Below are 56,344 nucleotides of genomic sequence, written 5' to 3'. Positions count from 1 at the left end.
GCTTCGCGCCGTACCCTCACCCCAACCCCTCTCCCGGGGGGAGAGGGGCTTCAAGCGATGCATCCAGGTGCTTCCTGCTCCAATTGCAAGCTTCCCTGCCCCCTTCTCCCTCCGGGAGAAGGTGCCCCGAAGGGGCGGATGAGGGTACGGACGAAGCCTCGTGTCGTTACGACTGCATGAGGCTTCGCGCCGCACCCTCACCCCAGCCCCCTCCCGGGGGAGAGGGGCTTCAGCATGCCTACTGCTTTGACGCCTCCTGCGCCCACGGCGACTTCCCGCCCTCTGCGATGAACCGATCGATGCGCTGCTCCAGCACCGGCAGCGGCACCGAGCCGGTTTCCAGGATCGCGTCGTGGAAGGCGCGGATGTCGAATTTCTCGCCCAGCGCGGCCTCGGCCTTGCGCCGCAACTCGATGATCTTCAACTCGCCCAGGTAGTAGGACAGCGCCTGCCCCGGCCAGGCGATGTAGCGATCGACTTCGGTGGTGACCTCGTGCTGGCTCAGCGCGGTGTTGTCGCGCAAATAGGCCTGCGCCTGCTCGCGGGTCCAGCCGTAGTGGTGGATGCCGGTGTCGATCACCAGCCGGCATGCGCGCCACATCTGGTAGGTCAGGTAGCCGAAGCGGTCGTACGGCGTGTCGTACAGGCCCATCTCCTGCCCCAGGTACTCCGAATACACCGCCCAGCCTTCGCCGTAGGCGGAGATGAAGGTGTAGCGACGGAAGTCCGGCAGGTTGTCCTGCTCGGCCGCCAGCGGCATCTGCAGCGCGTGGCCGGGCGAGGACTCGTGCAGGGTCAGCGCGGTCAGGTTGTACAGCGGGCGCGACGGCAGGTCGTAGGTGTTGACCAGGTAGATGCCGGGGCCGCCGCGGCCGCCGGTGTAGAACGGCGCCAGCTCCGCCGGCACCGGTTCGATCGCGAAGCGGCGCCGCGGCAGGCGGCCGATATAGTCGCCGACCTTGGCGTCCACCCGCTTGGCGATCCAGGCCGCGTCCTTCAGCAATTCCTCCGGGGTCTTGGCATAGAACCGCGGATCGGTGCGCATGTAGTTCAGGAACGCGGGGAAGGTCTGCTGCCCGGCTGGCGTCTTGAAGCCGCTGTCGGCGATGGTCTGGTCCATCTCCTTGCGCAGGCGCGCCACTTCCTTCAGGCCGACTTCGTGGATCTGCTCCGGGGTCATGTCCAGCGTGGTGTATTCGCGGATCTGCGCACGGTAGTAGGCCGCGCCATCGGGTACCGACTCGATGGCCAGCGCCGGACGCGTCTTGGGCAGGTATTCCTCGCGCATGAAGCGCAGCAGCTTGGCGTAGGCGGGCGCCACCTGCTTGGCGATGGTCGCTTGCGCCTGCGCACGCAGTTGCGCCTGCACCGCGGCGGGAATCGTCGCCGGCATCTGCTTGAAGGGGGCGTAGAACAGGTTGCTCTCGCCCTGCGCCTGCGCGACTTCGGCGATCGACTCGGTGCGGCCGTCGAGGGTGACCTTCGGCTGCGCGAAACCGCGCGCCAGGCCGGCACGCATGTTGCCGATCTGCTCGTCGAAATAGCGCGGAATGTCGGCCAGCTGGCCGAGGTAGCGCTGGTAGTCCTCGCGGCTATGCAGGGTGCTGCGCGCGGTGAAGCCCAGGTCGCTCCAGAACGCGCTGTCGCTGTTGAACGGCATCTCCCAGGCACGGAAGTGCTGCTGGTCGAGCAACACCTGCAACTGCTGCCGGTAGACCTGGTAGTTCACCTGGTCCTGCGCCGACAGCTGCGCCGGGTCGATCGCCTCCAGCTCGCGCAGCGCCTGCTGCCAATACGCGGTGCGCTGATCCTGCGTGGCCGGATCCACCTTCGGCAGATGGTCGGCGGCCTCGCCCTGGCTGTCTTCGTCGTCGGCGCCGGCGGACTGCTGCTGGCGCCATTTCCACTCGCGCAGGTACAGCGCCTTGAAGCGTGCGCCGGCGTCGCTGCTGGCGGCGGCGGCCGCAGATCGCGCGGGTTCGGCGGCAGTGGCGACGCCCTGCCCTGCCAGCGCGCACAGCATGGCCAGCAGCAGCGGCGCACGGAGTCGGGAGTTCGGGCTCATTGCGGTTTCTCCGAAGTGGTGGATGCGCCGGCCTTGGCCTGCGCGATCCAGGCGTCGATGCGTGCATCGAGCAGGTCCAGCGGCATCGCGCCGCCGCCGAGGATCTGGTCGTGGAAGGCGCGGATGTCGAAGCCTGCGCCGAGTTCGCGTTTGGCCTTTTCGCGCAGCGCCAGGATGTCCAGCTCGCCGAGCTTGTAGCCCAGCGCCTGGCCCGGCCACACGATGTAGCGGTCCGTCTCGGCCTGGATGCTGGGTTCGTCGTCGGACGGATGCGCGTGGAAGAAATCGATCATCTGCTGCCGGGTCCAGCGCTTGTAGTGCACGCCGGTGTCCAGCACCAGGCGGTTGGCGCGCAGCAGTTCGCCGGCCAGGCGCCCGTAGTCGCTGTACGGGTCCTTGTAGAAGCCCACGTCCTTGCCCAGCCGCTCGGCATACAGCGCCCAGCCTTCGACGTAGGCGTTGTAGCTGGATTGCTGGCGGAACGGCGGCAACGGCAGGCTCTGCGCGAGCGAGATCTGCAGGTGATGGCCGGGCACGCCTTCGTGATACGCGGTGGCCTCGATGTTGACCAGGGTGCGCTGCGCGTAGTCGCTGGTGTTGACCATCACCAGCGCCGGCTTGCTGCCTTGCGCATCGCTCTGCCAGTACTCGGCGCCCGGCGCGGTGCTGCGGAACTCGGCCATCGCGCGCACCTCCAGCGGCGTCTTCGGCAATTTGCCGAACAGCTTGGGCAACTGCGGCTGCATCTGCGCGATGTCGTCGCGGTAGCGCTGCAGGATCTGCTCGCGCGAACTGGCGAAGAACTTGCGCTCGCGCGCCACCGCCTTGCGCAGCGCAGGCAGGTCGGCATAGCCGAGCTGCTTGGCGATGGCGCTCATCTCGCCTTCGATGCGCGCCACTTCGGCCAGGCCGATCTGGTGGATCTGCTCGGGCGACTTGTCGGTGGTGGTCTGGGTATGGATCGCGTAGCGGTAGCGGCGCTCGCCATCGGGCAGCGACCACAGCCCTTCCTGCGCGCGGCCCTGCGGCGCGTATTCGTCGGCGACGAAATCGGCCAGCTTGGCGTAGGCTGGACGCACCTGCTGGTCGATCGCCGCGAGCATCGCATCGCGCAGGCGCGCGCGCTCGGCCGCCGGCACCGCATCGGGAAAATTCTTCAGCGGCAACGCGAACGGACTGTCGGCGCCGGCCGGCGCGGCGATCGCGCGCACCTGCTCCGGGATCCGCTCGAGCAGATATTTCGGCTGTACCAGCCCGTCCTTGGCACCGGCGCGCGACAGCGCCACGACCTGGTCGAGCAAGGCCGGGATCGCCTGCAGGCGCTTGATGTAGTCCTCGTAGTCCTTGACGCTGGCGAACGGGAACGCCTGCGCGTAGCCCGGCAGCGTCAGCTGGATGCCGCCGACCGGCTCCAGCGGCATCTCGTCGTTCTTCAGCGCGATCGCTTCCAGCCGATCGCGCAACTGGCGCAGCATCATCTGCAGGCTAAGTTGATCCTGCGCCGACAGCGCCTTGCCGTCGATCGCCTCGAAACGCTTCAGGAAATCCGCGGTCGCTTGCTGCTCGGCCTGCAACGCCGCCGGCGAATAATCGCTCCAGCGGTCGTTGTAGCGCGTGTCGCCGATGATGCTGGCGAACTCCGGATGGTGTTCGAGCTGGTACTGCCACTGCGCGTCGAGCAAGGCGGCGAAGGCTTGAGCCGGCTGTTGCTTCGGCGCGCCCGCCGCGGCCGCCGGCTGCGGCGACGCGGGCGGCGTGGCCGGCTGGCAGGCGGCCAGCACCGCCGCGGCCAGCGCGCAGGGGACGAACAGGCGGGCGAATCTCATCGACGGACTCCGGTAAGCGAATGGAACCTCTGCGGCGGCGCCGCGCCGGCGGCCGCCGCCTGCATCAGGCGAACGGCCGGTCGATCGCCGGCGACGGCGGCGTGAACCACTGCGCGCCGTGTTCGGTGACGTAGAAATGGTCTTCCAGGCGCACGCCGAACTCGCCCGGCACCACGATCATCGGTTCGTTGCTGCAGCACATGCCCGGCGCCAGCGGCAACGCATTGCCGCGCACCAGGTACGGCGCCTCGTGGATGCTCATGCCGCAGCCATGGCCGGTGCGGTGCGGCAATCCCGGCAGGCGATAGTCCGGGCCCAGACCCGCCGCCTGCAGCACATCGCGCGCCGCCTGGTCCACCGCGGCGCAACTCACGCCCGGACGCACCGCGGCGAACGCGGCCGCCTGTGCATCGTGCTCCAGCTGCCAGATGCGCCGCTGCTTCTCGCTCGGCTCGCCGAAGATGTAGGTGCGGGTGATGTCGGAGTGGTAGCCGTGCACGGTGCAGCCGGTGTCGATCAGCACCAGTTCGCCCGGCCGCAACGCCTGCACCCCGGGGATGCCGTGCGGGTACGCGGTGGCATGCCCGAACTGCACGATGCAGAAGGTGGAACCGTTGTCGGCACCGAGCGCGCGATGCGCCTGGTCGATGAAGCGCACCAGTTCGGCGGTGGTGATGCCTTCGTGGATCAGCCCGGCGGCCAACCGCTGCACCTGCAGGGTCATGTCGCAGGCCTGCTGCATCAACGCCAGTTCCGCCACCGACTTGCGCATGCGGCAGCCGTCGACGATCGGCGTCGCGTCGCGGATCGCGACCCGGTCCAGCACCGCGCTCAGCCCGCTGTGCACGGCGAAGGCGATGCCCGGATCCAGCGCCAGCGCCTGCGCGCCGAGTTCGCTCAATGCCTCGGCGACCAGCCCATGCGGGTCCTCGTGTTCTTCCCACAGCCGCTTGCGCACCGGGATGCGCAGCACCGCGTCCAGCGAGCCTTCCTCGAATGCCGGGCAGATCAGCAGCGGATCGCCTTCGGCGGTCAGCAGCATCGCCACCAGGCGCTCGCTGGCGCCCCACGGCACGCCGGTGAAATAACGCAGCGAGGCGCCGGCGCCGATCAGCAGCGCATCGACGCCCTGCGCGCGCAGAAACTCGCGCGCCCGCGCCAGCCGCTGCTGGTATTCCTGCGGCTGGATCGGCGGCGCCTGGGTCGGCCATGGCGCCAGCTGCGCCTGCGCCATGGCCAGGCTCAACCCGCCGATCTGCGCGGATGCGCTCATGCCGCGCGCTCCACGTCGGCCACGCTCCACTGGCCGTCGATCAGGCGCTGCACGCCGCCGGGATTGCGGTCGCGCAGCAGTTCCGGCAACAACGCATCGGGCAGGCCGTCGTAGCTGTGCAGCGCGGCGAAGCGACGGATCGCCGCCGGCATGCCGACCGCGGTGAAGCCAGGATGGCCGGTGCTCGGGTACGGACCGCCGTGATTCATCGCCGCACTGACCGCCACGCCGGTCGGCATCTTGTTGCAGATCAGGCGCCCCACCCGCGGCCGCAGCGCGGCGGCCAGCGCGGCGAACATTACGTCGTCGCTGCCGTCGGCGGCACGGTACACGGTGCCGGTGAGGTTGCCCTCCAGGCTGTGCGCCAGCGCGGTCATCTGCGCCAGGCCGGCGGCGCGCACCACCAGGCTGACCGGGCCGAACGCCTCGGTCTGCAGCGCCTCGGGCTGTTGCAGGAAGTCCTGCGCCGACACCGCCAGCAGGGTCGGCGCGTGCCGATAGCCCGGCTCCGGCGCGGCGTCGCCGCCGGCCAGCACGCTGGCGCCGGCATTGCGCAACGTGGCCACGCCGCGCTGCAGGTGCTCGAGCACGCCGCGCGAGAACAGCAGGCTCGGCGCCGCGCCAGCGAAGTGCGCGCTGGCCGCGGCGACGAACGCATCGCCGTCCTCGCCCTCGGGCACCACCACGATGCCGGGATTGGTGCAGAACTGGCCGCTGCCCATCGTGCACGAGGCGAAGAATTCCTGCGCCAGCGCGGTACCGCGTTCGGCCAGCACGCCCGGCAGCAGGAACACTGGATTGACGCTGGACAGCTCGACGTACGCCGGCACCCCGGCACGGTCGGCCGCGGCCTTCAGCGCCAGCCCGCCGGCACGGCTGCCGGTGAAGCCGATCGCGCCCAGCCGCGGATCGCCGGCCAGTTCCAGGCCCAGCGTGTTGTCGAAGTGGTACAGCAACTGCACCGCCGCGGCCGGCAGGCCGTTGTCCAGCAGGGCCTGGTGCGCGAGCTGCGCCAGGCGCTGGCTGGTGGCCGGATGCGACGGATGCGCCTTGGCGATGACCGGATTGCGCGCGGCGATGGCCGAAGCGAAATCGCTGCCGGCCACCGCGTTGAACGCGAACGGGAAATTGTTCGGGCCGAACACCAGCACCGGCTTGTGCAGCGGTCCCAGCTGCGCGCGCAGCCCGGCCGCGGTATCGATCACCGGCTGCGTCCAGCTATGGCTGCGCACCGCCTGCGCGGCCTGGCGCAGCTGCCCGCTGGCGCGCGGCAACTCCACCTTGGCCAGGCGCGGTTCCACCGGCAGGCCGGTCTCGGCATGCGCCAGCGCGACCAACTGCTCCACGTCGGCATCGATCGCCGCGGCGTAGCTGTCGAGGAATCCGGCGATGCGCTCGGGCGCTGCCGCGGCCAGCGCGTCGGCGACCAGCACCGCCGCGCTCAGCGCCGCTTCCAGATCGGCGGCGCCGCTGACCGGGAACTCCGGTCCGAACGCATTCCCGTCGCGTGGATCCTCGGCGCGGAAGCTGCCGCGCGCTTCCAGCGACGGCTGCCAATGGCCGGCAAGCAACAGCGGCTGCATGCTCATCTCAGAGCCCGGGGTGGGTGGCGATGGCGTGGTCGATCACCTTCAGCGCCGCTTCGCGCTCGGCGCCGTCGACGACCAGGCGCGGTGCGCGCACGCGCTCGCTGCCCAGGCCGACCTTCTCCTGCACCAGCTTGATCAGCTGCACGAACTTGGGCACGGTGTCCAGGCGCAGCAGCGGCAGGAACCAGTCGTACAGCGCCTTGGCCGCCGGGTAGCCGCCGTCGCGGGCCAGCTCGAACAGCTTCACCGACTCCTTCGGATACGCGTTGACCAGGCCGGCGATCCAGCCCTTGGCGCCCATGCTGAGGCCTTCGACGATCGCATCGTCCATGCCCACCAGCAGCACCAGGCGGTCGTTGAGCAGCTCGCCCAGCGCGGCGAAGCGGCGCACGTCGCCGGAGGATTCCTTGACCGCCTGCAGGTTCGGGAATTCGGCGGCCAGCTCGGCGATCTGCGCCGGGCTGAAATCGGTCTTGTAGGCGACCGGGTTATTGTACAGGATCACCGGCAGGTCGGTGGCGGCGATGACCGCACGCGCATGCGCGCCCATCTCGCGCCAGTCGGTGGAGTACACGTACGGCGGCAGCACCATGATCCCGCCGCAGCCGACCTGCTTGGCCGCCTGCGCCAGGCGCACGGCTTCGTCGGTGGACAGCGCGGCGATGCCCGGCACCACCGGGATGCGGCCGTCCAGCGCCTGCACCAGGGTCTTCAGGACCGCGACCTTGTCGTCGAAGCTGAGCGTGGCGGCCTCGCCGAGCGAGCCCAGCGGCACGATCGCGGTGCAGCCGGCGTCGACCATGACCTGCGCATGCTTGGCCAGGAACGCGTGGTCGATGCTGCCATCGGCGTTGAACGGGGTGGTGATGGCCGGCAGCACGCCGTACCAGAAAGAAGCCTTGCTCATGGGATTACACCTTGTCGAGGGTTGTGAGTGGAGGTTGGGAAAGAAATGGATCGGGAAGCGATTGGGCGAGCGCGTCCAGGCGCACCGGGAACAGCGGCGGCCGGCGGCCGTCGTCGGAAAAATCGTCGTGCCGCGGCGCCAGCCCCAGCTCGGTCAGCGCGCTGCCGCAGATGCGGCCCTGGCAGGCGCCCATGCCACAGCGCGAGACCAGCTTGGCGTCGCGCAGGTCGGCATGGCCGCGCAGCGCCGACAACGGCACGTCCTCGCAGCGGCATACCAGCGTATTCGGTGCGGCCAGCGCGTGGATGCGCGGGTCCAGGGCGAACTGGCGCTGCAGCAGCGCGGCGAACGCGCGCGCGCGCCGCCGCTGCGGTTGCAATGCCTGCGCGGCGGCCTGCTGCCCCGCCGCCAGGTGCCCGGCGATGGCGCCTTCGACGCGCGCACAATCGCGCCCGCCGATGCCCAGCGCCTCGCCGGCGGCGTACACGCCTGCGACGCTGGTACGCAATTGCGCGTCCACCGCCACGCACGGATGCGCGCCGCTGCGCGCCAGGCGGCAGCCGAGCAGTTGCGCCAGCTCCACGTTCGGCACCAGCCCGTAGCCGACCGCCAGCTGGTCGCACTCGAGACGGCGGCGGCCGCGCGGGCCGTCGATCTCCACCGACCGCAGCTGGCTGTCGCCATGCGCCGCCAGCACCACGCTACCGCTGTGGTAGCGCACGCCGGCCAGCTGCGCGCGCAGGCTCAGCGCCTGCAGCGCCTTGTCCGGCCAGCGCCACGGCAGCTGCGCGGCGAAGCCGGCCAGCGCGCGCAGCGGGGCCTGTTCGACGATGCCCAGCACCTGCGCGCCGTGGCGGCGCAGCGTCGCCGCGCTGGCCAGCAGCAACGGGCCGCTGCCGGCCACCAGCACGCGCTTGCCGGCCAGCGGCCATCCTTGCTTGGCCAGCGCCTGCGCGCCACCGGCGCCGGTGACGCCGGGCAGTGTCCAGCCGGGGAACGGCAGCAGCAGTTCGCGCGCACCGGTGGCCAGCACCAGCGCGTCGTAGCCGATCCAGCGCGCGCCCTGCGGGCCATCGGCCAGCAGTTGCCGGTCCTGCGCCATCAGCAACTGCGTCTGCGACAGAAATTCGATCTTGCTCGCCGCCAGTTGCGCCAGCACGCGCGCGGCCAGCGTCGGCGGCGCATGGGCCACGTCGTGGCGCCAGATCTGGCCGCCGGCGCGCGCCTGCAGGTCGACCAGCGCCACGCGCCGGCCATGCCCCGCGGCGGCCAGCGCCGCCGCCAGTCCAGCCGGACCGGCACCGGCCACGACCACGTCGTAATGCAGCGCGCGCGGCTCAGCCATCGGTCCACACCTGCATGCCGTTGCGGGCCGGAGTGATGCAGGCGCGCAACTGGCCGATGCCGTCGATGCGCACCCGGCATTCGCTGCACACGCCCATGCCGCACAGCGGCGCACGCGGCTGGCCGCTGCGCGAGCGGCGGAAATGCACCGCCACCTGCGCCACCGCCGCGGCCACGCTGCTGCCGTCCAGCACCTCGAGGGTCTGGCCATTGACCTGCAGGCGCAGCATCGGCGCGCTCACGACAGCGCCCGCGCCGGCGCGAACGGCGCCGGGTCCAGTGCGGGCGCGCGCTGCAGCAGCAGATCCAGCAGCAGCCGTGCGCTGCCCAGCGCCGTGGTCACGCCCAGCCCTTCGTGGCCGGCGGCGACCCACACGTCGGCACGCTCCGGCACCGCGCCCAGATAAGGGCGGCCGTCGGGTGTGGCCGGACGCAGCCCGGTCCACACCCGGATCGCCTGCAGCTGGCGCAACGCCGGCAGGAACGCGAACGCGCGCTCGAGCATGCGCTGCAGCATCGGCATCGACACGCTGCGGTCGCTGGCATCGAATTCGCGCGAGGAACCGATCAGGATCTGCCCGGTCGGCCGCGGCTGCACGTTGAACGCCACGCTGCTGCCGTCGCTGCCGTGCGCGCTGTCGGCATAGCCCAGTTCCAGCAATTGGTGCCCGACGAAGCCGGGATAGCGGTCGGTGATGACCAGTTGCCCCTTGCGCGCGCGCATCGGCAGTTCCGGCAGCAACTCCGGCAACGCGCAGCCGGTGGCGACCAGCACCGGCCCGCTCAACGTGCTGCCGTCGTCCAGGCGCAGTCCGCCGGCGGCCAGCGCCAGCGCGCGGCGCCCGGCGTACAGCTGCGCGCCGGCGGCGAGCGCACGCTCGACCAGGTGCCGCGCCATCCGCGGCGGATACACCACCGCTTCGGCGGCCACGCGCATGCCGCCGGCCAGGCCCGGCACCAGCGCCGGCTCCAGCCGGTAAAGCGCCTCGGCATCGATCGCCTCGGCGTGCACGCCGGCCGCGGCCAGGCGCTGGATCTTGGCCGGGATCGCCTCCAGCTCGCGCGCCTGCCGCGCCACCCACAGCGTGCCGCAGCGGCTGAACTCGGCCGCCGGCAATTGCGCGAATTCTTCCCACAGGCGCAGCGAATACGCCGACAGCGCCAGTTCCGCCGGATCGTCGTCCATCGCCACCAGATGGCCCATCGCCGCGGCGGTGGAACCGCCGCCGATCGTGCCCGACTCGACGATCGCCACCCGCAGCCCGGCGGCGGCGGCCGCATCGGCGCAGGCCGCGCCGACGATGCCGGCGCCGACGACGATCAGGTCGAAACCGCTCATCCGGCGCCGATGCCCCAGGCGAACGGATCCTGCGCATCGATCAGCAACTGCGCGCGGGCGGTGATGTGCGCCTGGCCGGTGATCCGCGGCAGCACGCCACAGCTACCGGGCACGTAGCTGCCTTCGAACAGGCTGCCGAGGATGCCTTCCTGGCGCCACACCTGGCCGGCGGCCAGCTTGCCGTCGGCGGCCAGGCAGGCCAGTTTGGCGCTGGTGCCGGTGCCGCACGGCGACCGGTCGTAGGCCAGGCCTGGGCACAGCACGAAGTTGCGCGCATCGGCGCCGGCGTGCGGCGCCGGGCCATTGATCTCGATGTGGTCGATTTCGCCGTCGTCGGCGCCGCGGATGCCGGCCGCCTCCAGCGCCAGCCGCAGCGCCTCGGTGTAGGCGGTCAGCGCACGCTGGTTGCGCAGCTCCAGCGCGCACGGGGTCTGCTCGGTGATGAAGAACCAGTTGCCGCCCCAGGCCACGTCGCCGCGCACGCGGCCATAGTCGGGCACCTGCACCTCGATGCCGGCGGCGTGGCGGTAGCTTTCCACGTTGTCCACCGACACCCGGCCGTCGGCGTACAGTTCCACGCCCACCGTGCCCACCGGGGTCTCGATGCGGTGCGTGCCCGGCGCCAGCCGGCCCAATTCGGCCAGCGTGCGCACCAGGCCGATGGTGCCGTGGCCGCACATGCCCAGGTAGCCGACGTTGTTGAAGAAGATCACCGCCGCGCACGCATCGGCCGCGATCGGCGGCAGCAGCAGCGCGCCGACCATGGTGTCCGAGCCGCGCGGTTCGCAGGCGATGGCGCTGCGCCAGCGATCGAAGCGATCGCGGAACAGATCGCGCCGTTGCGCCAGCGGGCCGGTACCCAGGTCGGGGAAGCCGGCGACGACGACACGGGTCGGTTCGCCGCCGGTATGCGAGTCGATCACATCGAGTGTATGCATAGGTCCATGCTCACATTCCGGGCCGCTGGCGGCTAGCAGCGTTTGCTTGTCATAAATGCGGAAATTCGCACAACCCCGGCGTCCCCGCAGGCCCGACTTAGGCTAGGATCGGTCCTCAGGGGTGGGCATGCCGCGGCTTGCCTGCCACCGCAGCCTACAACCGCCCGGTGAGTGCAGATGGATACTTTGATTTCCGCGTCGGAAATGCAGACGCTGTTCGATGCGTTGCCGGACGTGGTGTTCTTCGTCAAGGACCGCGACGGCCGCTACACCCACGTCAACCTGACCCTGGTGCGGCGCCTGGGCAAGAAATACCGCGCCGACCTGATCGGCAAATCGGCGCTGGAAGTGTTCCCGCTGCCGCTGGGCGGCAGCTACCTGATGCAGGACCGGCGCGTACTGTGCGGCGAGATGATCGAGAACCAGCTGGAAGTGCACCTGTTCCCGAACCGCACCCCGGGCTGGTGCCTGACCTTCAAGCGCCCGCTGTGCGAGCACAACGAGGTGATCGGCGTGGTCGGCATCTCGCGCGACCTGGGCCAGCCCGACAGCCGCCATTCGGCCTACGAACGCATCAGCCGCGCAATGGAGCACATGCAGATCCACTACGGCGACAACCTGCGCGTGCAGACCCTGGCCGACCTGGCGGAACTGTCGGTGGCGCAGCTGGAACGGCACTTCCGCCGCGTGTTCCAGCTGACCCCGCAGCAGTTGCTGACCAAGATGCGGATCGAAGCGGCGATGCGCCTGCTGCACGGCGAGGACAGCATCGCCAGCATCGGCCAGGCCTGCGGCTTCGCCGACCAGAGCGCGTTCGCGCGCCAGTTCAAGGCCACCGTCGGCATGACCCCGCGCGACTACCGCTCGATGAAGGGCAAGCTCTGAGGGTCCGGGATTGGGGATTCGGGATTGGGGATTCGTAAGGGCGCTGCGTCTGCAGGAGGCAGGAATGCCGCCGTTGCGAATCCCGAATCCCCAATCCCCAATCCCGGCCCCACAGGGGCGTAACAGGCCCAAGTGGTAGCATTCCCGGTTTCCGGTACACGCGTTATCCATGGTCAGCCTATTCCGTCGCAACAAGCCCCAGGACCACGCTGGCGATAGCCGCAGCACCCAGCGCTACAGCATCGAGGAACTGGCCGCCGCCTTCCCCAAGCCGGCCGTCGCAGCGCCTGCCGCCGAGCCCGCCGCCGTCGAAGCGCCTGTCGCCGAACAGGCACCGCCGCAGGCGGCGCCAGCCGCAGCGCCAGTGGCGCGCGACAGCAGCCGTCCCAGCGCCGACACCGCGCCGCTGCCGCCTGCCCCGATCGCCGTGCCGCACCCTGGCGCGACACCGCTGCCGCCACAGGCGCCGACCGCACCAGTAGAAGCGCGCGTTCCCGCCCCGGCCGTCCCCGCGGTGGTAACGCCCAGCGCCCCCATGCCCACCCCGGCGCCGGCGAGCGCGCCCGCCGCAGGCGACGACCTGCAGCGCAGCGACGCCGCCCCGGCCGCGCCTGCCGGCAAGCCCGGCTGGCGCGAACGCCTGCGCAACAGCGCCATCGCGCGCAGCTTCGGCGGCCTGTTCTCGCGCAACCCCAAGCTCGACGACGACCTGCTCGACGAGATCGAGACCGCGCTGATCACCGCCGACGTCGGCGTGCCGGCCACCACCGCGCTGATCGAGAACCTGCGCAAGCGCATGAGGGCGCGCGAATTCGTCGATGCGCAGGCGCTGCTGCGCGCGCTGCGCGCCGACCTGATCGCGATCCTGCAGCCGGTCGCCAAACCGCTGCAGATCGACCGCAGCGCCAAACCCTTCGTGGTGCTCACGGTCGGCGTCAATGGCGTCGGCAAGACCACCACCATCGGCAAGCTGGCCAAGCGTTTCAAGGACGAAGGGCACAGCCTGATGCTGGCCGCCGGCGACACCTTCCGCGCCGCCGCGGTGGCGCAACTGCAGGCCTGGGGCGATCACAACGGCGTCACCGTGATCGCGCAGGGCCAGAACGCCGACGCCGCCTCGGTCGCGTTCGACGCGCTGCAGGCCGGCAAGGCGCGCGGCACCGAGGTGCTGATCGCCGACACCGCCGGGCGCCTGCACACCCAGACCGGGCTGATGAACGAGTTGGGCAAGATCCGCCGCGTGCTCGGCAAGCTCGACCCGGCCGCGCCGCACGAAGTGCTGATGGTCATCGACGGCACCACCGGCCAGAACGCGCTGTCGCAGCTGCGCCAGTTCCACGCCGCGGTCGGCGTCACCGGGCTGGTGGTGACCAAGCTCGACGGCACCGCCAAGGGCGGCGTGGTGTTCGCGCTGGCCCGCGAGTTCGGCATCCCGATCCGCTTCGCCGGTATCGGCGAGCGCCCGGAAGACCTGCGCGTGTTCGACGCCGAAGCCTTCGTCGACGCCTTGCTGCCGGAAGCGCTCGGCGCCTGACCCAAAGCCGCTCTCCCATCGGGGCGACAGGGCGCGGCTTGCGCGCCACTGGCGCGCAAGCCCTGGAGCGCCCGCGCCGCAAGCGGGCCGGGGCGCGGAGCGGGGGTTGGGGTGAGGGTACGGCGCGGAAGCGTCTCGCTGATTGAGCGTCTCGCTGGTTGGATCCACGAGGCTTCGCCCGTACCCTCATCCGCCCCTTCGGGGCACCTTCTCCCGCAGGGAGAAGGAAAAGATAAAGCCAGCATGCGCCAGCTCCCAGACACCTTCGCCCCCCGCCTGCTCGCCTGGTTCGACCGCAGCGGCCGCCACGACCTGCCCTGGCAGCATCCGCGCAGCCCGTATCGCGTATGGCTGTCGGAAATCATGCTGCAGCAGACCCAGGTCGCGGTGGTGATCCCGTACTTCCTGCGCTTCCTGCAGCACTTCCCCACCCTGCCCGACCTGGCCGCGGCCGGCACCGATGCGGTGATGGCGCAATGGGCCGGGCTGGGCTACTACGCTCGCGCGCGCAACCTGCATGCCGCCGCCAAGCGCTGCGTGGAGCTGCACGACGGCGCGCTGCCGCGCGACTTCGACGCGCTGCACGCGCTGCCCGGGATCGGCCGCAGCACCGCCGGCGCGATCCTGAGCCAGGCCTGGAACGACCGCTTCCCGATCCTGGACGGCAACGTCAAGCGCGTGCTGACCCGCTACCACGGCATCGCCGGCTATCCGGGCCTGCCGGCGGTGGAGAAACCGCTGTGGGCGATCGCGCAGGCGCACGTGGCCGCGGTCGCCGACGGGCGCATGGCCGACTACACCCAGGCGCAGATGGATTTCGGCGCCACCCTGTGCACCCGCGCCAACCCGGCCTGCGTGCTGTGCCCGCTGCAGGACGACTGCGTGGCGCGCCGCGACGGCCTGACCGAGTCGCTGCCAACACCCAAGCCGGGCAAGACCCTGCCCGAACGCGAGGCGCTGGCGCTGCTGCTGGAAAACGCCTCCGGCGAGCTGCTGCTGCAACGGCGCCCGCCGAGCGGCATCTGGGCCTCGCTGTGGACGCTGCCGCAGGCCGAGAGCGAGAGCGAGTTGCGCGCCTGGTTCGAACGCGAGACCCGCGGCCGCGACTTCGACGCGGCCGAGCCGATGCCGCCGATCGTGCATACCTTCAGCCACTATCGCCTGCACCTGCAGCCGCTGCGCCTGCGCAAGGTCGCCTTGCGCGACGCGGTACGCGACAATGACGACCTGCGCTGGGTCGCGCGCGCCGACCTTTCCGCGCTCGGCCTGCCCGCCCCGATCCGCAAACTGCTCGACAGCCTCTGATCGTCGCCCTCCGCGCCACCAGGAACCGCCATGCCCCGCACCGTCTTCTGCCAGTACCAGCAACGCGACGCCGAAGGGCTCGACTACGTGCCGTATCCCGGCGAACTCGGCCAGCGCGTGTTCGCGCACATCGGCAAGGCCGGCTGGCAGGCGTGGCTGGCGCACCAGACCATGCTGATCAACGAGAACCGGCTGTCGCCGCGCGATCCCAAGCACCGTGCATTTCTGGAAACGGAGCTGGACAAATTCCTGTTCCAGGGCGGCGCGTCCAAGCCCGAAGGCTACGTGGAACCCGAACAGGAATCCTGAGCGCAGGCAAGCCGAGCCCCTGTAGGAGCGGCTTCAGCCGCGACAGAACCCATCCGCAAAGCCCGCTGCGGCTGCAGCTACGCCTACAAGCTGCAACCACCCGTTCGAAACCGACCGCAACCCGCTGACGCCTGCGCTACTGCGCCGGCGCCGGCTGCGCCCGCTCCTGCACCTTGGCCTCGCGCAATTCCTTTTCCGAAATACGCAGCGCCTTGATGTCGAGCGGGCGGATGCTCTGGATGCGGCACGGCAGGCGGATCGCGCCCGGGCTGCCGCCGATCACCAGCACGTCGTCGAAACGCGCCGACACCCGGTCGCTGAAGTGGGTGATGGCGATGGTCGGCGCGAAGTCCAGATCGGCGCAGCGGCCGCTCAGCTCCAGCAGATAGGCCTGGTTCGGCCGCGTCCACACCGCCAGCGCGCTGTCGCCGAGCGCGGTCCAGCCGCTGATCCGGTTGTAGTACTGGAAGTCGCGCACCGGCGCGGCGGCATGGGCGCGGTACAGCGCCAGGCGCTCGTCGTCGCTGATCCGGTTGGTGGCGCAGCCGGCCAGCGCGGCCAGTCCGAGCAGTGACAGCAAGAGGCGTTTCATGGCGAATGCTCCGGTGGCGATGCGCGAATGATGCACCCGCGCCATGCGGTGCCGCGTGCGCGCACGCAGCGCGTTCAGCCACAAGGCAGCATGGCGGACCGAAGCGCGGCCGCGGGCCAAACCCCGTTGCCGGCCGTCACGCGTTTACAGCCTCGGACCCACACCGAGCGCCCACCATGCAGCCACGCCCGCACCGCATCCTGCCGTCCCTGATCCTTGCCGCGCTGCTGGCAAGCTGCAGCACCACCAGCGACGATCGCGTCGCCGCACGCGCGCCGGCAGTGACAGATGCCAGCGCCTTGCCCGAGGCCTACGTCGCCAGCGAAGGCCTGACCGAACCCGCGCCAGCACCGGCACGGATGCTCGCCCCGCCCTCCCCACCGGCGCCGCCGGCGCAGGCCGCGGCACCGGTCGCGCCGTCGGTGGCCGGCGACACCTACATCGCTGACGCCCGCATGCGCATGGCCAAGCCCGCGGCGCCGATCCCGCCGCTGGACCGCGAACGCTACGAACACCCAACCGACAACCCGGTGCACAGCGCGCGCGAACAACCGCTGTCGACCTTTTCGATCGACGTGGACACCGGCAGCTACGCCAACGTGCGGCGCATGCTGCGCGACGGCCAGCGCCCGCCAGCCGACGCAGTGCGCGCGGAAGAATTCATCAACTACTTCGACTATGCGCACCCGGCCCCGCGCGACCGCGACACGCCGTTCCGGGTGTCCACCGAACTGGCGCCCGCGCCGTGGAATCCGCAGCGGCAGCTGCTGATGATCGGCATCAAGGGCTACGACGTCCCGCGCCAGGCCTTGCCGCCGGCGAACCTGGTGTTCCTGATCGACACCTCAGGCTCGATGGAAAGCGCGGACAAGCTGCCCCTGCTCAAGCAGGCCTTCGCCATGCTGGTGCCGCAGCTGCGCGCGCAGGACCGGGTCTCGATCGTGGTCTATGCCGGCGCGGCCGGACTGGTGCTGCCGCCGACGCCTGGCGACCGCCATGCCGAGATCCTTGCCGCGTTGCAGCGGCTGCAGGCCGGCGGCAGCACCAACGGCGGCGACGGCATCCGCCTGGCCTATGCGACCGCGCGGCGGAGCTTCATCGCCGGCGGCAGCAACCGGGTGATCCTGGCCACCGACGGCGACTTCAACGTCGGCACGGTCGACCGCGGCGCGCTGGAGACCCTGGTCGCCGACCAGCGCCGCAGCGGCGTGGCGCTGAGCACACTCGGCTTCGGCCGCGGCAACTACAACGACGCGATGGCCGAACGCCTGGCCGACGTCGGCGACGGCAACCATGCCTACATCGACTCGGCGCGCGAGGCGCACAAGGTGCTGGTGCAGCAGATGCAGGCCACGCTGCTCACCATCGCCCGCGATGTCAAGATCCAGGTCGAGTTCAATCCCGCGCAGGTCGCCGAATACCGCCTGATCGGCTACGAGAACCGGCTGCTGGCGCGCGAGGATTTCGCCAACGACAAGGTCGATGCCGGCGAGATCGGCGCCGGCCACAGCGTCACCGCGCTGTACGAAATCACCCCGGTGGGCAGCGCGCCGCCGCGCCTGCCGGCCTTGCGCTATGCCGCACCGGCGCAGGCACTGCAGACGCCGCTGCACGCCGGCGAACTGGCGCAGTTGCGGCTGCGCTACAAGCTGCCCGGGCAGGAACGCAGCCGCCTGTTGCAGAGCACGATCGCGACCGCCGCGGCGACGGCGCAGCCAAGCGCGGATCTGCGTTTCGCCGCCGCGGTCGCCGCCTACGCCGACCTGCTGCGCGGCGGCACCCACATCGACGGCTGGGACTGGGCGCAGGTGACCAACGCGGCGCGCGCGGCGACCGGCGAGGACCGCAGCGGCGACCGTCGCGAGTTCGTCGAACTGCTGGCAGCCGGGCAACGCCTGGTCGCGCCCGAGGAGGCGCCGGCAACGGTAGAGGTGGCGGCAGAGACAGCGGCAACCGCGGTGCAGGTATCCACGCACTGAGCGCAAGCGCGCGCGGACTGCGCACGCTCCGGCATGCGCAGTTGCAGCCGGGGGAAGGCGGATGCCAGCTCAGTCTTCCGCGGACACCGCCACGCTCAACGCTGCGCCGTCTTCGCCGATTCGCAGAAGCGCTGCCGGTACTCCATCGCCTTGGGCATCAGCGCCTGCAGGTTCTGGATCCGCGTACCCGGATTCGGGTGGGTGGAGGAAAACTCCGGCGGCGCCTGGCCGCCGCTGCTGGCGCTCATCCGCTCCCACAGCGGCACCGCTTCCTGCGGATCGAAGCAGGCCGCCGCGGCCAGCATCAGCCCGACCTCGTCGGCCTGGGTCTCGTGGCTGCGTGCGTACGGCAGCAGGTAGCCGTAGCCCATCGCCGCCATCGCCATCTGCTGCTGTTGCGGGTCCATGCCGCTGGCCGCGCCGGCCATCTGCCCGATCTGGGTCAGCTTCTGCTGCGCCATGCGTTGCGCGCCGTGGCGCAGCAGCGCATGCGCGATCTCGTGGCCCATCACCACCGCCATCGCATCGGCGTTCTTGGCCACCGGCAGCAGGCCGGTGTAGACCGCCATCTTGCCGCCGGGCAGGCAGAACGCATTGGCCTGCTCGGACTCGATCACGTTGACGTCCCAGTCGAAACCGCGCGCGTAGTGCTTGGCCTGCATGCCGTGCTCGGCGGCCAGTGCGTCCTCGACCACATCGACCTTGGCGATCAGCCGCTGCGCGATCGCGCGCACCTGCTGCGCCACCTGCGACTGCGGATCGACCGGATGTTCCTGCGCCAGGATCTCCTGGTACGCCTGCAGGCCCAGCGCCTTCTCGTCCTCGACCCCGAGCGAATTGTCGATCAGCACCTTCTCGCCGGTGTACGGATCCTCGCTGCGGTTGGAGAACCAGTAATACCCGGCGTACACCGCGAAACCCAGCAGCACCAGCCAGCGCACGCCGCCCAGCGGCCCGCGGCGGCCCCCGCCCTGTTCCCCGCCCTGGCGGCCGAAGACGTTGCTCATATCCAATCCCCTTGCTGGCTGGTGGGCGGCGATGGCGCCTGCCTGTCCGCGGCACTGTAGCGACGGGCGGCGCGAGGCCGCGTCAAATTCCGCGCACCAGGCGGAAACCGACGCGGGCGCTGGTGGTGTCGGAGTCCTGCATCAGCCGCCAGGCGGCACGGGTCTGTTCCGGCGCGTTGGCCCAGTTGCCGCCGCGCACCACCCGCGAGCGGCAGCCGGGGTTGTACCAGGCGGCGCCGTCGGCCGGCGCGCGGCGGTAGCTGGAATGCCAGCAATCGGCGACCCACTCGCTGAGGTTGCCGCCCATGTCGTGCAGGCCCCAGGCGTTGGCCTTGAAGCTGGCGACCGGCGCCGGCCCCCAGAAGCCGTCGGCATAGCCGACGAAGGCGTTGTTCCAGTGCCGGCCGCTGGGCGAGACGTCGCCGCCGCCGGTGAAGTTGCCGGCGCCGCGCGGCGGGGTGCCGGCGTTGCCCCAGGGATAGCGGCCGCGGCCGCCAGCGCGCAGCGCGTATTCGAACTCGGCCTCGCTGGGCAGCCGGTAGTGGCGCCCGGTCTGCTGCGACAGCCATGCCGCGTAGGCCTCGGCATCGCGCACGCTGACGTGCATCACCGGGCTGTTCGGCGCGGCGCGCGCGCCGTTGTAGCCGGACTGCCAGTCGGTGCCGCTGCGGCGCACGAAGTTGCCGCTGCGCTCGTCGTAGACGATCGAATGCCCGCGCCGGGTCGCCCGCGGCCGCGCGCCGCTGACCTCGACGAAGCGGCGGAACTCGGCCACGGTGACCTCGGTGATCGACATCGCGAAGCCGCGATCGAAGCGCACGTAATGCAACGGCTGCTCCGCCGGCATCGCGCCCGGCTCCGTCTCGCTGGCGCCCATGCGGAAGCCGCCGTGCGGCACCACGATCATCTGCGGCCCGCGTTCGCCGTTGCTCATGCCGTCGGTGAACACCTGGCCGGGGCGGAAGCTGCCGTAGTGGGTGGCCAGGTCGATGCGCTCGCGCAGCATCGCCGCCACCGCATCGCCCGGATCGGCGATGCGCAACACCTCGCCCAGTTTCTCGCGCGCCGCCTTCAGTCCGGCCGGCGTGGCCAGGTCGCGCAGGCCGGCATCGCGCAGGCCGGCGATGCGCGCGCTGCGCACGCCTTCCACCCGCGCACGCGCGTCGCGCACGGTGGCGGCGGCGTCGCGGATCCGCGCCGCCCGCGCCAGCCAGCTGCCGGCGGCGGCGAAATCGGACACCGTCGCGGCCGCCTCGGCGCGCCGGATCAGCGCGCTCTCCACCGCCGCCACGCCCTGCCGCGCGCGCGCATCGTCCGCATCCAGTTGCAGCGCGTCGCGGAAGTTGGCCAGCGCGCCGTTGCCGTCCTCGCCGAGCCGGCCGGCGCGCAGATCGTCTTCGCCGGCACGGTTGTAGGCCAGCACCCGCTGCGCGGTCTCCACCCGCTGCTGCAGGCGCCGCACCGCCGGATCGTCGGCATCCAGCGACAGCGCCACCATCGCGATGCGATCGGCGCGCTCCAGCGCCTGTTCCTGCTGCTCCGATGCGCGCAACAGTTCGTCGCCGCGTTGCAGCAGCCGGCGCCGCGCGGTGCGCAGGCCGTCGCGCGCGACCGGGTCCTGCGGCGCCAGCGCGCGGATCGCCAGGTACAGCGGGATCGCCGACTGCGCGTCCTCGAACAGGCGGTCCTCGGCCAGCGCGCGCGCGGCGTCGCGGCGCGCCTGCGCCAGTTGCGCGCGCTCGAGCGTCGGCAGCGGCGGCTGCCAGCGCGCCACCGTCTCCGCCGCATCCTCGCCGCCGATGGTGACGCTGGGCGCCTGCACCGGCTTGCCGGCCGCGGTTGCCGGCGCCTGCGCAGGCTTGGCGGGCGCCGGTCTGGCGGGCTGCGCCGGCGGCGCAGGCGCCGGCCCGCTGCAGCCGCACACCAGCGCGGCCAACAGGGTCCAGGCGATCACGGTGCCGCTCGTACGCACGCTTCCTCCCAACGACATTGGCCTCCCGATGGCATCCGCGCCATCCCGTCCGTGCGGCCGGCGGGCCGACGTTAGGCTATTCTCGCCTGCCTGAGCAAACCCTGCATTCGACGGAAACCACGTGCCCTATTGGATCAAGCAACCCGCCGAGCTGGCCGAACGGCTGGCGCAGCGCCCGGCCAGGATCGGCCTGGATACCGAATTCGTCCGCGAACGCACCTACTGGCCGCAACTGGCGTTGGTGCAGATGGCGGTGGCCGACGAAATCCTGCTGATCGACCCGCTGATTCCCGGCATGCCGCAGGCGCTGGCGCCGTGGCTGTCGGACCCGGCCATCCTCAAGGTCATGCACAGCGCCAGCGAAGACCTGGTCGCGTTCAAATGCGCCTGCGGCGCGCTGCCGCGGCCGTTGTTCGACACCCAGATCGGCGCCGGCCTGGCCGGCATCGGCGCCGGCATGGGCTACCAGAAGCTGGTGCTGGAAATCACCGGCGTGCACCTGGCCAAGGGCGAAACCCGCTCGGACTGGCTGCGCCGCCCGCTGTCGCCGGCGCAACTGGACTACGCCGCCGACGACGTGCGCCACCTGTTCGCGATCCACGACGCGCTGCAGGAACGGCTGCAGCGGCTGGACCGCAGCGCCTGGCTGCACGAGGACGGCGAGCGCCTGCTCGGCACCGTGGAGCACGACGAAGGCGAGCGCTGGCCGCACCTGGGCATGCGCTCGGCGCAGTTCATGGACCGGCCCGCGCAGCAGCGGCTGTTGCGCCTGCTGCGCTGGCGCGACGTACAGGCGCGGCACAGCGACAAGCCGCGCAGCTGGATCCTGGACAACGAACTGGCCGCCACCCTGGCGCGCTTCCCGCCTTCCGACCGCGACGAACTGCAGGCGATGCTGGACAAGCACCCCAAGGCGCCGCGCAAGCTCGGCGACGCGCTGTGGCAAGCGCTGACCACGCCGCTGCCCGACGAAGCGGACGCGCCGCTGGCGCTGGCTTCCAGCGACGACAACAAGGCGGCGTTGAAGCGGCTGCAGGATGCGGTGTCCGCACGCAGCGCCGAACTCGGCCTGCCCGACGGCCTGCTCGCCTCGCGCAAGCATCTGGAAGCCTTGCTGGAAAGCGGCCAATGGCCGCAGCCGCTGGCCGGCTGGCGCCGGCGCGAACTGGAAGCCACGCTGCAGCCATTACTCGGCAACGCCGGCTGAGCGATTCGGAGGTATCTGTAGGAGCGGCTTCAGCCGCGACGGGCGTTACCGATAACGTCTGTCGCGGCTGAAGCCGCTCCTACAGGGGTCCACAGCGGCGTCACGGTCACAGTGGCGACGATGTCGCTGTCCGGCCTTCGGTTATTCCAGGCGCATTCCCTTCAACGCTCCGCTTTCTCCGCCACGGCTTTATCCGCGACAAAGCGCGGGCAACGCCAATGCCGCGCATAAAACCATCGCGCATAAAAAAGGCCAGGAACCCTGGCCTTTTTCGACCGATCAGTATTTGACCAGCGGGAACTTCAGATCCGGATGGCGCGCCTTCCATTCGTTGTAGGCGGCGGTGCCTTCCCATGCGGCGAACGCCTTCGGCGTGCGGCCGCGGCCGGACCAGGTCTCGCCGGTGTGCGGCAGCTGGTACTTCGGCTTGACCTCGCTGCGGCCGCCGGCGGACTTGGTGCTGGCAGCCTTCGGCGCGGCGCTGGTCACGTAGGCGGCGATCTCGTTGCGCTGCTTGGCGCTGAAGAACTCGGCGAACTGCTCGAGCAGCGACAGGATGTTGGCGTGCGCAGCGCTGGTCTCGCCTTCGCGCGCCTGCTTCTCCTGCTCTTCCAGCTTGCGAATCTCTTCGTGCAGCTTGGCCTTGGCTTCGGCGAGTTGTTGCAAGTTGCGAACTTCCGTCATTTTTCAAAGACCCATGGATAAAAGATTTGGAACGGACGGAATATTTCATCCGGAACGACGAAATCGTCTGGCGAGGATTTCGGCCCACGATTATATCGACTCTGCCTGGCGGTTGCCCGGAGACGGCGTCGCATTCCCGCCTTCAACGGCGGCGGACCGGCAGGTGTGCGAAGGCCCCGCGCGCGCCGCGCCGCCCTCGCCCCGCATCGCCCCTCTTGGCACGCATGCCCCGGGCCAGTTAGACTATGCGTCTGATGTGGGGCGGTAGCTCAGCTGGGAGAGCGTCGCGTTCGCAATGCGAAGGTCGAGGGTTCGATCCCCTTCCGCTCCACCACTTGTTCAGACGAAAAGCCTCGGAGTCGCCTCCGGGGCTTTTTTGTGTCCGCGCGTTTGTGTCTGCGCGCTGGCGGCATGCCGTTGGCCACCACGCAGGCCGCGGCGATGGCGGCGCGCGAAACGCGGCTCAGCCGGTCTTCTGGCCATCGCCGGACTTGGGCCCGCGCTCGTGCGCTTCGCGCAACTTCTCGTCCTCCAGGCCGGGGCGCTGCTTGGCCACATCGTCCTGCGCGCGGTCCTGCCGACCGTCCTGGATGCCCTGCTGCTGGTCGGGCTGCTTGTCGTTGTCTGCCATGGTCCGGATCTCGCGATGGCGGGCGGATGCCCTGTTGCGCAGACACTAGCGAGGCGGCCGTTATGCGCATATCACGGCGAGCGCCTGTCGCTTCGGACGATGCCGCTTCTGGTCGGCACACCACCGCCTGCGGTGCCCGCGGCCGCAGCGCCCGCGTTGCGCAGGCGCCGAGTTCACGCCGCCAAGGATCGTCCAACCGCCGCGCCGATGCAGTGGCGCGGCTGCGCCGCCTCAGGCCGCGGCCGGCAACGCCACGTCGGCGATCTCGTCCACGCGCAGCAGGCGCGCGCGATCCAGCAGGATCACCAGCCGGTCTTCCAGCTTGCCCATGCCCTGCAGCAACTCGTCGCGGATGCCGCTGCCGAACGAGGGCGCCGCCTCGATCTGTTGCGCCGGGATATCCAGCACGGCGCTGACCGCATCGACCAGCAGGCCGAACGCCTGGATCGTGCCGCCCTCCGCGGCGCTGACGATGACGATGCAGCTGCGCCGGCTGATGCGGCTGGGCGCGCGACCCAGCCGCAGTTGCAGGTCCACCACCGGCACCACCGCGCCGCGCAGGTTGATCACGCCGCGCACGCAGGCCGGCATGGTCGGGACCGGCGTCGGCGCACGGTATTCGATGATCTCGTGGATGCCGTCGATGTTCAGCCCGAACAGCTCCTGTTCCAGTTGGAAGGTCAGGAACTGCGACGGCGCCTCCTGCGTCTGCAGCGGTACGGCCGCTGCGTTGTCCAGATGCGTAGCCATGGTCTGCTCCTCAGAAGCTGGCGAACTGGGATTCGTCCGGATTCGCCATCGCGTACGCCGGCTGTGCCACGCGCGGGCGCGCACGCTTGGATTCGACGCGGCTGCTGCTGACTGCCTTGGCATTGGGCTTGTCCACGGCGCGCGGCGGGCGCGGCGCTTCGCCATGGCCCAGGCGGAAGAACGCCATCGACTGCTGCAGGTATTCGGCCTGCGAACTCATTTCCTCGGCGGTCGCGGCCAGTTCCTCGGACGCGGTGGCGTTCTGCTGCGTGGTCTGGCTCAGCTGCACCACCGCCGAATTGATCTGCGCCACGCCGGAGGACTGCTCCTGCGACGCCGCGGCGATCTCCTGCACCAGGTCCGAGGTCTTCTTGATGCTGGGCACGATGGTCTCCAGCAGGCGTCCGGCCTTCTCCGCCAGCTCCACGCTGGAGCCGGCGACCTCGCCGATCTCCTGCGCGGCCACCTGGCTGCGTTCGGCCAGTTTGCGCACTTCCGCGGCGACCACCGCGAAGCCCTTGCCGTGCTCGCCGGCGCGCGCCGCTTCGATCGCTGCGTTCAGCGCGAGCAGGTTGGTCTGGTAGGCGATGTCGTCGATGATGCCGATCTTCTGCGCGATCTGCTTCATCGCCGCCACGGTGGCGACCACCGCTTCGCCGCCTTCCACGGTTTCCTTGGCGGCCTGCGCGGCCATGCCGTCGGTGATGCGCGCGTTCTCGGTGTTCTGCCCGATCGAGGCCGTCATCTGCTCCAGCGAGGCGCTGGTTTCCTCCACGCCCGCGGCCTGCTCGGTCGAGGCCTGGCTCAGCGACTGCGCGGTCGCGCTGACTTCCTCCGACGCGCCGGCCAGGGTCTGCGCGCTGGCGTTGACCTCGCCGACCACCTGCTGCAGTTTCTCGACCATGCGCCGCATCGCCAGCAGCAGTTGCCCCGCTTCATCCTTGGAGGTGGTTTCGATCACGACGCTCAGGTCGCCGTCGGCCAATGCATTGGCGACATCCACCGCCTTGCCGATCGGCCTGGTCACGCTGCGGCTGATGAAGAAGCCCAGGCACACACCGAGCAATACGCCGACCACAATGATGGCCGTCAGCATCCTCGTGCCCTTGGCATAGATCGTATTGGTCTCGGTACTCGCGGCCGCCGCGTTGGCTTCCTTCATCTTGGCCAGTTCGGTCATCAGCGTGTCAATTTCATCGGACGCGCTGCGCGAGGCGGCGGACAGCGCAGTCATTTCCGGATTGGCGTCCTGCAGGGGTTGCTGCGCCGCTTTCTCCAGGAACGCGCTGCGACGAGCCAGGTACACCTTCCATGCTTCATCGAAGCGCGCCAGCTTGACCTTGGCCTCAGGGCTATCCATCGTGCTGCGCGCCTTGGCCATGTAATCGACCATCGCCGCGGTGTACTTGTCGATGCTGGCGAGGTGCTTGGCGCGCTCTTCCTGCGTGGTGGCTAGTTGCAGGTTCGCGCGCGCGCGGCCGGCATAGATCAGGTTGATATTGGCTTCCTTGATGTTGGAGAGGCCGAGCAGCTCGCGTTCGTACAGCGCCGTGGCGTAGTCGTTGATGCGCCCGGAGTCGCGGATGCCGATCGCGCCGATGCACGCGCCAATGGCGGCCACGATCAGGAACGCGCTGGTAAGCCTGACGCCGATTTTCATATTGCCCAACATGATGTCTTCCCCGATTGTTTGCTGACGACCGCGCCACGACGGCGCGTCTGGATGTCCTTCCCGCTGCACCTCGTGGATCGGGAACGATGGCGACGGCGTATGCGATGCGATCGAGAGACCCGACGCGGCGCTGCATTCGCCCGTTGCCTGAAGGCTATCGGCAACCCGGAAAGTCGCCTTTAATCGACGCAACAGCTGCGGAATTCGGCACACAAGCGCGCGTTTGTAACGCTTTTGTGAATACGGGCAAAGCCTTTAGGAACGTTGTTCTAGCGTTGCAGGGCGAGGCTCGGCCAGGCTCGGAGGTGCATGCAGCACTTGTCCTGCATGGCGGATTCCGCCCGTTTGCAGGCAGATTCGAACTGGGATGCAAACCTAGGATATTTGTAGACAAGACGTGAAAATTTCACCCGCAGGCAACGTCGCCGTGCAGTCCCTGAATGAAATACGTTACTGAACAGGGGTATTGGCGAGCGTCGCGCGTCAGCGCAAGCCGGCAAGCATCGCGGCGATCGCATCGCGCGTACCCGATCCCGCCGTCTCGGTCAGCCGTTGCCGCGCCACCGCGCTGTCGGCCGCGCTCAGGTCCTGCAACGGCTCGAACCGCTCCGCCACCCATGTCGCCACCGGCACGCCATCGCGATACAGCACGCGTGCACCGGGCACGCGCGGCACCCGGCTGCCCGGCAGCACGCTGCCGAGCAGGTTGGCCGGATCGGCCGCGGCCACGCACAACCAGGCGCCGTCGTGCGGCTGGCGCCGCACCTGGCGCAGCAGGCCGATCGCCTCGGGCAGCGCGAACTGCTCGCCGGACAACCCGCTGATGAAGCGCCCGCCGCGGATCTCGCCGCGCGCCTCCAGGCGCTGATAGACGCGCAGCAGCTCGCGCCACGGCGGCAGCCACGCTGCCTCGCGTTCGAGCAGGCGCCAGCAGATCACGCCGTAGCGGCGCAGCAGCGTCCGCGCCAGATGGTCGAGCGACTCGCCGCGGGCCGCGGCGTCGCCGGCATCCGCAGCGAAGCGCAGCAGCGCCCAGCGTCCCGCATCCTGGATGCCGTACAGCGGCACCCGGCGCCGGCGCCGCGCCAGCGCCGACGGCCGCTTCGATGCCGGCACCAGCAACGCGCGCAGGCCAGCGTAGCTGTCGCAGTGGATGCGGCCTGCGGCCACCAGCTCGGCCAGCGCCTCTTCCAGTTCGGTGGACAGCAGCCGCGTCGCATCGGCGATCTCGTCGAAGAACGAGGCGCCGTGCGTCCCCAGGTAATCGGCGACCTTCTGCGCGCGCGAACCGAGCGTGCCCGGCTCGGCCCCCGCCGGCGCCAGGCGCGACCACTGCGCGGCGCTGCGCCGCGGCAGCAGCAGGATCGGCGTGCTGCGCAGCGAGCCGGTGCCGCCCGCACCGACTGCGCTGGCCGCGGTCGGGCGCAGCCGCGTCCACAGCGTGCGCCCGGCACTGCACAGTTCGTCCAGCCAGGCCGGGGCATAGTCGCGCACCCGCGCCGGCAACAGGTCGGCCTCCCACAGCGCCGCCGGCGCCTCGAAGCCCTCCAGTTGCGCCAGCACGCTGGCCAGCGCTTCCGCGCCGGCGACGCGGCCTTCGCCGTCCAGGTGCTGCCAGCGGAACAGGAAGCGCGCGTAGTCGCGCGGCGCCACCGGTTCGATCTCGCGGCGCAGCCGGCCCAGCGTGTAGCGGTGGATGCGCGCCAGCAGATGACGCTCGCACCACTCGTCGGCCACGGCCTCGGGAGTGAAGCGGCCCGGCAGGATGTAGCCGTCCTGTTGCAACGCCAGCAGGGCCGCCTGCACCTCGCGCAGCGGCATCTGCAGCGGCGCGGCCAGCGCCGCCGCGGTCACCGGACCCAATGCCGCCAGGCGCGAGCGCAGCAGCTCGCGCAGCGCCTGGTCGCGCTGCCAGTCGTCGATCGCGTAACCCTGTGGCACGGCGATGCGCGGCTGCGCGGCGGCCTGCGGATACAGCGGCGCGATCAGCGCCAGCGACTCGGCCGCGACCCACAACGCGACGCCGTCACCGCCGCTGCCCTGCAAGCGGGTGGCACGCGCATCGGCGGCCAGCTCGGCCAGCCAATTCGACCACGCCGGGTGCGCGGCGGCCTCGCTGTCGGTCAGCACGCCGAGCGCGACCAGCGCCTCGTGCATCTCGTCGCGGCTGCGCGGCTGCGGCCAGGCTTCCTCGCGCACCGCGGCGATCGCCTCCGGATCGAGTTGGCCAAGGTCGTCGGCGCTGCCCGGATCCTGGTAGCGGCGGCTGTGCACGGCCTGGGTGCGGCGCTCTTCCAGCGGCGCATCGTCGAGGAACGCGTACGGCCGCGCGTCCAGCGCCTCGGCCGCCAGCGGCGACGGTGCCGCCAGATCGCGCGCCAGCACGCGCACGCTGCCGTCCTCGATGCCGCGCAGCAGCTGCAGCCAGCCATCGCTGTCCATCGCCTCGTGCAGGCAGTCATGCAGGGTCTGCGCGACCAGCGGGTGCTCGGGAATCTCGCGCTCGCCGACCAGGTTCTCGGCGCAGGCGACCTGGTCCGGGAACACCGTGGCCAGCAGGTCTTCGGACTTCATCCGCTGCAGCTGCGGGGCGACCTTGCGCCCGCCGGTGAAACGCGGCAAGGCCAGCGCGTTGGTGGCGTTCCAACGCCAGCGCACGCCGAACAGCGGCGCGTCCAGCAAGGCCTGCACCAGCACCTCCAACGCCGACGCCGCATGCAGGTAGCGCGCGACCTCTTCCAGCGCGAAGCTGTGCCGGGTCGACAGCGACAGCACAATCGCGTCCTCGGTGGCGGCCGCCTGCAGTTCGAAATTGAAGGTGCGGCAGAAGCGTTTGCGCAGGGCCAGGCCCCAGGCGCGATTGATGCGGCTGCCGTACACGCTGTGGATCACCAACTGGGTGCCGCCGCTGTCGTCGAAGAAACGCTCCAGCACGATGCAGCGCTGCGTGGGCAGCGCGCCCAACGCGGTACGCGCGCGGCCCAGATAGTCCACCAGTTGCTGCGCGGCGGCGGCGTCCAGCGCCAGTTCCTGCTGCAGCCAGGCCAGCGCCTGCGCCGCACCGCCCTGCTCCAGGCACCGCTCCAACTGCGCGCGCAGCCGCGACACGCCGGCCGACAGTTCGTCAGTGCGCCCCGGCGCCTCACCGAGCCAGAACGGGATGTTCGGTGGCGCGCCGCGTGCGTCTTCGACCCGCACCCTGCCCGGCTCCACGCGCAGGATGCGATAGCTGGCGTTGCCGAGCTGGAACACGTCGCCGCTGAGGCTCTCCACCGCGAAGTCTTCGTTGACCGTGCCGATGGTCTCGGCCTGCGGCTCCAGCAACACGCTGTAGTCGCCGGTCTCGGGAATGGTGCCGCCGGAGGTCAGCGCCGCCATGCGCGCGCCGCGGCGCTCGCGCACGCGGCGATGCACCGCGTCGCGATGCAGATAGCCGGCGCGCGGACCCAGCCGCGTGCTGAAACCGTCGCACAGCATTCGCAGCACCGTGTCGAAGCGCTCGCGCGGCAGCGTCGCGTACGGCCAGGCGCCGCGCACCAGCGCGTACAGCGCATCCTCGTCCCATTCCTGGCAGGCAACCTCGGCCACCAGTTGCTGTGCCAACACGTCCAGCGGCGCATCGAGGATGCGCAGCGCATCCAGTTCGCCGCGGCGCACGCAGTCGAGCAGCGCCGCGCATTCGACCAGGTCGTCGCGCGACTGCGGGAACAGCCGCGCCTTCGGCGTGCCGCCGACGGCATGCCCGGAACGCCCGGCGCGCTGCAGGAAACTGGCGATCGAACGCGGCGAGCCGAGCTGGCACACCAGGTCCACGTCGCCGATGTCCAGGCCCAGTTCCAGCGAGGCGGTGGCGACCAGCACCTGCAGTTGGCCGGCCTTGAGCCGCTGCTCGGCGAGCAGCCGCGCCTCGCGCGCCAGGCTGCCGTGGTGCGCCGCCACCGCGTCGTTGCCGAGCAGCTCGCCCAGGTGCCGCGCGGTGCGTTCGGCCATGCGCCGGGTGTTGACGAACACCAGCGTGGTGCGATGCGCGCGTACCAGTTCGGCCAGGCGCGCGTACACCTGCTGCCACTGGTCGTTGGACATCGTCACGCTGAGCGGCGTCGGCGGCAGCTCCAGCGCCAGGTCGCGGGCACGCGCATAGCCGATGTCGACGATCGCGCAATCGGGTTGCCCGGCGTGCACCGCCGCACTGCCGACCAGAAAGCGCGCGACCGCATCGATCGGCTTCTGCGTCGCCGACAGGCCGATGCGCAGCGGCGGCGTCGCGCACAGCTGCTGCAGCCGCTGCAGCGACAGCGCCAGGTGGCTGCCGCGCTTGTTCGCCGCCAGCGCGTGGATCTCGTCGACGATCACCGTGCGCACGTGGCGCAGCGCGTCGCGCCCGGACGCCGACCCGAGCAGCACGTACAGCGACTCGGGCGTGGTCACCAGCACATGCGGCGGACGCCGCCGCGCCTGCGCGCGCTCGCGCTGCGGCGTGTCGCCGGTGCGCACCGCGGTACGGATTTCCACGTCGGGCAGGCCGAGCGCGGCCAGTTCGGCGCGGATGCCGGCGAGCGGCGCCTCGAGATTGAGCTGGATATCGTTTGAAAGCGCTTTCAGCGGCGACACGTACAGCACCTGGGTGCGATCGGCGAGTCCGCCATCGCGCAGGCCTTCACGCAGCAGCGCATCGAGCGCGGCGAGGAACGCGGTGAGGGTCTTGCCGGAGCCGGTGGGCGCCGCCACCAAGGTATGCCGCCCGCCCTGGATCGCCGGCCAGGCGGGGCGTGTTGGTGAACTGCAGCGCGTTCAAACCGGGGAACGAGATCGCATGCTCGACGCCATCGGTCTGCATGGCGATGTTGGTGACCTTGCGCAGCAACGCGTCGGTGCGTTCGAGCGAGGCGCCCTCGGGCAGCTTCACGCCGGAGATCAGGTACATCTTGTCCTGGGTCGGGATGAAGCCGGCCGGCACCGCCTTGAACATCACGCCGGTGACCACCAGCAGGCCGAGATAGACCACGAACACCACGCCGCGCCTGCCGAGGATCCGCGACACGCTGCCCTGGTAGCGTTCGGAGCTGCGGTTGAAGAAGCGATTGAACGGACGGAACAGCCAGCCGCCGAACAGGCGGTCCATCAGCCGCGACACCGCGTCCTTGGGCGCGTCGTGGGAGCGCAGCAGCAGCGCGGCCAGCGCCGGCGACAGGGTCAGCGAGTTGATCGCCGAAATCACCGTGGAGATGGCGATGGTCACCGCGAACTGCTTGTAGAACTGGCCGGTCACGCCGGACAGGAACGCCATCGGCACGAACACCGCGCACAGCACCAGCGCGATCGCCACGATCGGGCCGGACACCTCGCGCATCGCCTGGTGCGCCGCGGCCAGCGGGGTCAGCCCTTCCTCGATGTTGCGCTCCACGTTCTCCACCACCACGATCGCATCGTCGACGACGATGCCGATCGCCAGCACCAACCCGAACAGGGTCAGCGTGTTGATCGAGAAGCCCAGCACGTACAGCGCGGCGAAGGTACCCACCACCGACACCGGGACCGCGATCAACGGAATGATCGAGGCGCGCCAGGTCTGCAGGAACAGGATCACCACCAGCACCACCAGCAGCACCGCCTCCAGCAAGGTGTGCACCACCGCGGTGATCGAGTCGCGCACGAAGATCGTGGTGTCGTACACCGCCTCGTACTTCACGTCGTCCGGGAACTGCTTGGTCAGTTCGTCCATCGTCGCGATCACCTGATCGCGGATCTCCAGCGCATTGGCGCCCGGCGCCTGGAAGATGCCGATGCCGACCGCGTTCTTGCCGTCCAGCTGCGAGCGCAGCGTGTAGTCGCCGGCCCCCAGTTCCAGGCGCGCGACGTCGCCCAGGCGCACGGTTTCGCCGTCGGCGCCGACCTTGAGCACGATGTCGCCGAACTCCTTCTCGCTGCGCAGGCGGCCCTGCGCGTTGATCAGGGTCAGGAACTTGCTGTCCGGCATCGGCTCGGCGCCGAGCTGGCCGGCCGAGACCTGCACGTTCTGTTCGCGCATCGCGGCGACCACGTCGCCGGCGGTGAGGCCGCGCGCGGCGATGCGTTCCGGATCCAGCCAGGCGCGCATCGCGTAGTCGCCGCCGCCGAACACCTGCGCATCGCCCACGCCCTGGATCCGCGCCAGCGCGTCCTTGACGTGCAGGCGCGCGTAGTTGCGCAGATACAGCGTGTCGTACTTGCCCTTGGGCGAAGTCACGTGCACGACCATCAAGAACGTCGGCGACTTCTTCTGCGTAGTCACGCCCTGCCGGCGCACGTCCTCGGGCAGGCGCGCCTGCGCCTGCGAGACGCGGTTCTGCACCTTGACCGCAGCGTCGTCGGCGTCGGTGCCCGGGCGGAAGGTGATGGTCATCTGCAGCACGCCGTCGGAGCCGGCCACCGACTTGATGTACATCATGCCTTCCACGCCGTTGATCGCCTCTTCCAATGGCGTGGCGACGGTCTCGGCGATGACCTTGGGGTTGGCGCCCGGATACACCGTGCGCACGATCACCGACGGCGGTACCACTTCGGGGTATTCGCCGATGGGCAGCATCGGGATCGCGATCAATCCCGCGGCGAAGATGACGATCGACAGCACGGCCGCGAAGATCGGCCGGTCGATGAAGAATCTGGAAAAGTCCATGGGTGGTGGTCCTGGAAACTAAGGTGAAACGGATGGCCGAACAGGAATGCGGGCAAAGCGGCGGCGACGCCGGGCCACGACGGTGGCCCGACCTGCAAACACCGGCCGCCAGCGCGGCCGGTCTACGACGCTGTGCGCGCCTCCGGCGTCAGTCGGAGGCGACTCAGTCGAGGGCGACGGCCTTGCGTGCGGCGGCCGGCGAAGTCGTGGCCAGGGCCACCGGCTTGGCCTGCACCGGCATGCCCGGCATGAACACTTTCTGCACCCCGTCGACGATGACCCGGTCGCCGGCGTTGAGCCCGCCGAGCACGATGCGCAGGCCTTCGGCGCTGCGTCCCAGCTGCACGTCGCGACGCTGCGCCTTGCCGTCCTTGTCGACGACGTAGACGTACTTGCGGTCCTGGTCGGTCAGCACCGAGCGGTCGTCGATCAGCAGCGCGTTGAAGCGGCCGCTGCCGAGCAGGCGCACGCGGGCGAACAGGCCCGGGGTGAAGCTGCGATCGGCGTTGTCGAGCACGGCGCGCACGCGGATGGTGCCGGTGCTGCTGGTGATCTGGTTATCCAGGAAATCGACCCTGCCGGCGTGCGGGAACCCGTCCTCGCCGACCAGGCCGACCTGCACCGGCAACTGCCCGTCGCGTTCGCTGGGCCGCTCGCCCTTGCGCGCCATCTGCGCATAGCGCAGGAAGGTGCCTTCGTCGGCATCGAAGTACACATGCACCTTGTCCAGCGACACCAGCGTGGTCAGCACGCTGGCGCTGTCGCCGGCGCTGACCAGATTGCCGGCGGTGACCAGGGCGCGGCCGGCGTGGCCGTCGATCGGCGCGCGGACCTGGGTCCACTCCAGATTCAGGCGCGCGGTGTCCACCGCGGCCTGCGCGGCGAGCACGTCGGCCTCGGCCTGGTCGGCGGCGGCGTGGCGTTGCTCCCAGGTCTCGGTGGAGATCGCCTGCTGGTCGGACAGTTTCTTGGCGCGTGCCGCCTCGCTGCCGCTGAGCTTGGACTGGGTCCGCGCCCGCGCCAGTTCGGCGTTGGCGCGCGCCAGTTCGGCGCGGTAGCTGCGCGCGTCGATGGTGAACAGCACATCGCCCTTCTTCACCTCCTGCCCTTCGACGTAGTTGACCTTGTCGATGTAGCCGGACACGCGCGGGCGCAGGTCGACGTGTTCGATCGCCTCGACGCGGCCGCTGAACTCGTCCCACTGACTGATTTCCTTCTGTAGCGCAGGCGCCACGCCGACCGCCGGCGGCGGCGGCGCGCCCTGCTGCTCGGCCTTGCCGCCGCAAGCGGCCAGGGCCGCGGCCAGCAGCGCGATCGCCAGCGGGCGCAAGGCGCGCGACGGGGAATGGAATGACATCGGAATCGGGTTCATGGAGAAACCTCGTGAGTGGAAGGAGAAAAATGCGGTGCGGTCATCAACGAGGTGCGTGGATGCGCGTAGTGGTGTTTGTCGATGTCGACGATGGCTTGGCCCGGCACGCCGGCGTCGGCCAGCAGCGCCACCGCGGCACGGCCGACGCTGAGCGTGGTGAACCATTCCGGGCAGGCGTCGGCGCCGGCTTCGCTGCTGCAGACCGGATGGGTCAGCGACAGCAGTTGCACGCGCACGCCCAGCGGCTTGGCTTCTTCGTGCAGAACCTGGGCGAGCATGCGGATCGAGGCCGCGGCCACCGAGCTCTCGCCATGCCCGGCCCAGGCGCGCAACGCGCACGGGCTGCCGAGCAGGATGTAGCGGCCGCCGCGCTCGGCCTGCGCCAGCAGCGGCAGCAGGTGCCGGGCCGCGGCCAGATGCGGCAGCAGGTCCGCTTCCATGCGCCGGCGCAGCGCGGTCACCGGCTGGTCCAGCAGGCGCCCGCAGCGCAGCGGGCTGCCCAGGCTGGCGACCACCCCGGCCAGCGGCCGCGGCCGCTGCGCCACCGCCGCCGCCAGGGCAGCGGCGGTGGCGTCGTTGGCGGCCGAGCCCTGCAGCACGTCCAATGCCGGTTCGTCGCTGTAGCGGTCGCGCAAGGCGCGCAGCCGGCCGCGGTCGCGCGCCACGGCCACGACCGGACTGCCGGCTTCGAGCAAGGCGCGGACCACGCCCAGTCCGATGTTGCCGGTGCCGCCGAGCACCAGCACTTCCGGGTCCAGCGTCCCGCTCACGGGACTTTTACTCCCGCAAACGGGACAATCGCGATCCGGCCGAGTCGGCCGTTGCCGCGCTGGCCGAGCTGCATCGAACTGCCGGCCTGGCTGCGCGGCGGCGGGGTGAATTCACGAAATGCCTTGAGGTAACCGGTTTCCAGCGCGTCGATGGGCGTACCATCGAGCCGATTCGGGCGACGGACGCCGACGAGAAACTGGAACAGAGTGCGCAACAGCATGAGCAAATGGCCTGGGTGGCGGCGAATGCGTACAAATTAGGCGTCAAAGCCGCACTTGATTAGTCCGAATTAAGGGGAATAATCGTCCCGTCACCGGTCCAATCGCTCTCACCCCTCAGGAACCCGCCATGACCCACGATCTGAACGACACCCTGATCTTCGTCAAGGTGGTCGAACAAGGCAGCTTCATCGCCGCGGCCAACGCGCTCGGCCTGCCCAAGACCACCGTCAGCAGAAAGGTGCAGGATCTGGAGGCGCGCCTGGGCGCGCGCCTGCTGCACCGGACCACGCGCCGCCTCGGCCTGACCGAAGCCGGCGCGGTCTATCACGAGCATTGCCAGCGCATCGCCCGCGAACTGGAGGAAGCCGAGAGCGCGGTCGGGCAGCTGCAGGCCGGCCCGCGCGGCTGGCTGCGTTTCAGCGTGCCCTACTCCGCCGGCATTTCCTGGGTGGCGCCGATCCTGGGCGAATTCCACAAGCAGCATCCGGAAGTGCGCCTGGAAATGGTCATGACCAGCGACAAGGTCGATCCGATCGCCGAGGGCGTGGACGTGGCCCTGCACATGGGCGCGCTGCTGGATTCGACCATGGTCGCGCGCAAGCTGGCCACCTTCCGCACCCAGGTGTTCGCCAGCCCCAACTACATCGAGCGCCACGGCGAGCCGCTGCATCCGGACGACCTGCAACACCACCGCACGCTGGCGCTGAGCAATGGCCGCAACGGCAACAACCGGCTCAGCTGGCCGCTACGCAACGGCAAGCAGAGCGGCGACTTCGCGATCCAGCCGATCCTGGTCGCCAACGACTCGGCCGCGCTGATTGGCGGGCTGGTGTGCGGCGAAGGCCTGGTGCTGGCCAGCGATGCGACGATCAAGCCGCTGATCGAGGCCGGCAAGGCACGGCGCGTGCTCGGCGGCTGGGTCGGTCCGGACCTGGATTTCAACGCGGTGTTCCCGGGCGGGCGCATGCTGTCGCCGAAGGTGCGCGCTTTCGTCGATTTCCTGGTCGACAAGCTCAACTTCGACGTCAATTACATGCTGGCGCAGTGCCCGGTCAAGCTGGCCGCGCAACACGCCGACAGCGGCGCCGAGTTCACCCTGTGCAGCGGCGTGGCGATGAACACCCAGACCGTGGCGTTGCCGCAGTTGGCCGAACTGCCGCTGCTGGAGGAGGCGGAGGCGGAACCGGCGCCGGAGCAGGAGGAAGAAGCGCTGGTCTGAGCAGGCGGGCGCGCAGCGACCGCGGCAGCTGGCCGCGGCCCTGTGCGCGGCGAGTTCGGGACGACCTCGGGACACGCCGGCGCGCAGCTGGCGCATAACGCGAAACGGGCCGCATCAGCGGCCCGTTCGCATTTTGTGGGGTGGGCAGGCGCCGCTCAGGAGCGCAGCGGCACCACGCGGATCTCGACCCGGCGGTTCTGCGCGCGACCGGCTTCGGTGCTGTTGTCGGCGATCGGGTACTTCTTGCCCGCGCCCAGCGTTTCGATGCGTTCGCGCTGCACGCCCTGCGCGGTCAGGTACGCGGCCACCGAGGCGGCACGCTGCTCGGACAGACGCTGGTTGACCGCGTCGCTGCCGATGCTGTCGGTGTGCCCGACCACTTCGATCATGGTCTGGTTGTATTCGCCCAGGGTCGAGGCCACGCCGTTGAGCGCCGAATAGAACTGCGGCTTCAGCGTGGACTGGTTGAAGTCGAAGGTGATGCCGTCGGGCAGGTTCAAGGTGATGTTGTCGCCGTCGCGGCGCACGTCGATGCCGGTGTTGGCGGTGCGCTCGCGCAGCGCGCGTTCCTGGCGATCCTGGTAGTTGCCGATCGCCGCGCCGCTGAGCGCGCCGATGCCGGCGCCGATCATCGCGTGCTGGCGGCGCTCGGTGGCGCTGCTGCCGCTGAGCAGGCCGGCGGCGACGCCGACCGCGGTGCCGATCAGCGCGCCGCGGCCGGTGCGGTTGTTCTGCTGTTCGGTCGGATTGCCGTATTGGTCGCGCTGCACGTAGGAACCGCCGGTGGCGCAGGCGGACAACAGCAGCGCGCTGGCCAGCGCCACGGACATGCCTTGGATCACGGTGCGTTTCATCGCGCTCTCTCCCACATCTGGATTGAAGTGGCAGCAAGCATAAACAAGCGCCTGCGAGACCGGCATGAACGCGGCGCGGGTCGCGCTGCGCCCGCATGCGCCCTGTTCAGGAAGCCGGCAGCAGCGCGTCCGCATCCACCGCGCGCAGCGGATGCTCCCAGTCGCCCATCAGCGCCAGGTACAGCAGCTTCTCGAATTCGGCGCCGATCCGGCGCATCACCGCATCCGGGTCGGGGATCAGCCGCGCGTCGCCGATCAGGCCGAAGTGCACGCGGTGGTTGTAGCTCATGATCGACACGCCGACGCCGATCGAACCGGTCTGCGGCACCCAGAACATCATCTCGCGCACGCGGCTGCCGGCCAGGTACAGCGGCTGCTGCGGTCCCGGCACGTTGGTCGCCACGGTGGTCGCCTTGCGGCTGAACAGGTCCAGCGCCAGCGACTGCAGCGCCGCCGGCGCCATGCCCACCGCGGCCAGCAGCCCGAACACCACCATCGCCTGCCGCGACTGCTTGAGCTGCTGCATCGACTCGGCCACGCGCTGCACGCGCCGCACCGGATTGGCCTCGCCGACCGGCAGGTCCAGGAACACCAGCCCGAAATGGTTGCCGAGCTTGCGCGCGTGTTCCAGCGGGCGCAGGTTGACCGGCACCGTGGCGCGCAGGGTCACCCCGTCCAGCTGTTCGCCGCGCTCGAGCATGTAGTCGCGCAGGGCGCCGGCCATGGTCGCCATCAGCACGTCGTTGACCGTGCAGTCGCAGGCGCGGCCGACCGCCTTCACTTCGTCCAGGTCCAGCGGTGCGGCCCAGGCCACCCGCTTGCTGACCCCCAGGCGCCCGCGCAGCAGCGTCGGCGGATCGTCGGACAGCAGCAGCGCATTGGCCAGTTCGCGGCCGATCAGGCCGCCTTCCTTGGCCAGCATCTGCGCCAGGTTCGGGTCCTGGTACATCTCGCGGCCCTTGTCGAGCATGCGTCCGCCCAGTTTCAGGTAGCGGTCGATGGCGCCGACCCGGCGCACCACCTCCTTGCCGTCGTCCTTCAGCCAGGCGCGGCCGAGCTGCGCCGCGGGCTCCGGCACCCGCTGCATGTCGGTCAGCGACAGCAGCACCTGCACCAGGGCGATGCCGTCGGCGTAGCTGTGGTGGATGCGCGCGACCAGCGCCGAGCCGCCTTCGTAGCGTTCGATCAGATGGAACTGCCACAGCGGCTTGGTCTTGTCCAAGGGCGTGGACGCCATCTGCCCGGCGAAGCGCTCCAGCGCCTTCTTGCCGCCGCGCCCGGGCAGGGCCGACAGGCGCACGTGCCAGTCCAGGTCGAAGTCGTCGTCGTGTTGCCAGTAGGCGCCGGTGGCGGTGTCCACCGGCTTTTGCTGGAAGCGCGGAAACGACAGGAAGCGCTTGCGCACCAATTGCTTGAACTGCGACAGCGACAGCGCCTCGTCGAGCATCAGCACGCCGGTGATCATCATCGGATTGGTCGGCCGCTCCATCCGCAACCAGGCGGTATCCACACGCGACATCGGTTCGCGCCGCGGCTTGCGGCGGGCTGTGCTGGTGGCCATGCATGCTCCCTGTGCGTGGCCGGAGTGAATCATGGCGCGGCGAAGGGCGTCAATCGCGGCCCCCTGCCCTGCGCTGCCGCGGTTCACGCCGCGGCGCAGTACGCGGGCACCGCGCTGGCCCGCGTCAGCCGCCGCCGCTTGTCTCGCGGTAGGCGGCCAGCGCGGCGTCGCGTCCGGCGGCCAGGTCCACGATCGGCTGCCGTGGATAGTGCGGCGCGCTGGTGGCCAGGCGCTGCGGCGACAGCCACGGCGCGAAGCGCTCGGCCACCGGCAGCGCCGCCAGTTCCGGCACCCAGCGCGCGATGTAGCGGCCCTGCGGATCGAACTTCTGCGCCTGGGTCACCGGATTGAACACGCGGAAATACGGCGCGGCGTCGGCACCGGTGCCCGCCACCCACTGCCAGCCGAGGGTGTTGTTGGCCAGGTCGGCATCGACCAGCGTGTCCCAGAACCAGCGCGCGCCTTCGGACCAATGCACGCGCAGGTGCTTGCACAGGTAACTGGCGACGATCATCCGCACCCGGTTGTGCATCCAGCCGGTGTGCCACAGCTCGCGCAGGCCGGCATCGACGATCGGCACGCCGGTGCGGCCGCGCTGCCAGGCCTGCAGCTGCGTCGGATCCGGCGCGGCCCAGCGGAACCGGGCGAAGCGCGGATTGAGGTTGTGCTCGGGCGTGGTCGGGAAATGGTGCAGCAGGTGATGGGCGAAGTCGCGCCAGCCGAGCTGGCGGATGTAGGCATCGATCGCAGCGCCGCTGGCGGCGCTGCGGTGCTTTTCCAGTTCGGCGACGATCCGCCACGGCGCGATCTCGCCGAAATGCAGGTGCGGCGACAGGCGCGAGGTGCCGACCTGGTTGGGGCGGTCGCGGCCCTCGACATAGCCGCGCAGGGCGCCGTCGACGAACACCTCCAGCGCTTCATGCGCGCCCGCTTCGCCCGGTTGCCATACCTCCCAGAAGCCGCGGTCCCAGCCCAGCGCCGGCGCCAGTCCGAGCTGCTGCAGCGGCAGGCTGTGCAGTGCCGGCGGCGGTGGCGGCAGCGTCTTCGGCGCGGGCGATAGCGCCGGCACCTGCCAATGGCTCAGCGCGCTGCGCCAGAACGGTGTGAACACCTTGTACGGCCCGCCCTGCTGGGTCGCCAGCTGCCACGGCTCGAACAGCAGCGCGCCGTTGTGGCTGTGCACCTGCAGGCCCTGCTCGCGCAGTTCGCGCTTGAGCCGGGCGTCGCGCGGCTGCGTGGCCGGTTCGTAGCGGCGGTTCCAGTACACCGCGATCGCGCCGCATTCTTCGATCAGCTCGCGCAGCACGGTCTCGGCCGGGCCCTGGCGCAGGATCAGTCGCGAACCCAGCGCGCGCAGTTGCGCGTCGAGCGCGGCCAGCGAGCGCTGCAGCCAGCTCAACGAGGCCGCGCCGGCCGCCCAGGCGCCTTCGTCGCCGGGACTGTGCACATACACCGGCACCGGCGTATGCCCGGCGGCCAGCGCCGCGTGCAACGCGGGGTGATCGTGCAGGCGCAGATCGCGCCTGAACCAGACGATGGCGTAGCTCATGCGCAGGATGGGCCGGAAAAGGACGCGCAAGGATACGCGGCGCCAGCGCGCAGCCGGCGTGAGCGCGCACGGCGCCGGTTCGGGTGCCGGCTGGCGCGCCGATTAGGCGGCGACCGGCGCGCCGGACTGTTCCTGATTGCCGTAGCTGACCAGCAGCGGCTCGACGATGGCGCCGGCCGCCTGCAGGTTGCGTAAGGCCAGGATCGAGGTGAGGCTCAGTTCGGTGCCGTGCGCCAGCAGCATCATGCCGCGCTTGGATACCACGTCCTGCTCCAGGCGCCAGCCCGGCACCAGGTCGCAGACCTTGGCCTTGCGGATGCCGCTGCGGGTATTGAGCTGCAGGTCGGCGAGCGCGTCGATCAGGCCGCGCGGCAGCGGCGGCTCGACCTTGCGCAGTTCCTGCACCGCGTGCGCCAGCGGCAGCTTGCGCGCCAGCCCGCGTACCAGCAGCAGCGAGGCACGCAGCAGCTGCGCGCCGCGGACCACGTCCGGCGCGGCGTCGGCCGGCGGCGGCAGCGACTGGTAGCGCACGATCTCGGCCACCGGCTGCATGCGCGGGATCGCCGTCAGCAGCCGGTACGCGACCAGCGGATGCCCATCGATCAGCTTCTGCTCTTCCTCGGACAGTTCATCGCCGGCGATCTCGCGCTGCACGATGTCGCCCGGCACGCTGACGCAGCCGATGTGGCTCAGCGCTGCGGCCACTTCCACCATCCAGCGGTTGGGCCACGGCAGCTTGGCGGTGACGTGGCTGACGCAGGCCTGCAGTTGCGCCGAGCGCTGGAACGCCCACGGCGCGACCATCGACAGCACCTCGGTGAGCATGCGCGTGGTGCCGGCCAGCGTGGTTTCCAGCAGCTCGCGTTCCAGCAGCGTGGCGCGATGCAGCGCCACCGCCTGCTCCAGCGCGGCGACCAGTTCCTCGGTCGGGCACGGCTTGCACAGGAAGCGGAAGATCGCGCCCTGGTTGATCGCGGCGATCGCCGAGGTCGCATCGGCCTGCCCGGTCAACAGCAGGCGCACGCTGTCCGGCGCGCGCGCGCGCGCCGCGGCCAGGAACGCGGCGCCGTCCATGCCCGGCATGCGCATGTCCGAGACGATCGCCGCGAATGGCGGGCCGGCGGCGATCGCGGCCAGCCCGGCCTCGCCGCCGTTGGCGGTGACCACGTCGAACTGGCCGAACAGGTTGCGCTCCAGCGCCGCCAGCAGATTGGGTTCGTCGTCCACGCACAGGATGCGCGGCAGTTCCGGCTCGCTCATGACGCGTCCTCCGCTTCGCGAATCTGCGCGCACGCCGCCTGCCACTGCGGCAACTGCGCGGCCACGCCCATCGCCTGCAGGTATTCCAGGTCCGGCGCCAGGCCCTGAGCCAGCGCCACCGCCACATGCACCACGCCGATCGCGTCGAACTGGCGATGCTCGACCCGGCGCGGCGTACGATGATGCGCGACCGCCTCGACGATCGCCCCGGGCAGGCCCCACACGCCGAGCAGATAGGCGCCGATCTCCGCATGCGACGGGAAGCCGCGGCCGTGCGGATCGGCATCGCGGCACAGCCGCGCGATATCCGGCAGCAACGCGCCGACGTTGGCCAGCAGCGCCGCGGTCGTGACCACGTCCTCGGCGGCATGGCCCTTGCCGACCGCCGCCGCCAGCCGCGACGCGCGCACCGCGTCGGCGCGGATCGCGTCGGCCGAGTCGCCGGCGTCGCTGTGGAACACCTCGCTGGCCAGCACCAGCGTGCGCAGCAGGCCGATGCCGATGCGGTTGACCGCGTCCTTGACCTCGGCCACGCGATGGCCGTTGCCGAAGAACGCGCAATTGGCCAGCTGCAGCACCTTGGCCGCCAGCGCCGGGTCGCCTTCCACCACCGCCGCTACCTGTGCGACGCCGGCAGCGGGGTCGCCGAGCAGGCGGTTGAGTTGCGCGAACATGCGCGGTGCCGACGGCAGCCCGCCGATGCGTCCGGCCACCGCCTGCACCGCCGGATCGTCCAGCAGCACCTGCAGCGCCACCGCGCGATCGATCGCTTCGATCAGCGCATCGCCCTGGCAGGGCTTGGCCAGGAACTGATGGGCCACGTCCAGCGAACGCAGCGCCGCTTCCTGTTCGGTATGCCCGGACAGGATGATGCGGATGGTGCGCGGGCAACTGTCGCGCACCTGGCGCAGCAGTTCGGCGCCGTCCATCATCGGCATGCGCATGTCCGAGACCACCACGTCGGCCGGCTGCGCGTGCAGCGCGACCAGCGCCTCGGCACCGCTGCCGGCGAACGCCACATCCCAATCGCGATCGGCCATGAACATGGTGCGCTCGAGGCCGGCCAGCACCTGCTTCTCGTCGTCGACGAACAGCACGCGCATCGTTCAGCCCGCCGCCGCGTGCAACGGCAGCCGCACCACGAAGGTGGTGCCACGCTGGTCCGCCGACGGTTCGAAGAAGATCCGTCCCTGGTGTTTTTCCACCACCGCCGAATAGGCGATCGCCAGGCCCTGGCCGGTGCCCTTGCCGACCGCTTTGGTGGTGAAGAACGGATCGAACACCTTGGTCCGGATCGCCTCGGGAATGCCCGGACCGTCGTCGCTGACGCACAGATCAACATGGCTGTCGCCGGCCCGGCGCAGGATGATGCGGATCCGGCCCTGCTCGCGTTCGCCCGGCACCAGCGTGTCGCCGATCGCATGCGCCGCGTTGACCACCAGGTTCAGCAGCACCTGGCCGATCTCGTCGCGCAGGCATGGCACCAGCGGCACGTCGGCGGCGAAATCGGTCTCGATCTCGGCCACGTATTTCCATTCGTTGCGGGCGACGGTGATGGTGGTGGCGACCAGTTCGCGCAGGTCCACCGGCTCCTTCTCGCCGGCCGAAGGATGCGAGAAGGTCTTCATCGCACTGACGATCTTGGTGATGCGGTCAAGCCCTTCCAGCGACTGCTGCAAGGCCTCGGGGGTCTGCTTGCGCAAGTACTGGAACTTGGACGAGCTCACCTGCGCGTCGAGCGCGGCTACCAGCTCCGGCGCCACGCCCTGCGCGCGCGCCGCATCGACGATGCCGAAGGTCATGTCGAACACGTGGTCGAGGATCTGCTTGGCCTTGCACACGAACGCGACGTTGTCGCGCACGTATTGCGCCGGCGTATTGATCTCGTGGGCGATGCCCGCGGCGAGCTGGCCGATCGATTCCATCTTCTGCGCCTGCAGCAGCGCGACCTGGGCCTTGCCGAGGTCGTCCAGGGCATGCTCCAGTTCCTGCCGCTCGCGGTTCAGTTCCTGGGTCTTCAGCGCGACCACCTTGCCCAGCGCGATGTTCTGCTGCAGCGTGGCCAGCGGCGAGGCCACCGCATCGTCGCGCGCAGTGACCCGCTTCTTCAGCACTGCGATCACCTTGTCGCGCGCGGCCAGTTGCCGGCGCAACTCGGCGATCAACGCCGTCTCGCCGCTCTCCGGCGGCGCGGCGGCGGCATGCGCCAGGAACGGTACCGTCGCTGCATCTGCGGACATGCTCATCTCCCGATCGCCACGCCGGTAAAGGTCTGGTTGACGTGCAAGCCGTTGAACTGCTCGCCGTAGGTGGAAAACCCGAACACGCTTTGCCGCGCCATGAACGCGCCGACCTGCTGCTGCATCTGCGACTGGCCGAACTCCAGCCGGCGCAGGATGCAATCGCAACCGATCACCAGCGCCGGGTCGGGTATCGTCTCGTGCACCTCGGCAAAGGCCTGCTGCAGCGTTTCCATCACGTCCACCGCCTGGCCGACCGACACCACCATGCCCTCTTCCACCGCGCAGTAGCAGGTCATCGACAAGTCCTCGTTGACGCGCAGGATCGAACGCACGTAGGGCTCGCCGCTCAAGGTCAGCAGCAGCGGATAGGTCGAGAACACCTTTGGCTCCAGCGCTTCCAGCGGCACGCCGATCGCCTGCGCGTAGGCCAGCGCGGCCGGCTCGCCGTTGATCTCGCGGATCAGGCGCCGCTCCGGATCGGCATCGGTGACCACCAGCTCGATCTCGCTGGCGACGAAGTGCTGCAGCTTGAACACCACGAACGGATGCCGCGAATGGAACAGGGTCAGCACCGCCGCATCGGCCAGGAAGCGGCCGTCGTAGTAGACCAGGGTGCGCTCGAAACGCAGGTTGTCGCCGGCCGAGCCGCCGAGCAGCGGCACGTCGCCGATCATCCGGTACAGCGCCGCCGCCAGGTATTCCTCGCAGGTGGACAATCCATCGACCAGCAGCAGCGAGAAGCACTGCCCGGCCTTGTCGGCCGTCGCCGCCTGCACCGTCTCGGCCACCACCGCGACCTGCGCCTGCAGGTCGCTGAGCGGCGCGATCAGCAGCGGCTGCGCCTGCAGCACGCCACCGCGCAGGCCGGCGACCAGGATGCCGTTGCTCTGGAAGCCCTGCTCGCCGATCTGGCCGGCGGCGGTGCAGCCGATCACCGGGCAGTCGAAGCCGGCCTTGATCGCCGGCCCCAGCGCGTCCAGGTCGTATTCGGCATCGCAGAACAGCAGCAGCGCGTCCAGCGGCGCGGCGCCCAGTTGCGCACGCAGCGCGGCGACCGCGGCGACGGCATCGCGGTCGGCGGTTTCCGCATGGGTGACGGTCAGCGGCATGGGCGGGTATCCGGGAAGGGTGCTTTCCGGGTATCGACCATCACGCATTGAGGTTGAGCGCGGTCACAGCGCTCTGTGACAGACGTATCGCTGTGGCCGGATGAATACGCGCGCCGCCGGCCGCATCCATCGCACCGCAGCAATCACGCGACCGGCGTTGCGGTCGCATGCGGCGCCTACTCGAACGCGCCCACCGAATCGTGCGACAGATTGTCGAAGCGGGTGTATTCGCCGAAGAACTTGAGCTTGCACGAGCCGGTTGGGCCACCACGGTGCTTGCCGATGATGATCTCGGCCAGGCCCTTGTCCGGCGAATTTTCCTTGTTGTAGTAATCGTCGCGGTAGATGAACACGATCATGTCCGCGTCCTGCTCGATTGCGCCGGATTCGCGCAGGTCGGCCATCACCGGGCGCTTGTCGGTGCGCGTTTCCAGCGAGCGGTTGAGCTGCGACAGCGCGATCACCGGCACGCCCAGTTCCTTGGCCAGGCCCTTGAGCGAGCGCGAGATCTCGGAGATCTCGGTGGCGCGGTTCTCGCTGTTGCCCGGCACCGACATCAGCTGCAGGTAGTCGATGACGATCAGCCCCAGGTCGTGCTCGCGCTTGAGCCGGCGCGCCTTGGAGCGCAGGATCTCCGGCGACACGCCGGGCGTGTCGTCGATGAAGATCTTGGTTTCCTTCAGCATCTTGATCGCGCCGGTGACCCGCGCCCAGTCCTCGTCCTCGAGCTGGCCGGTACGCAGGCGCTGCGCGTTGATGCGGCCGTTGGAGGAGATCAGGCGCATCGCCAGCTGCGAGGCGGACATTTCCATCGAGAACACCGCCACCGCCTTCTTCGACTTGATCGCGGCGTACTCGGCGATGTTCAGCGCCAGCGTGGTCTTGCCCATCGCCGGACGCGCGGCCAGGATGATCAGGTCGGTCGGCTGCAGGCCGGCGGTCATCGCGTCGAAGTCGCTGTAGCCGGTGGGCAGGCCGGTGATGTTGCCGCCGTTCTCGAAGCGGCTGCGCAATTCCTCGAACGCGTCCTTCAACGCGCCGGGCATGGCCACGAAATCGCTGCGCCCGCGCGCGCCGGCCTCGGCGATCTTGAACACCGCCTTTTCGGCGCTGGCCAGCAGCTCGGCGCTCTCGCGCCCTTCCGGCTGGAAACCGTCGTTGACGATGCTGGTGCCGACCTCGATCAGCTGCCGCAGCACCGCCTTGTCGCGCACGATCTCGGCGTAAGCGGCGATGTTGGCCGCGGACGGCGTGGTGCTGGCCAGTTCGATCAGGTAGGCGCCGTCGCCGACCATCTCCAGCTTGCCCTGCGACTCGAACCACTCGCCCAGGGTCACCGCATCGAACGGGCGGCCCTTCTCGGCCAGCTCGCGGATCGCGCGGTAGATCAGCTGGTGGTCGCGCCGGTAGAAATCATTGTCGGTGAGCTGGTCGTTGACCCGGTCGTAGGCGTCGGGCGCCAGCATCAGGCCGCCGAGCACGGCCTGCTCGGCCTCGATCGAATGCGGCGGCACGCGCAACTGATCGATACGCGGCTCGCTGCGTTCGCCACGCTCGCTTTTGCGGTCGCCGCGGTAGCCGGGACGGGCGGACATGGGCTGGATCTTCTCTCTGGGGGACGCGGTCGGCGGGGTCGGCGCCGATGGCGCAACCCGGCCGGCCATCTTAGTCAGCGGCGTGCGGCGCGGCTAGGGACAAGTCTGTGGACAACCCGTTGAGAACTGCGCTCAGGCCGCGCCACGCAAGGCGATCGCCGCAGCGCCAGCATCGCCGCCATCCGTCGCAACGGCTGCGATCGCGCGTTCGTGGCGGCTCAGGCCTGCAGTTCGTCGACCCAGGCGATGAACTTGTCGACGAAGCCCTGCAGGAACTTGCGCGTGTCGGCGTTGCCGATGCTGCCGTCGGCCTCGATCAAGCCGTCCGTGAACTGCAAGAACACCTCCGGCTGGCCCAGCACCGGCATGTCCAGGTAGGCCAGCACGTTGCGCAGGTGCTGCTGCGCCAGCGCGGTGCCGAGCGCGCCGGGCGAGACCCCGCACACCGCCGCCGGCTTGCCGGCGAAGGCGCTGTCGCCGTAGGGCCGCGAGCCCAGGTCGATCGCGTTCTTGAGCACGCCGGGGATCGAGCGGTTGTATTCGGGAGTGACGAACAGCACCGCGTCGGCGTTGCTGACCTGCGCCTTCAGCCGCTTGCCCTGCTCCGGGTAGTCGTGGTCCTGATCCTGGTCGTACAGCGGCAGGTCGCCGATCTCCACGTACTCGAAGCGGGCACGGTCGCCGACCAGCTTCTCCAGCGCCAGCGCCAGGCGCCGGTTGAACGACTCCTTGCGCAGGCTGCCGACGAAAACGGCGATGCGGTACTGGCTCATGGCGTACTCCTGACCGATTTGGGGCTTGCAGCCTAGCCGCCGGCGCGGCGCGGCCAGGTGAATACGGCCGAGGCGACCGCCGCCGGGCCGCTCAGCGCCGCGCCTGCCAGTCCGCGCGCGACTGCCCCCACACCTCCACCTCCTGCGCCTGCATCGGCTCGGGCAGGCGATCCTGGCGCAGGTAGCGCGCGCCCAGCTTGGCCGCCACCGCCTTGGAATTGGCGTTGTCGGCGGCGATGGTGTGGATCACCTCGGTCCAGCCCAGTTGCGCGAACGCCCAGTCGATCGACGCGCGCGCCGCTTCCGGCGCATAGCCCTGGCCCCAGTACGCGCGCGCGATTCCCCAGCCGACCTCGGTCCCCGGCCAGCCATGCGGCTGCCACGGCCCGATCCGGCCGATCCACTGCCCGCTGCGCTTCTCGATCACCGAGAACATCGAAAACCCTTGCAGCTGCCAGCTGCCGACCAGCGCCGCCAGCGCGCGCCAGGCCACCGGCGGCGATTGCACGCCGCCCAGATGGCGCATCGCTTCCGCATCGGCGGTGAAACGGCAGAAGTCCGCGAAATCCGCCGCGCTCGGCGGGCGCAGCAGCAGCCGCTCGGTTTCCAGTCGCAGATCGAAAATGCTCATGCTCTCGCCTCCTCGTGCCTGTCTATCGCCCCGGGCGCCACGCCAGAGGCGCGCAGCGGTTCAGAACGCATTGATGCCGGTCAGCTCGCGGCCGACCACCAGTTGGTGCACGGTCTCGGTGCCTTCGTAGGTGATCACCGATTCCAGGTTCAAGGCGTGGCGGATGGCGCCGTACTCGGTGGTGATGCCGGCGCCGCCGAGCAGGTCGCGGCACTCGCGGGCGATGTCCAGCGCCATGCGCACGTTGTTCCACTTCGCCAGCGACACCTGCGCCGGCTGCAGCGCGCCGGCGTCCTTGAGCCGGCCCAACTGCAGCGCCAACAGCTGCGCGCCGGCGATGCGCCGGGCCATGTCGGCCAGCTTGATCTGCGCGCTCTGCGTGGCCGCCAGCGGGCGCCCGAACAGGATGCGCTCGCCGGCATAGGCCAGCGCCTCGCGCAGGCAAGCGATCGCCGCGCCGATCGCGCCCCAGCTGATGCCGTAGCGGGCCTGGGTCAGGCAGCCCAGCGGGCCCTTCAATCCGCGCACGCCCGGCAGCCGCTGCGTGTCCGCCAGGCGCACCTCGTCCAGGAACAGCGCCGAGGTCACCGAGGCGCGCAGGCTCATCTTGTGCGCGATGTCCTGGGTCGCGAAGCCGGGCGTGTCGGCTTCGACCAGGAACCCCTGCACGCCGTCCTCGGTCTGCGCCCACACGATCGCCACGTCGGCCAGGCTGCCGTTGGTGATCCACATCTTGCTGCCGCTCAGGCGCCAGCCGTCGCCGTCGCGCACCGCGCGGGTCTGCATCGCGGCCGGGTCGGAACCGCCCTGCGCCTCGGTCAGGCCGAAGCAGCCGATCGCGGTGCCAGCGGCCATCGCCGGCAACCAGCGCTGGCGCTGCGCCTGGCTGCCGTAGGCGTGGATCGGATACATGCACAGCGAGGACTGCACGCTGACGAAACTGCGCAGACCGCTGTCGCCGCGTTCCAGTTCCTGGCAGATCAGGCCGTAGCAGACCGCATTGAGTCCGGCGCCGCCGTCGGCGGGCGGCAGCGTGGCGCCGAGCAGGCCCAACTGCACCAGCTCCGGCACCAGTTCGGCGGGAAACCGCGCCTGGTCGAACGCATCGCCGATGATCGGCAGCACCCTGGCATCGACGAAGCGCGCCACCGCCTGCTGGATCGCGCGCTCTTCCTCGCTCAGCAGCGAGGCCACATCGAACAGATCGTCGCAAGGCAACGGCATGGCGGGTACTCGGCAGGCGAAAGCCGCATTGTATCGGCGCGCCCACGCTCCGGAAAAAGGAAAGGCCGGCACTTGGCCGGCCTTTCCTCGCTGCTGCCGCGCGCGGCTCAGCGTTGGCTGATCACGTCGCCGGCCGAGGCGGTCTGGGTGACCAGGCGCCCGTCCAGCACCGGCAGGCGATCGCTGCTGGGCTTGTCGTCCATGCGCACGGTCTTTTCCTGGCCGTCGTAGCGGTAGGTGACCTCGTAGCCCTTGACCACATCGTCCTTGCCCAGGGCGATGCGGCTGCCCGGCTTGCTGTCGGTGCGCATGGTGCCGGTGCTGCCGTCGTCGTTGCGGTAGGTCACGTTGTAGCCGGTGACGCGCGAGGACTCGGCGGTGCTGTTCTCGGTGTGGCACTGGCGCTCGGTGCGATCGACCACGCGGCCGCCGACGTGGTTGCGGTCGACCTGGTTGCCGATGAAGCCGCCGGCCACGGCGCCGGCCGCGGTCGCCGCCTTGCGGCCGTTGCCATGGCCGACCTGGTTGCCGAGCAACCCACCGACCACCGCGCCGACCACGGTGCCGCCGACGTTGCCGTCGCGCTCGGGCAGGCGCTCCTGCACCACCACGTCGTTGCAGACCTGGCGCGGGGTGGTGGTGGTCGAGGTCTCGCGCAGCGGCTCGGTGCCGATCACCTCGGCGTAGCGCTGTTCCTTCTGCGTGATCGGATCGACCCGCACCACGTCGGCGTATTCCAGCTTGCCGCCGACGCCGTTACTTGCCACCGCGTCGCCGGACACGCTGTCGGCGGCCGGGCGCACGTCGCCGCTGCCGGCGAACTCCTGCTTGTCGCGGTTGTTCATGAAGGCCGCAGTGGCCACGCCGCCGACCAGCAATGCGCCAGCCGCGACCAGAATGGTTGTCGTATTGCTCTTCATCGTGTTCTCTCCTGCGGTCTGGCCGCGTTGTCTACGGTGCTGTGATTACCATGCCGAAGCTGAACCGATCCGCTCCCTATTCAGCAAAAATCCGCAGCGCGGTCTGGTGCGGTGCCTGGAAAGGCGCCATATCAAGCGTGTTAGCGTTTTCATCACCCTGCCGGAGGATCGTCCATGCCTAACCCGATCGTGCTGCCATTGCTGCGCTGGGCCGGCAAATTGCGCTACCCGACGCTGTTCAAACTGACCGCCGGCCTGTTCGTGCTGAGCGTGCTGCTGCCCGACCCGCTGCCCTTCATCGACGAGATCATGTTCGGCCTGGGCACCTTGCTGCTGGCCAACTGGAAGACCCGCACGCCTGCGCCCGTCGAACCGGAGCCCATCGCGTCCAGCGCGCGGCGCATGCGCCGCTGACCGCCGATGCGCCTGATCGACAGCCACTGCCATCTCGACGCCGCCGAGTTCGATGGCGACCGCGCCGCGGTGATCGCACGCGCGCAGGCCGCAGGTATCGCCGCGCAGGTGCTGCCGGCGGTGACGGCGGCATCCTGGCCGAAGCTGCGCGAGGTCTGCACGATGGCCGACGGCCTGTATCCGGCCTACGGCCTGCATCCGCTGTTCCTGGACCAGCACCGCCCTGAGCATCTGCCGTTGCTCGGCGAGTGGATCGCGCGCGAGCGCCCGTGCGCGATCGGCGAATGCGGCCTGGACTTCTTCGTCGATGGGTTGGACGAAGCCGAGCAGCAGCGCTATTTCGCCGGCCAGCTGCAGCTGGCGCGCGAGTTCGACCTGCCGGTGATCGTGCACGCGCGGCGCGCGGTGGACGCGGTGATCCTGGCGATCCGCAAGGTCGGGCGCTTGCGCGGCGTGGTGCACAGCTTCGCCGGCAGCCCGGAACAGGCGCGGCACCTGCAGTCGCTGGATTTCCTGATCGGCCTCGGCGGCCCGGTCACCTACGAACGCGCACAGCGGCTGCGGCGCCTGGCGGCCGAACTGCCGCTGCAGCAGTTGCTGCTGGAAACCGACGCCCCGGACCAGCCCGACGCCTCGATCCGCGGCCAGCGCAACGAGCCGGCGCGGCTGCGCACGGTGCTGGACACGATCGCCACGCTGCGCGGCCAGCCCGCCGCGGAGATCGCCGAACAGACCACGCGCAATGCGCAGCAGTTGTTCGGTCTGGATGCGAGTACCGAGCCGGCGTGACGGCTCGACATTGGAGCGGCCTGCGGCCGGCACACTGCAGGGAAACAGCCATGGAATCCACAACGAACGCACAGTGCCAACTCTGCAAGGAGCGCTTCGCTCTGAACGCACAACAGCGTGCGTTCGTCATGCCGCTGCTGGCAAAGGGCCAGCGTTTCATCATGATCGAGTGCCCGTGCTGGGGCGCGTCCACGCAGTACGTCGCGATCGCCGCCGTCACCAAGCCGCAGGACCACGAGGCACCCTATCGCTGCCCGCTTCCCCGATGCGCGGGATGGGTCGATTGGATCGATGCCGAGTCGCCGCCGTTCTGGGGCTGCGGCGAATGCGGCAGCGTCTGGCATGAGGAGCGCGATTTCCAGAAGCGAATTTCGGACATCGTCGCTCGCTACCCTTATCGTGCAGACAGCTACAAGAGAATCGCAGGCAAATGGCTGCCCGCTGCGCTGGGCGCAGAATCGGCGGACTACGAAGAACGCATCGACAAGGAGCCGTGACGCATGGAAGACCTGGCAAACGCAAACCCCGAGCTGGCCAAAGACATCATGGGCATCATGGAGTCCGGCAATGCGCTGGACGAGCGCGGCGACAAAGACGCCGCCCGCTCGGCATACCAGCGCGCCTGGGACTTGCTGCCCGAGCCGAAACTGGAATGGCCACCATTGTCCGCGTGGATCACCGGCTCTTTCTACAATCTGCATTTCGACAGCGCCGACTTCGCCGCCGCCAAACAGTGGGCGCAGAAGTCGCTACAGGCCCGCGAATCGGATATCGACACCGGCCCCTTGATCGACCTGGGAATGGCGCACTTCGAGCTGGAAGAATATGCCGACGCCTATCGCTATTTCGACCAAGCCCACGGCCTCGGCAAGGCAAGAGCCTTCAAGGAACGGCCAAGGAAGTACCTCAAGTTCTATCTGGAAAAGAACCCATGATGGAGCTCTGTCAGGTCGGCAGGAGCGAGTCGGTTACCAGGCCCATGGGGCGGACAACCGCTTCCACTCGCTACTCCGCTTCCAGTGCCGCCGCCATCGCCGGCTGCTCGCGCTTGGGCTTCAACAGCATCTCCAAGGCCTTGCCCGCCGCGGCGAAGGCGAACGCGCCGGTGATATGCGTGGCCGCGCCGAGCCCGGCGCCGCAGTCGAGATTCAGCGCCGCGTCCGGCCCCAGTTGCGGGCGCAGCCCGCAGACGCTGCCGTCGGCCTGCGGGTAGCGCACGTTCTCCAGCGAATACACCGCCGGCACACCGAAATAGCGCTGCGGGTTCTTGGGAAAATTGAACTCGCCGCGCAGCTTCTTGCGGATCAGCGCCAGCATCGCGTCGTGCTCGGTGCGCGATACGTCGCGGATGCGCACCAGGGTCGGGTCGGTGCGCCCGCCGGCCGAGCCCACGGTCAGCAGCGGCAGCTTGCGCCGGCGGCACCAGGCGATGGTCTCGACCTTGACCCGGAAGCTGTCGCAGGCATCGATGACCAGGTCGAAACCGGTGCCGAGCAGCTCGGCGATGTTGGACGGGGTCAGGAAGGCCTCGACCGCGCTCGCCTCGATCGCCGGGTTGATCGCCAGGCAGCGCTCGGCCATGGCCCGTGCCTTGTTGCGCCCGTATTGCCCTTCCAGCGCCGGCAACTGGCGGTTGGTGTTGGACACGCAGATGTCGTCGGCATCGATCAGGGTGAGATGGCCGACCGCGGACCGCGCCAGCGCCTCCACCACCCACGAGCCGACGCCGCCCATGCCCACCACCGCCACGCGGCATTGCGCCAGGCGCTCGATGGTCCCGCGCCCGTACAGCCGGTCGATGCCGGCGAAGCGCTCACGCAGTTGTTCGTTCATGCGCGCAGTTTATTTCATCGGCGCCGATGCGACGGCGACGCCACGCAACTCGGCGGCCGGCGTACTATCGCGCTTTCCTCCCGCCAGCCCACCCCATGGCCAGCCCGCCCGCCTCCACTGCCTCCCGCTACCTGTTCGTGCTGCTCGCCGGCATCTTGATCGGCCTGGTCGCGACGGTGATGGCGATGCGCGCGCTGCAGGCGCGGCAGGATCCGTTCCCGCGCAGCCTGATGCAGGTGATGGACAAGCAACTGGCCCTGCTGCAACGCAGCCATGCGCAGAACCGCTGCAGCGCCGCCGACCTGCAGGCGCGCGTGCATACGCTGCGCCTGCTCGGCAACGACCTGGAAACCGCGTTTCCCGGACTCAGCGACGACAGCCGTTTCCAGCAGCATGCCGTGGCGCTACGCGCCACACTGGATGCGGCGCAGGCCCCGCTGCCGACCACCTGCGCCGCGCTCGACCAGCTCACCCACCGGATCGACGACGGCTGCGACGCCTGCCATCGCGATTTCCGCTGACCCGCCATTGCGCTTCTCGATGAATTCCCCCTGACGCTGCAGCGCGTCGGCAACCCACACAGGCGGCGATTGGCGTTGCATTCACACGCTGGCGAACAGGATGCGTGCAAACGCGGGGCTGCCGCGGTCCACCGTCTGTCGAGGAGAACACACATGAAGATTCATCTACTGGCCACTGGCGCCGTCGCCGTTCTGGCATTGGCCGGCTGCGCCACGTCGCCCGGCTACGGCGGCGGTGGTGGCGGCTACAGCCAGCCGTCGCGCGGTTACTCGGACAACCGCTGCGCGGACTGCGGCATCGTCACCCGCATCGACACGGTGGGCTCCGGCCGCACCGCACCGACCGGCACCGGCGCGGTCCTGGGCGGCATCGTCGGCGCGATCGCCGGCCATGAGATCTCCGACCACACCGGCGGCAGCAAGGGCAACCAGAACGTATCGGCCGTGGCCGGTGCCGCCGCCGGCGCCCTGGCCGGCAACCAGATCCAGAACAACGTCACCAGCGACAGCTACGACGTGCACGTGCAGATGGACGATGGCCGGGTGATCGTGGTCAACCAGCGCGATCTGGCCGGGATCCGCGAGAACACCTATGTGCGCGTGGTCAACGGCCGCGTGGTGCCGCGCTAAGCGCAACCGCTGCCAGGAGTTTGCCGCAATGCAAAAAGGCCCGCACTGCGGGCCTTTTTGCTGGGCGTGGGCTCGGCGCTGGGCCGGGCGCGCCGGGGTCAGACCGGCTGCACCGCGTCGGCCTGCAGGCCCTTCTGGCCCTGCACCACGGTGAAGCTGACCTTCTGCCCTTCCTTCAGGCTCTTGAAGCCTTGGGTCTGGATCGCGCGGAAGTGCACGAACACGTCCTCGCCGTTCTCGCGGCTGATGAAACCGAAGCCCTTGGCATCGTTGAACCACTTCACGGTGCCGTTTTCACGATTGCCGTCAGTCATGGACTTACTCCTTGAAACAGTCTCAGGGGTGGGTACGCCGTGGGTTCGGCGGCTGGTTGCAAGGAGGAAGCGAGGTATAACGCTGTAGCGGATCGTCTGGATCTACCGCATCGGGCCACGATTCACGGTGACCTTTGCAAACGCAGCGGCTGAAACTTACCGCGGCGAAAATGAAAATGCAATCAGCAAAAACACCCTTTCTGTCAACCCCCAAATCGCCCCGGAGCACGCCGCGTGGATCCTACGTTCATCTACTACATCCTCGCCGGGCTGCTGGTGGTGCTGGGCCTGGCCGGGGTGGTGCTGCCGGCCCTGCCGGGGATGCCGCTGCTGTTCGCCGGGCTGGTGCTGGCGGCCTGGGCCGACGGTTTCCAGCGCGTGGGCTGGGTGATGCTGACGGTGCTCGGCGTGCTGACCCTGCTGTCGTTCCTGGTCGACTTCCTGGCCACCGTGTTCGGCGCCAAGCGCGTGGGCGCCAGCCGCAAGGCGCTGTGGGGGTCGGTGCTGGGCAGCGTGGCGGGCCTGTTCTTCATGCCGATCGGCCTGTTCGTCGGCCCCTTCGTCGGCGCGCTGGCCGGCGAGTACTGGCATGGCCGGCAGCTGCAGCAGGCGACCAAGGTCGGCCTCGGCACCTGGCTGGGCATCGTGCTGGGCACCGCCGCCAAGCTGGCCCTGGCGCTGGCGATGGTCGGCCTGTTCGCGGCCGCCTGGCTGTTGTAATCCGAGGCATCGGAGCCGTGAGATGAACGCGTGATGACCCTGTTGTGCCAGCTGCTGTATTTTCGCAACCGGCTATTCACCTCGGCAGCGCACCACCGCCCGCGCCGCCCGTTTTCGAGAGAACCTGCATGATCCATCGCCCGGCCCGTCCCCTGTTGCTGCTGTCCTTCGCGGCGATGCCGCTGGCCCACGCCCAGGAAGTGATGCCCACTCCTGCCTCGCCCGAAGCCTGCGTCGCCATTTCCAGCGATGCCGCGCGCCTGTCCTGCTACGACCAGGCGCTGTCGCGCCGGGTCGCCGATCCGCAGGCCGCCGATGCGGCGGCGAAGATGGCCAGCGAGACCCAGAAGCAGCAGTTGGATGCGTCGATTCCGCAGGACGCCGGCCTGGCCCAGCGCACCCGCCAGCGCACCGCCTCGCTGTTCAAGGACGACCGCTACGACGCCACCATCGCCAACGCCGGCAAGGGGTCGCTGCTGGACAGCCGCTGGGAGCTGGCCAAGGATTCCAAGCTGGGCAACTTCCAGCTGCGCGCCTACAAGCCGGTGTACCTGCTGCCGGCGTTCTGGACCAGCAAGAAGAACGAGACGCCGTCCTCGCCGAACCCGAACAACACGGTGACTACGGCCGAGCCGCTGGACAGCATCGAGGCCAAGTTCCAGCTCAGCTTCAAGACCAAGATCGTGGAGAACATCTTCGGCGACAACGGCGACCTGTGGGGTGCCTATACCCAGAGTTCGCGCTGGCAGGTCTACAACAGCGAGCAGTCGCGGCCGTTCCGCGAGACCAACTACGAGCCGGAACTGGCGTTGGTGTTCCGCAACAACTACAGCCTGTTCGGCTGGAAGGGGCGGATGACCGGGATCCAGCTCAACCACCAGTCCAATGGCCGCAGCGATCCGTTCTCGCGCAGCTGGAACCGGGCGATCCTCAACGTCGGCCTGGACCGCGAGAACTGGGCGCTGGTGCTGCGCCCGTGGTACCGGATCCCGGAGAGCGACCGCCAGGACAACAACCCGGACATCGAGGACTACATGGGCCGTGGCGACGCGACCCTGACCTACAACCGCGGCGGCCACGAGATCTCGCTGATGGCGCGGCATTCGCTGCGCAGCGGCGACCGCTCGCACGGCGCGGTGCAACTGGACTGGGGCTTCCCGATCAGCAACCTGCTGCGCGGCCATGTGCAGGTGTTCGACGGCTACGGCGAGAGCATGATCGACTACAACCATCGCGCCACCTACGTGGGCCTGGGCGTGTCGCTGCTGGAGTGGTACTGAGGCCCGAACGGCCTCGCAACGCAATCGCGCGGCGGCCGTCAGCGGCCGCCGCGCCACATCGCCGCCGCCGGACTCAGG

At 69.8% G+C, this 56,344-nt stretch carries 49 protein-coding genes, 1 tRNA gene and 2 pseudogenes (1 of these 52 cut by a window edge); 16 read left to right on the top strand and 36 right to left on the bottom strand.

Translation table 11 applies throughout. The annotated features are described in order from the left end of the window. Positions 1-238: 238 nt before the first annotated feature. From HEP75_RS09485 to HEP75_RS09445, 9 genes are all read right to left on the bottom strand, one after another. On the bottom strand, positions 239-2,065 hold the full coding sequence (locus HEP75_RS09485) for a DUF885 family protein (protein WP_185826248.1): 1,827 nt from the start codon (positions 2,063-2,065) through the stop codon (positions 239-241). Continuing rightward, positions 2,062-3,891 carry a DUF885 family protein gene (locus HEP75_RS09480; RefSeq protein WP_185826247.1) on the bottom strand — a complete coding sequence of 610 codons (1,830 nt, stop codon included), beginning with the start codon at positions 3,889-3,891 and terminating at the stop codon, positions 2,062-2,064. The genes HEP75_RS09485 and HEP75_RS09480 overlap by 4 nt, the downstream gene beginning before the upstream one ends. Positions 3,892-3,955: 64 nt before the next feature. Further along, on the bottom strand, positions 3,956-5,164 hold the full coding sequence (locus HEP75_RS09475; protein WP_185826246.1) for a Xaa-Pro peptidase family protein: 1,209 nt from the start codon (positions 5,162-5,164) through the stop codon (positions 3,956-3,958). Next, the gene (locus tag HEP75_RS09470; RefSeq protein ID WP_185826245.1) at positions 5,161-6,753 is read right to left on the bottom strand and encodes an aldehyde dehydrogenase family protein; all 1,593 of its coding nucleotides are present in this window, start codon (positions 6,751-6,753) and stop codon (positions 5,161-5,163) included. The genes HEP75_RS09475 and HEP75_RS09470 overlap by 4 nt, the downstream gene beginning before the upstream one ends. A 1-nt stretch (position 6,754) precedes the next feature. After that, positions 6,755-7,660, bottom strand: a complete 906-nt coding sequence (locus HEP75_RS09465; protein WP_185813247.1) for a dihydrodipicolinate synthase family protein — start codon at positions 7,658-7,660, stop codon at positions 6,755-6,757. A 4-nt stretch (positions 7,661-7,664) separates the two neighbouring features. Further along, complete coding sequence (locus HEP75_RS09460) at positions 7,665-9,005, bottom strand: FAD/NAD(P)-binding oxidoreductase (RefSeq protein ID WP_185826244.1); 1,341 nt, start codon at positions 9,003-9,005, stop codon at positions 7,665-7,667. Beyond that, positions 8,998-9,234 (bottom strand): (2Fe-2S)-binding protein, encoded by a 237-nt coding sequence (locus HEP75_RS09455; protein WP_185826548.1) that lies wholly within the window; start codon positions 9,232-9,234, stop codon positions 8,998-9,000. The genes HEP75_RS09460 and HEP75_RS09455 overlap by 8 nt, the downstream gene beginning before the upstream one ends. Positions 9,235-9,242: 8 nt before the next feature. Further along, positions 9,243-10,343 carry an FAD-dependent oxidoreductase gene (locus HEP75_RS09450; protein WP_185826243.1) on the bottom strand — a complete coding sequence of 367 codons (1,101 nt, stop codon included), beginning with the start codon at positions 10,341-10,343 and terminating at the stop codon, positions 9,243-9,245. Next, on the bottom strand, positions 10,340-11,281 hold the full coding sequence (locus HEP75_RS09445; protein WP_185826242.1) for a 4-hydroxyproline epimerase: 942 nt from the start codon (positions 11,279-11,281) through the stop codon (positions 10,340-10,342). The genes HEP75_RS09450 and HEP75_RS09445 overlap by 4 nt, the downstream gene beginning before the upstream one ends. A 177-nt stretch (positions 11,282-11,458) precedes the next feature. On the opposite strand from HEP75_RS09445, the gene HEP75_RS09440 reads away from it, so the two are divergent. From HEP75_RS09440 to HEP75_RS09425, 4 genes are all read left to right on the top strand, one after another. Further along, positions 11,459-12,166, top strand: a complete 708-nt coding sequence (locus tag HEP75_RS09440) for an AraC family transcriptional regulator (protein WP_185813251.1) — start codon at positions 11,459-11,461, stop codon at positions 12,164-12,166. A gap of 169 nt (positions 12,167-12,335) precedes the next feature. Further along, positions 12,336-13,700, top strand: a complete 1,365-nt coding sequence (gene ftsY, locus HEP75_RS09435) for a signal recognition particle-docking protein FtsY (RefSeq protein ID WP_185826241.1) — start codon at positions 12,336-12,338, stop codon at positions 13,698-13,700. Between the two features lie 243 nt (positions 13,701-13,943). Continuing rightward, positions 13,944-15,005, top strand: a complete 1,062-nt coding sequence (gene mutY, locus HEP75_RS09430) for an A/G-specific adenine glycosylase (protein WP_185826240.1) — start codon at positions 13,944-13,946, stop codon at positions 15,003-15,005. A 30-nt stretch (positions 15,006-15,035) separates the two neighbouring features. Then, the gene (locus HEP75_RS09425; protein ID WP_185826239.1) at positions 15,036-15,314 is read left to right on the top strand and encodes an oxidative damage protection protein; all 279 of its coding nucleotides are present in this window, start codon (positions 15,036-15,038) and stop codon (positions 15,312-15,314) included. Positions 15,315-15,450: 136 nt separating this feature from the next. Here the strand turns inward: HEP75_RS09425 and HEP75_RS09420 are convergent, their stop codons facing one another. Continuing rightward, positions 15,451-15,906: a DUF6491 family protein gene (locus tag HEP75_RS09420; protein WP_185820449.1), complete on the bottom strand. Its 456-nt coding sequence runs from the start codon at positions 15,904-15,906 to the stop codon at positions 15,451-15,453. Between the two features lie 176 nt (positions 15,907-16,082). Here HEP75_RS09420 and HEP75_RS09415 point away from each other — a divergent pair, with 176 nt between their 5' ends. Further along, positions 16,083-17,885: a VWA domain-containing protein gene (locus tag HEP75_RS09415; protein ID WP_185826238.1), complete on the top strand. Its 1,803-nt coding sequence runs from the start codon at positions 16,083-16,085 to the stop codon at positions 17,883-17,885. 95 nt (positions 17,886-17,980) lie between these two features. Here the strand turns inward: HEP75_RS09415 and HEP75_RS09410 are convergent, their stop codons facing one another. Continuing rightward, the gene (locus tag HEP75_RS09410; protein ID WP_185813257.1) at positions 17,981-18,892 is read right to left on the bottom strand and encodes a M48 family metallopeptidase; all 912 of its coding nucleotides are present in this window, start codon (positions 18,890-18,892) and stop codon (positions 17,981-17,983) included. 82 nt (positions 18,893-18,974) lie between these two features. Beyond that, positions 18,975-20,882, bottom strand: a complete 1,908-nt coding sequence (locus HEP75_RS09405; protein WP_185826237.1) for a formylglycine-generating enzyme family protein — start codon at positions 20,880-20,882, stop codon at positions 18,975-18,977. Positions 20,883-20,985: 103 nt separating this feature from the next. Between HEP75_RS09405 and rnd the strand changes: the two genes are divergently transcribed. Then, entirely contained in the window at positions 20,986-22,071 is a 1,086-nt protein-coding gene (gene rnd / locus HEP75_RS09400; RefSeq protein ID WP_185826236.1) for a ribonuclease D, read from the top strand. 279 nt (positions 22,072-22,350) lie between these two features. Here rnd and HEP75_RS09395 read toward each other — a convergent pair whose 3' ends face one another. Further along, positions 22,351-22,755: an H-NS family nucleoid-associated regulatory protein gene (locus HEP75_RS09395; RefSeq protein WP_185813260.1), complete on the bottom strand. Its 405-nt coding sequence runs from the start codon at positions 22,753-22,755 to the stop codon at positions 22,351-22,353. 258 nt (positions 22,756-23,013) lie between these two features. On the opposite strand from HEP75_RS09395, the gene HEP75_RS09390 reads away from it, so the two are divergent. Further along, positions 23,014-23,089 (top strand) — tRNA-Ala (locus HEP75_RS09390). Between the two features lie 129 nt (positions 23,090-23,218). On the opposite strand, the gene HEP75_RS09385 is transcribed toward HEP75_RS09390, so the two are convergent. The 8 genes and pseudogenes from HEP75_RS09385 to HEP75_RS09350 form a co-directional block, all read right to left on the bottom strand. Further along, complete coding sequence (locus HEP75_RS09385) at positions 23,219-23,386, bottom strand: hypothetical protein (protein WP_185813261.1); 168 nt, start codon at positions 23,384-23,386, stop codon at positions 23,219-23,221. Positions 23,387-23,617: 231 nt separating this feature from the next. Further along, positions 23,618-24,136: a chemotaxis protein CheW gene (locus HEP75_RS09380; protein ID WP_185813262.1), complete on the bottom strand. Its 519-nt coding sequence runs from the start codon at positions 24,134-24,136 to the stop codon at positions 23,618-23,620. A gap of 10 nt (positions 24,137-24,146) precedes the next feature. Next, on the bottom strand, positions 24,147-25,808 hold the full coding sequence (locus HEP75_RS09375) for a methyl-accepting chemotaxis protein (protein WP_185826547.1): 1,662 nt from the start codon (positions 25,806-25,808) through the stop codon (positions 24,147-24,149). Positions 25,809-26,291: 483 nt separating this feature from the next. After that, positions 26,292-30,572, bottom strand: a pseudogene (locus HEP75_RS09370) (DEAD/DEAH box helicase); the annotation flags it as partial. A gap of 1 nt (position 30,573) precedes the next feature. After that, positions 30,574-32,463: pseudogene (locus tag HEP75_RS09365) on the bottom strand (efflux RND transporter permease subunit); the annotation flags it as partial. A gap of 163 nt (positions 32,464-32,626) precedes the next feature. After that, complete coding sequence (locus HEP75_RS09360) at positions 32,627-33,820, bottom strand: efflux RND transporter periplasmic adaptor subunit (protein ID WP_185826235.1); 1,194 nt, start codon at positions 33,818-33,820, stop codon at positions 32,627-32,629. Positions 33,821-33,831: 11 nt separating this feature from the next. Then, positions 33,832-34,605, bottom strand: coding sequence for an SDR family oxidoreductase (locus tag HEP75_RS09355; RefSeq protein WP_185816161.1), 774 nt, complete (start codon positions 34,603-34,605; stop codon positions 33,832-33,834). After that, complete coding sequence (locus tag HEP75_RS09350; RefSeq protein WP_185816160.1) at positions 34,602-34,826, bottom strand: hypothetical protein; 225 nt, start codon at positions 34,824-34,826, stop codon at positions 34,602-34,604. Before HEP75_RS09350 ends, HEP75_RS09355 begins: the two co-directional genes overlap by 4 nt. Before the next feature lie 128 nt (positions 34,827-34,954). Between HEP75_RS09350 and HEP75_RS09345 the strand changes: the two genes are divergently transcribed. Beyond that, positions 34,955-36,046: a LysR family transcriptional regulator gene (locus HEP75_RS09345; protein WP_185816159.1), complete on the top strand. Its 1,092-nt coding sequence runs from the start codon at positions 34,955-34,957 to the stop codon at positions 36,044-36,046. Positions 36,047-36,201: 155 nt separating this feature from the next. On the opposite strand, the gene HEP75_RS09340 is transcribed toward HEP75_RS09345, so the two are convergent. The 12 genes from HEP75_RS09340 to HEP75_RS09285 form a co-directional block, all read right to left on the bottom strand. Continuing rightward, the gene (locus tag HEP75_RS09340) at positions 36,202-36,900 is read right to left on the bottom strand and encodes an OmpA family protein (RefSeq protein WP_185816158.1); all 699 of its coding nucleotides are present in this window, start codon (positions 36,898-36,900) and stop codon (positions 36,202-36,204) included. Between the two features lie 106 nt (positions 36,901-37,006). Beyond that, positions 37,007-38,461 (bottom strand): wax ester/triacylglycerol synthase family O-acyltransferase, encoded by a 1,455-nt coding sequence (locus tag HEP75_RS09335; protein WP_185826234.1) that lies wholly within the window; start codon positions 38,459-38,461, stop codon positions 37,007-37,009. Between the two features lie 124 nt (positions 38,462-38,585). Continuing rightward, on the bottom strand, positions 38,586-40,010 hold the full coding sequence (locus tag HEP75_RS09330) for a deoxyribodipyrimidine photo-lyase (RefSeq protein ID WP_185826233.1): 1,425 nt from the start codon (positions 40,008-40,010) through the stop codon (positions 38,586-38,588). Between the two features lie 102 nt (positions 40,011-40,112). Then, positions 40,113-41,270: an HD domain-containing phosphohydrolase gene (locus HEP75_RS09325; RefSeq protein WP_185826232.1), complete on the bottom strand. Its 1,158-nt coding sequence runs from the start codon at positions 41,268-41,270 to the stop codon at positions 40,113-40,115. Further along, entirely contained in the window at positions 41,267-42,373 is a 1,107-nt protein-coding gene (locus HEP75_RS09320) for an HDOD domain-containing protein (protein WP_185826231.1), read from the bottom strand. The genes HEP75_RS09325 and HEP75_RS09320 overlap by 4 nt, the downstream gene beginning before the upstream one ends. 3 nt (positions 42,374-42,376) lie before the next feature. Beyond that, the gene (locus HEP75_RS09315) at positions 42,377-43,510 is read right to left on the bottom strand and encodes an ATP-binding protein (RefSeq protein ID WP_185822985.1); all 1,134 of its coding nucleotides are present in this window, start codon (positions 43,508-43,510) and stop codon (positions 42,377-42,379) included. 2 nt (positions 43,511-43,512) lie between these two features. Then, positions 43,513-44,622, bottom strand: a complete 1,110-nt coding sequence (locus tag HEP75_RS09310) for an FIST N-terminal domain-containing protein (RefSeq protein WP_185816152.1) — start codon at positions 44,620-44,622, stop codon at positions 43,513-43,515. Between the two features lie 176 nt (positions 44,623-44,798). After that, the gene (locus tag HEP75_RS09305; protein WP_185816151.1) at positions 44,799-46,217 is read right to left on the bottom strand and encodes a replicative DNA helicase; all 1,419 of its coding nucleotides are present in this window, start codon (positions 46,215-46,217) and stop codon (positions 44,799-44,801) included. Positions 46,218-46,435: 218 nt separating this feature from the next. Continuing rightward, a complete protein-coding gene (locus HEP75_RS09300; protein WP_185816150.1) occupies positions 46,436-46,990 on the bottom strand; it encodes an NADPH-dependent FMN reductase in 555 nt (184 codons plus the stop codon). Between the two features lie 91 nt (positions 46,991-47,081). Continuing rightward, positions 47,082-47,621, bottom strand: coding sequence for a GNAT family N-acetyltransferase (locus HEP75_RS09295; RefSeq protein ID WP_185826230.1), 540 nt, complete (start codon positions 47,619-47,621; stop codon positions 47,082-47,084). A 60-nt stretch (positions 47,622-47,681) separates the two neighbouring features. Further along, the gene (locus tag HEP75_RS09290) at positions 47,682-48,845 is read right to left on the bottom strand and encodes an acyl-CoA dehydrogenase family protein (protein ID WP_185816148.1); all 1,164 of its coding nucleotides are present in this window, start codon (positions 48,843-48,845) and stop codon (positions 47,682-47,684) included. Between the two features lie 107 nt (positions 48,846-48,952). Then, on the bottom strand, positions 48,953-49,765 hold the full coding sequence (locus HEP75_RS09285; RefSeq protein WP_185826229.1) for a glycine zipper 2TM domain-containing protein: 813 nt from the start codon (positions 49,763-49,765) through the stop codon (positions 48,953-48,955). Positions 49,766-49,939: 174 nt separating this feature from the next. Here HEP75_RS09285 and HEP75_RS09280 point away from each other — a divergent pair, with 174 nt between their 5' ends. The 4 genes from HEP75_RS09280 to HEP75_RS09265 are packed head-to-tail and all read left to right on the top strand — an operon-like array spanning position 49,940 to position 51,903. After that, the gene (locus HEP75_RS09280; RefSeq protein ID WP_185826228.1) at positions 49,940-50,179 is read left to right on the top strand and encodes a DUF6116 family protein; all 240 of its coding nucleotides are present in this window, start codon (positions 49,940-49,942) and stop codon (positions 50,177-50,179) included. Between the two features lie 6 nt (positions 50,180-50,185). After that, positions 50,186-50,968, top strand: coding sequence for a TatD family hydrolase (locus HEP75_RS09275; protein WP_185826227.1), 783 nt, complete (start codon positions 50,186-50,188; stop codon positions 50,966-50,968). Between the two features lie 50 nt (positions 50,969-51,018). Continuing rightward, positions 51,019-51,465, top strand: coding sequence for a hypothetical protein (locus tag HEP75_RS09270; RefSeq protein ID WP_185826226.1), 447 nt, complete (start codon positions 51,019-51,021; stop codon positions 51,463-51,465). A 3-nt stretch (positions 51,466-51,468) separates the two neighbouring features. Beyond that, a complete protein-coding gene (locus tag HEP75_RS09265; RefSeq protein WP_185826225.1) occupies positions 51,469-51,903 on the top strand; it encodes a hypothetical protein in 435 nt (144 codons plus the stop codon). A 70-nt stretch (positions 51,904-51,973) separates the two neighbouring features. On the opposite strand, the gene HEP75_RS09260 is transcribed toward HEP75_RS09265, so the two are convergent. Beyond that, positions 51,974-52,801 (bottom strand): tRNA threonylcarbamoyladenosine dehydratase, encoded by an 828-nt coding sequence (locus HEP75_RS09260; RefSeq protein WP_185826224.1) that lies wholly within the window; start codon positions 52,799-52,801, stop codon positions 51,974-51,976. 95 nt (positions 52,802-52,896) lie between these two features. On the opposite strand from HEP75_RS09260, the gene HEP75_RS09255 reads away from it, so the two are divergent. Together HEP75_RS09255 and HEP75_RS09250 are read left to right on the top strand one after the other, a co-directional pair. Beyond that, on the top strand, positions 52,897-53,322 hold the full coding sequence (locus HEP75_RS09255) for a hypothetical protein (RefSeq protein WP_185826223.1): 426 nt from the start codon (positions 52,897-52,899) through the stop codon (positions 53,320-53,322). A gap of 153 nt (positions 53,323-53,475) precedes the next feature. Then, positions 53,476-53,952, top strand: coding sequence for a glycine zipper 2TM domain-containing protein (locus tag HEP75_RS09250; RefSeq protein ID WP_185816138.1), 477 nt, complete (start codon positions 53,476-53,478; stop codon positions 53,950-53,952). Positions 53,953-54,050: 98 nt separating this feature from the next. Here the strand turns inward: HEP75_RS09250 and HEP75_RS09245 are convergent, their stop codons facing one another. After that, entirely contained in the window at positions 54,051-54,266 is a 216-nt protein-coding gene (locus HEP75_RS09245; RefSeq protein WP_046979462.1) for a cold-shock protein, read from the bottom strand. A gap of 234 nt (positions 54,267-54,500) precedes the next feature. Here HEP75_RS09245 and HEP75_RS09240 point away from each other — a divergent pair, with 234 nt between their 5' ends. Then, a complete protein-coding gene (locus HEP75_RS09240) occupies positions 54,501-54,986 on the top strand; it encodes a DUF456 domain-containing protein (protein WP_185822977.1) in 486 nt (161 codons plus the stop codon). A gap of 128 nt (positions 54,987-55,114) precedes the next feature. Beyond that, on the top strand, positions 55,115-56,266 hold the full coding sequence (locus HEP75_RS09235; RefSeq protein WP_185816136.1) for a phospholipase A: 1,152 nt from the start codon (positions 55,115-55,117) through the stop codon (positions 56,264-56,266). Positions 56,267-56,339: 73 nt separating this feature from the next. On the opposite strand, the gene HEP75_RS09230 is transcribed toward HEP75_RS09235, so the two are convergent. After that, on the bottom strand, positions 56,340-56,344 hold the final stretch of the coding sequence (locus HEP75_RS09230; protein WP_185826222.1) for a glutathione S-transferase family protein. Its footprint extends 631 nt past the window's final position; 5 of the gene's 636 nt are visible here — the last part of the coding sequence; its start codon lies off the right edge, out of view — the gene reads right to left on this strand; it ends in the stop codon at positions 56,340-56,342.

The sequence above is a fragment of the Xanthomonas sp. SI genome (genome assembly GCF_014236855.1).
Taxonomy (GTDB): Bacteria; Pseudomonadota; Gammaproteobacteria; order Xanthomonadales; family Xanthomonadaceae; genus Xanthomonas_A.
This window is presented reverse-complemented; position numbering and strand designations above follow the sequence as displayed.

Excerpts from the sequence above, each read along its gene's own strand:
- HEP75_RS09350 (WP_185816160.1), bottom strand. The coding sequence starts at position 34,826 with ATGCTGTTGCGCACTCTGTTCCAGTTTCTCGTCGGCGTCCGTCGCCCG.
- HEP75_RS09335 (WP_185826234.1), bottom strand. The coding sequence starts at position 38,461 with ATGGCCACCAGCACAGCCCGCCGCAAGCCGCGGCGCGAACCGATGTCG.
- HEP75_RS09375 (WP_185826547.1), bottom strand. The coding sequence starts at position 25,808 with ATGTTGGGCAATATGAAAATCGGCGTCAGGCTTACCAGCGCGTTCCTG.
- HEP75_RS09485 (WP_185826248.1), bottom strand. The coding sequence starts at position 2,065 with ATGAGCCCGAACTCCCGACTCCGTGCGCCGCTGCTGCTGGCCATGCTG.
- ftsY (WP_185826241.1), top strand. The coding sequence starts at position 12,336 with ATGGTCAGCCTATTCCGTCGCAACAAGCCCCAGGACCACGCTGGCGAT.
- HEP75_RS09455 (WP_185826548.1), bottom strand. The coding sequence starts at position 9,234 with ATGCTGCGCCTGCAGGTCAATGGCCAGACCCTCGAGGTGCTGGACGGC.
- HEP75_RS09245 (WP_046979462.1), bottom strand. The coding sequence starts at position 54,266 with ATGACTGACGGCAATCGTGAAAACGGCACCGTGAAGTGGTTCAACGAT.
- HEP75_RS09300 (WP_185816150.1), bottom strand. The coding sequence starts at position 46,990 with ATGAGCCAGTACCGCATCGCCGTTTTCGTCGGCAGCCTGCGCAAGGAG.
- HEP75_RS09410 (WP_185813257.1), bottom strand. The coding sequence starts at position 18,892 with ATGAGCAACGTCTTCGGCCGCCAGGGCGGGGAACAGGGCGGGGGCCGC.
- HEP75_RS09260 (WP_185826224.1), bottom strand. The coding sequence starts at position 52,801 with ATGAACGAACAACTGCGTGAGCGCTTCGCCGGCATCGACCGGCTGTAC.
- HEP75_RS09345 (WP_185816159.1), top strand. The coding sequence starts at position 34,955 with ATGACCCACGATCTGAACGACACCCTGATCTTCGTCAAGGTGGTCGAA.
- mutY (WP_185826240.1), top strand. The coding sequence starts at position 13,944 with ATGCGCCAGCTCCCAGACACCTTCGCCCCCCGCCTGCTCGCCTGGTTC.
- HEP75_RS09360 (WP_185826235.1), bottom strand. The coding sequence starts at position 33,820 with ATGTCATTCCATTCCCCGTCGCGCGCCTTGCGCCCGCTGGCGATCGCG.
- HEP75_RS09480 (WP_185826247.1), bottom strand. The coding sequence starts at position 3,891 with ATGAGATTCGCCCGCCTGTTCGTCCCCTGCGCGCTGGCCGCGGCGGTG.
- HEP75_RS09315 (WP_185822985.1), bottom strand. The coding sequence starts at position 43,510 with ATGTCCGCAGATGCAGCGACGGTACCGTTCCTGGCGCATGCCGCCGCC.
- HEP75_RS09330 (WP_185826233.1), bottom strand. The coding sequence starts at position 40,010 with ATGAGCTACGCCATCGTCTGGTTCAGGCGCGATCTGCGCCTGCACGAT.
- HEP75_RS09445 (WP_185826242.1), bottom strand. The coding sequence starts at position 11,281 with ATGCATACACTCGATGTGATCGACTCGCATACCGGCGGCGAACCGACC.
- HEP75_RS09385 (WP_185813261.1), bottom strand. The coding sequence starts at position 23,386 with ATGGCAGACAACGACAAGCAGCCCGACCAGCAGCAGGGCATCCAGGAC.
- HEP75_RS09310 (WP_185816152.1), bottom strand. The coding sequence starts at position 44,622 with ATGCCGCTGACCGTCACCCATGCGGAAACCGCCGACCGCGATGCCGTC.
- HEP75_RS09285 (WP_185826229.1), bottom strand. The coding sequence starts at position 49,765 with ATGAAGAGCAATACGACAACCATTCTGGTCGCGGCTGGCGCATTGCTG.
- HEP75_RS09280 (WP_185826228.1), top strand. The coding sequence starts at position 49,940 with ATGCCTAACCCGATCGTGCTGCCATTGCTGCGCTGGGCCGGCAAATTG.
- HEP75_RS09425 (WP_185826239.1), top strand. The coding sequence starts at position 15,036 with ATGCCCCGCACCGTCTTCTGCCAGTACCAGCAACGCGACGCCGAAGGG.
- HEP75_RS09415 (WP_185826238.1), top strand. The coding sequence starts at position 16,083 with ATGCAGCCACGCCCGCACCGCATCCTGCCGTCCCTGATCCTTGCCGCG.
- HEP75_RS09295 (WP_185826230.1), bottom strand. The coding sequence starts at position 47,621 with ATGAGCATTTTCGATCTGCGACTGGAAACCGAGCGGCTGCTGCTGCGC.
- HEP75_RS09475 (WP_185826246.1), bottom strand. The coding sequence starts at position 5,164 with ATGAGCGCATCCGCGCAGATCGGCGGGTTGAGCCTGGCCATGGCGCAG.
- HEP75_RS09460 (WP_185826244.1), bottom strand. The coding sequence starts at position 9,005 with ATGGCTGAGCCGCGCGCGCTGCATTACGACGTGGTCGTGGCCGGTGCC.
- HEP75_RS09270 (WP_185826226.1), top strand. The coding sequence starts at position 51,019 with ATGGAATCCACAACGAACGCACAGTGCCAACTCTGCAAGGAGCGCTTC.
- HEP75_RS09465 (WP_185813247.1), bottom strand. The coding sequence starts at position 7,660 with ATGAGCAAGGCTTCTTTCTGGTACGGCGTGCTGCCGGCCATCACCACC.
- HEP75_RS09440 (WP_185813251.1), top strand. The coding sequence starts at position 11,459 with ATGGATACTTTGATTTCCGCGTCGGAAATGCAGACGCTGTTCGATGCG.
- HEP75_RS09275 (WP_185826227.1), top strand. The coding sequence starts at position 50,186 with ATGCGCCTGATCGACAGCCACTGCCATCTCGACGCCGCCGAGTTCGAT.
- HEP75_RS09235 (WP_185816136.1), top strand. The coding sequence starts at position 55,115 with ATGATCCATCGCCCGGCCCGTCCCCTGTTGCTGCTGTCCTTCGCGGCG.
- HEP75_RS09290 (WP_185816148.1), bottom strand. The coding sequence starts at position 48,845 with ATGCCGTTGCCTTGCGACGATCTGTTCGATGTGGCCTCGCTGCTGAGC.
- HEP75_RS09325 (WP_185826232.1), bottom strand. The coding sequence starts at position 41,270 with ATGAGCGAGCCGGAACTGCCGCGCATCCTGTGCGTGGACGACGAACCC.
- HEP75_RS09250 (WP_185816138.1), top strand. The coding sequence starts at position 53,476 with ATGAAGATTCATCTACTGGCCACTGGCGCCGTCGCCGTTCTGGCATTG.
- HEP75_RS09420 (WP_185820449.1), bottom strand. The coding sequence starts at position 15,906 with ATGAAACGCCTCTTGCTGTCACTGCTCGGACTGGCCGCGCTGGCCGGC.
- HEP75_RS09395 (WP_185813260.1), bottom strand. The coding sequence starts at position 22,755 with ATGACGGAAGTTCGCAACTTGCAACAACTCGCCGAAGCCAAGGCCAAG.
- HEP75_RS09265 (WP_185826225.1), top strand. The coding sequence starts at position 51,469 with ATGGAAGACCTGGCAAACGCAAACCCCGAGCTGGCCAAAGACATCATG.
- HEP75_RS09380 (WP_185813262.1), bottom strand. The coding sequence starts at position 24,136 with ATGGCTACGCATCTGGACAACGCAGCGGCCGTACCGCTGCAGACGCAG.
- HEP75_RS09405 (WP_185826237.1), bottom strand. The coding sequence starts at position 20,882 with ATGTCGTTGGGAGGAAGCGTGCGTACGAGCGGCACCGTGATCGCCTGG.
- HEP75_RS09450 (WP_185826243.1), bottom strand. The coding sequence starts at position 10,343 with ATGAGCGGTTTCGACCTGATCGTCGTCGGCGCCGGCATCGTCGGCGCG.
- HEP75_RS09340 (WP_185816158.1), bottom strand. The coding sequence starts at position 36,900 with ATGAAACGCACCGTGATCCAAGGCATGTCCGTGGCGCTGGCCAGCGCG.
- HEP75_RS09320 (WP_185826231.1), bottom strand. The coding sequence starts at position 42,373 with ATGCGCGTGCTGTTCGTCGACGACGAGAAGCAGGTGCTGGCCGGCCTC.
- HEP75_RS09470 (WP_185826245.1), bottom strand. The coding sequence starts at position 6,753 with ATGAGCATGCAGCCGCTGTTGCTTGCCGGCCATTGGCAGCCGTCGCTG.
- HEP75_RS09305 (WP_185816151.1), bottom strand. The coding sequence starts at position 46,217 with ATGTCCGCCCGTCCCGGCTACCGCGGCGACCGCAAAAGCGAGCGTGGC.
- HEP75_RS09255 (WP_185826223.1), top strand. The coding sequence starts at position 52,897 with ATGGCCAGCCCGCCCGCCTCCACTGCCTCCCGCTACCTGTTCGTGCTG.